Source organism: Dyella sp. SYSU CM1112 (genome assembly GCF_058216415.1).
In genome coordinates this window covers 111000-167944 of sequence record NZ_JBZEGI010000010.1, presented here as the reverse complement: position 1 = coordinate 167944, position 56945 = coordinate 111000, and the positions used below count along the sequence as shown (strand labels likewise).

49 protein-coding genes, 2 tRNA genes and 1 pseudogene (2 of these 52 cut by a window edge) are annotated in these 56945 nt (G+C 59.6%); 34 read left to right on the top strand and 18 right to left on the bottom strand.

The genetic code is table 11. The features are described from left to right. Both AC4HNJ_RS15190 and AC4HNJ_RS15185 read right to left on the bottom strand, forming a co-directional pair. A protein-coding gene (locus AC4HNJ_RS15190) for an ABC transporter permease (RefSeq protein WP_490480425.1) crosses the window boundary here: on the bottom strand, positions 1-1487 show its 5' portion. The gene continues 997 nt to the left of window position 1, outside the view; only the first 1487 of its 2484 coding nucleotides appear in the window; the start codon lies at positions 1485-1487; the stop codon falls past the left edge of the window. Further along, complete coding sequence (locus AC4HNJ_RS15185; RefSeq protein WP_490480424.1) at positions 1484-2185, bottom strand: ABC transporter ATP-binding protein; 702 nt, start codon at positions 2183-2185, stop codon at positions 1484-1486. The genes AC4HNJ_RS15190 and AC4HNJ_RS15185 overlap by 4 nt, the downstream gene beginning before the upstream one ends. Between AC4HNJ_RS15185 and AC4HNJ_RS15180 the strand changes: the two genes are divergently transcribed. The 3 genes from AC4HNJ_RS15180 to AC4HNJ_RS15170 all read left to right on the top strand — a co-directional run bounded on the left by AC4HNJ_RS15180 (position 2184) and on the right by AC4HNJ_RS15170 (position 4643). Further along, a complete protein-coding gene (locus tag AC4HNJ_RS15180) occupies positions 2184-2807 on the top strand; it encodes an arylesterase (protein WP_490480423.1) in 624 nt (207 codons plus the stop codon). The two genes, AC4HNJ_RS15185 and AC4HNJ_RS15180, sit on opposite strands and share 2 nt — an antisense overlap. A gap of 104 nt (positions 2808-2911) precedes the next feature. Next, positions 2912-3643 (top strand): response regulator transcription factor, encoded by a 732-nt coding sequence (locus AC4HNJ_RS15175; protein WP_490480422.1) that lies wholly within the window; start codon positions 2912-2914, stop codon positions 3641-3643. A gap of 49 nt (positions 3644-3692) precedes the next feature. Next, the gene (locus AC4HNJ_RS15170; protein ID WP_490480421.1) at positions 3693-4643 is read left to right on the top strand and encodes a sensor histidine kinase; all 951 of its coding nucleotides are present in this window, start codon (positions 3693-3695) and stop codon (positions 4641-4643) included. 68 nt (positions 4644-4711) lie between these two features. Here AC4HNJ_RS15170 and AC4HNJ_RS15165 read toward each other — a convergent pair whose 3' ends face one another. Then, positions 4712-6067 (bottom strand): 3-oxoacid CoA-transferase, encoded by a 1356-nt coding sequence (locus tag AC4HNJ_RS15165; protein WP_490480420.1) that lies wholly within the window; start codon positions 6065-6067, stop codon positions 4712-4714. Positions 6068-6305: 238 nt separating this feature from the next. Between AC4HNJ_RS15165 and AC4HNJ_RS15160 the strand changes: the two genes are divergently transcribed. Next, a complete protein-coding gene (locus AC4HNJ_RS15160; RefSeq protein ID WP_490480419.1) occupies positions 6306-7307 on the top strand; it encodes an isoaspartyl peptidase/L-asparaginase family protein in 1002 nt (333 codons plus the stop codon). Between the two features lie 6 nt (positions 7308-7313). On the opposite strand, the gene AC4HNJ_RS15155 is transcribed toward AC4HNJ_RS15160, so the two are convergent. The 3 genes from AC4HNJ_RS15155 to AC4HNJ_RS15145 all read right to left on the bottom strand — a co-directional run bounded on the left by AC4HNJ_RS15155 (position 7314) and on the right by AC4HNJ_RS15145 (position 10942). Continuing rightward, positions 7314-7901 (bottom strand): response regulator transcription factor, encoded by a 588-nt coding sequence (locus tag AC4HNJ_RS15155; protein WP_490480418.1) that lies wholly within the window; start codon positions 7899-7901, stop codon positions 7314-7316. A gap of 127 nt (positions 7902-8028) precedes the next feature. Continuing rightward, positions 8029-9303, bottom strand: coding sequence for an ATP-binding protein (locus tag AC4HNJ_RS15150; RefSeq protein WP_490480417.1), 1275 nt, complete (start codon positions 9301-9303; stop codon positions 8029-8031). A 91-nt stretch (positions 9304-9394) separates the two neighbouring features. After that, the gene (locus tag AC4HNJ_RS15145) at positions 9395-10942 is read right to left on the bottom strand and encodes a peptide MFS transporter (RefSeq protein WP_490480416.1); all 1548 of its coding nucleotides are present in this window, start codon (positions 10940-10942) and stop codon (positions 9395-9397) included. A 252-nt stretch (positions 10943-11194) separates the two neighbouring features. Between AC4HNJ_RS15145 and AC4HNJ_RS15140 the strand changes: the two genes are divergently transcribed. From AC4HNJ_RS15140 to AC4HNJ_RS15125, 4 genes are all read left to right on the top strand, one after another. Then, the gene (locus AC4HNJ_RS15140; RefSeq protein WP_490480415.1) at positions 11195-11569 is read left to right on the top strand and encodes a diacylglycerol kinase; all 375 of its coding nucleotides are present in this window, start codon (positions 11195-11197) and stop codon (positions 11567-11569) included. Positions 11570-11645: 76 nt separating this feature from the next. Next, positions 11646-12266, top strand: coding sequence for a LemA family protein (locus AC4HNJ_RS15135; RefSeq protein ID WP_490480414.1), 621 nt, complete (start codon positions 11646-11648; stop codon positions 12264-12266). 4 nt (positions 12267-12270) lie between these two features. Beyond that, positions 12271-13155, top strand: coding sequence for a TPM domain-containing protein (locus tag AC4HNJ_RS15130; protein WP_490480447.1), 885 nt, complete (start codon positions 12271-12273; stop codon positions 13153-13155). Between the two features lies 1 nt (position 13156). After that, the gene (locus tag AC4HNJ_RS15125) at positions 13157-13663 is read left to right on the top strand and encodes a TPM domain-containing protein (protein WP_490480413.1); all 507 of its coding nucleotides are present in this window, start codon (positions 13157-13159) and stop codon (positions 13661-13663) included. A gap of 9 nt (positions 13664-13672) precedes the next feature. On the opposite strand, the gene AC4HNJ_RS15120 is transcribed toward AC4HNJ_RS15125, so the two are convergent. Continuing rightward, positions 13673-14215 (bottom strand): GspH/FimT family protein, encoded by a 543-nt coding sequence (locus tag AC4HNJ_RS15120; RefSeq protein WP_490480412.1) that lies wholly within the window; start codon positions 14213-14215, stop codon positions 13673-13675. A gap of 155 nt (positions 14216-14370) precedes the next feature. Between AC4HNJ_RS15120 and uvrB the strand changes: the two genes are divergently transcribed. From uvrB to AC4HNJ_RS15105, 3 genes are all read left to right on the top strand, one after another. After that, positions 14371-16401, top strand: a complete 2031-nt coding sequence (gene uvrB, locus AC4HNJ_RS15115) for an excinuclease ABC subunit UvrB (RefSeq protein ID WP_490480411.1) — start codon at positions 14371-14373, stop codon at positions 16399-16401. A gap of 106 nt (positions 16402-16507) precedes the next feature. Beyond that, positions 16508-16582: transfer RNA gene (locus AC4HNJ_RS15110), tRNA-Val, on the top strand. Between the two features lie 63 nt (positions 16583-16645). Beyond that, the gene (locus AC4HNJ_RS15105) at positions 16646-17095 is read left to right on the top strand and encodes a HemJ family protein (RefSeq protein WP_490480446.1); all 450 of its coding nucleotides are present in this window, start codon (positions 16646-16648) and stop codon (positions 17093-17095) included. A gap of 77 nt (positions 17096-17172) precedes the next feature. Here AC4HNJ_RS15105 and AC4HNJ_RS15100 read toward each other — a convergent pair whose 3' ends face one another. After that, positions 17173-18183 (bottom strand): NAD-dependent epimerase, encoded by a 1011-nt coding sequence (locus AC4HNJ_RS15100; RefSeq protein ID WP_490480410.1) that lies wholly within the window; start codon positions 18181-18183, stop codon positions 17173-17175. Positions 18184-18500: 317 nt separating this feature from the next. On the opposite strand from AC4HNJ_RS15100, the gene thrS reads away from it, so the two are divergent. The 10 genes from thrS to AC4HNJ_RS15050 all read left to right on the top strand — a co-directional run bounded on the left by thrS (position 18501) and on the right by AC4HNJ_RS15050 (position 27196). Further along, positions 18501-20402 carry a threonine--tRNA ligase gene (gene thrS / locus AC4HNJ_RS15095; RefSeq protein WP_490480409.1) on the top strand — a complete coding sequence of 634 codons (1902 nt, stop codon included), beginning with the start codon at positions 18501-18503 and terminating at the stop codon, positions 20400-20402. Positions 20403-20444: 42 nt separating this feature from the next. Beyond that, positions 20445-20969, top strand: coding sequence for a translation initiation factor IF-3 (gene infC / locus AC4HNJ_RS15090; protein ID WP_325365840.1), 525 nt, complete (start codon positions 20445-20447; stop codon positions 20967-20969). Positions 20970-21306: 337 nt separating this feature from the next. Next, positions 21307-21504, top strand: coding sequence for a 50S ribosomal protein L35 (gene rpmI, locus AC4HNJ_RS15085; RefSeq protein ID WP_019467379.1), 198 nt, complete (start codon positions 21307-21309; stop codon positions 21502-21504). 16 nt (positions 21505-21520) lie between these two features. Then, positions 21521-21880 (top strand): 50S ribosomal protein L20, encoded by a 360-nt coding sequence (gene rplT / locus AC4HNJ_RS15080; protein WP_490480408.1) that lies wholly within the window; start codon positions 21521-21523, stop codon positions 21878-21880. A 291-nt stretch (positions 21881-22171) separates the two neighbouring features. Then, positions 22172-23167: a phenylalanine--tRNA ligase subunit alpha gene (pheS, locus tag AC4HNJ_RS15075; protein ID WP_490480445.1), complete on the top strand. Its 996-nt coding sequence runs from the start codon at positions 22172-22174 to the stop codon at positions 23165-23167. A 21-nt stretch (positions 23168-23188) separates the two neighbouring features. Next, positions 23189-25567, top strand: a complete 2379-nt coding sequence (pheT, locus tag AC4HNJ_RS15070) for a phenylalanine--tRNA ligase subunit beta (protein WP_490480407.1) — start codon at positions 23189-23191, stop codon at positions 25565-25567. Position 25568: 1 nt separating this feature from the next. Further along, positions 25569-25871 (top strand): integration host factor subunit alpha, encoded by a 303-nt coding sequence (gene ihfA, locus AC4HNJ_RS15065; RefSeq protein ID WP_115477488.1) that lies wholly within the window; start codon positions 25569-25571, stop codon positions 25869-25871. Then, positions 25852-26208, top strand: a complete 357-nt coding sequence (locus AC4HNJ_RS15060) for a MerR family transcriptional regulator (RefSeq protein WP_115493718.1) — start codon at positions 25852-25854, stop codon at positions 26206-26208. Before ihfA ends, AC4HNJ_RS15060 begins: the two co-directional genes overlap by 20 nt. Positions 26209-26276: 68 nt before the next feature. Continuing rightward, positions 26277-26353, top strand: a tRNA-Pro gene (locus AC4HNJ_RS15055). A gap of 132 nt (positions 26354-26485) precedes the next feature. Beyond that, positions 26486-27196 (top strand): hypothetical protein, encoded by a 711-nt coding sequence (locus AC4HNJ_RS15050; RefSeq protein WP_490480406.1) that lies wholly within the window; start codon positions 26486-26488, stop codon positions 27194-27196. Between the two features lie 70 nt (positions 27197-27266). Here the strand turns inward: AC4HNJ_RS15050 and pbpC are convergent, their stop codons facing one another. The 3 genes from pbpC to serA all read right to left on the bottom strand — a co-directional run bounded on the left by pbpC (position 27267) and on the right by serA (position 36152). Further along, positions 27267-29675, bottom strand: coding sequence for a penicillin-binding protein 1C (gene pbpC, locus AC4HNJ_RS15045; protein WP_490480405.1), 2409 nt, complete (start codon positions 29673-29675; stop codon positions 27267-27269). 103 nt (positions 29676-29778) lie between these two features. Further along, positions 29779-34764, bottom strand: a complete 4986-nt coding sequence (locus AC4HNJ_RS15040; protein ID WP_490480404.1) for an alpha-2-macroglobulin family protein — start codon at positions 34762-34764, stop codon at positions 29779-29781. Positions 34765-34919: 155 nt separating this feature from the next. Continuing rightward, complete coding sequence (gene serA, locus AC4HNJ_RS15035; protein ID WP_490480403.1) at positions 34920-36152, bottom strand: phosphoglycerate dehydrogenase; 1233 nt, start codon at positions 36150-36152, stop codon at positions 34920-34922. Between the two features lie 109 nt (positions 36153-36261). On the opposite strand from serA, the gene AC4HNJ_RS15030 reads away from it, so the two are divergent. Beyond that, positions 36262-37647: an FAD-binding oxidoreductase gene (locus AC4HNJ_RS15030; protein ID WP_490480402.1), complete on the top strand. Its 1386-nt coding sequence runs from the start codon at positions 36262-36264 to the stop codon at positions 37645-37647. A 183-nt stretch (positions 37648-37830) separates the two neighbouring features. Further along, on the top strand, positions 37831-38787 hold the full coding sequence (pip, locus tag AC4HNJ_RS15025) for a prolyl aminopeptidase (RefSeq protein ID WP_490480401.1): 957 nt from the start codon (positions 37831-37833) through the stop codon (positions 38785-38787). Positions 38788-38837: 50 nt separating this feature from the next. Here the strand turns inward: pip and upp are convergent, their stop codons facing one another. From upp to AC4HNJ_RS15010, 3 genes are all read right to left on the bottom strand, one after another. Next, complete coding sequence (gene upp / locus AC4HNJ_RS15020; RefSeq protein WP_490480400.1) at positions 38838-39476, bottom strand: uracil phosphoribosyltransferase; 639 nt, start codon at positions 39474-39476, stop codon at positions 38838-38840. A 100-nt stretch (positions 39477-39576) separates the two neighbouring features. Next, positions 39577-39897 (bottom strand): PsiF family protein, encoded by a 321-nt coding sequence (locus tag AC4HNJ_RS15015; protein WP_490480399.1) that lies wholly within the window; start codon positions 39895-39897, stop codon positions 39577-39579. A gap of 240 nt (positions 39898-40137) precedes the next feature. Beyond that, entirely contained in the window at positions 40138-41634 is a 1497-nt protein-coding gene (locus AC4HNJ_RS15010) for an aminotransferase class III-fold pyridoxal phosphate-dependent enzyme (RefSeq protein ID WP_490480398.1), read from the bottom strand. A gap of 277 nt (positions 41635-41911) precedes the next feature. On the opposite strand from AC4HNJ_RS15010, the gene AC4HNJ_RS15005 reads away from it, so the two are divergent. Genes AC4HNJ_RS15005 through AC4HNJ_RS14990 form a run of 4 tightly spaced genes read left to right on the top strand, consistent with a single transcriptional unit; the run spans position 41912 to position 45460 of the window. Beyond that, positions 41912-42829: an ABC transporter ATP-binding protein gene (locus tag AC4HNJ_RS15005; protein WP_490480397.1), complete on the top strand. Its 918-nt coding sequence runs from the start codon at positions 41912-41914 to the stop codon at positions 42827-42829. 50 nt (positions 42830-42879) lie between these two features. Continuing rightward, entirely contained in the window at positions 42880-43626 is a 747-nt protein-coding gene (locus AC4HNJ_RS15000) for an ABC transporter permease (RefSeq protein ID WP_490480396.1), read from the top strand. Positions 43627-43667: 41 nt separating this feature from the next. After that, positions 43668-44861, top strand: a complete 1194-nt coding sequence (locus AC4HNJ_RS14995) for a sensor histidine kinase (RefSeq protein WP_490480395.1) — start codon at positions 43668-43670, stop codon at positions 44859-44861. Further along, entirely contained in the window at positions 44858-45460 is a 603-nt protein-coding gene (locus AC4HNJ_RS14990) for a response regulator transcription factor (protein WP_490480394.1), read from the top strand. The genes AC4HNJ_RS14995 and AC4HNJ_RS14990 overlap by 4 nt, the downstream gene beginning before the upstream one ends. 19 nt (positions 45461-45479) lie before the next feature. On the opposite strand, the gene AC4HNJ_RS14985 is transcribed toward AC4HNJ_RS14990, so the two are convergent. Further along, positions 45480-45800: a hypothetical protein gene (locus AC4HNJ_RS14985; protein WP_490480393.1), complete on the bottom strand. Its 321-nt coding sequence runs from the start codon at positions 45798-45800 to the stop codon at positions 45480-45482. A gap of 87 nt (positions 45801-45887) precedes the next feature. Between AC4HNJ_RS14985 and queA the strand changes: the two genes are divergently transcribed. The 7 genes and pseudogenes from queA to motB form a co-directional block, all read left to right on the top strand. Next, positions 45888-46919, top strand: a complete 1032-nt coding sequence (queA, locus tag AC4HNJ_RS14980; protein WP_490480392.1) for a tRNA preQ1(34) S-adenosylmethionine ribosyltransferase-isomerase QueA — start codon at positions 45888-45890, stop codon at positions 46917-46919. Between the two features lie 89 nt (positions 46920-47008). Continuing rightward, positions 47009-48133: a tRNA guanosine(34) transglycosylase Tgt gene (gene tgt, locus AC4HNJ_RS14975; protein ID WP_490480391.1), complete on the top strand. Its 1125-nt coding sequence runs from the start codon at positions 47009-47011 to the stop codon at positions 48131-48133. A gap of 231 nt (positions 48134-48364) precedes the next feature. After that, entirely contained in the window at positions 48365-48697 is a 333-nt protein-coding gene (gene yajC, locus AC4HNJ_RS14970) for a preprotein translocase subunit YajC (protein ID WP_490480390.1), read from the top strand. An 87-nt stretch (positions 48698-48784) separates the two neighbouring features. Next, positions 48785-50677: a protein translocase subunit SecD gene (gene secD / locus AC4HNJ_RS14965; protein WP_490480389.1), complete on the top strand. Its 1893-nt coding sequence runs from the start codon at positions 48785-48787 to the stop codon at positions 50675-50677. Positions 50678-50689: 12 nt separating this feature from the next. Further along, positions 50690-51655 (top strand): protein translocase subunit SecF, encoded by a 966-nt coding sequence (secF, locus tag AC4HNJ_RS14960; protein WP_490480388.1) that lies wholly within the window; start codon positions 50690-50692, stop codon positions 51653-51655. 222 nt (positions 51656-51877) lie between these two features. Then, a complete protein-coding gene (gene motA / locus AC4HNJ_RS14955) occupies positions 51878-52750 on the top strand; it encodes a flagellar motor stator protein MotA (protein ID WP_490480387.1) in 873 nt (290 codons plus the stop codon). 17 nt (positions 52751-52767) lie between these two features. After that, positions 52768-53613: pseudogene (gene motB / locus AC4HNJ_RS14950) on the top strand (flagellar motor protein MotB); the annotation flags it as partial. A gap of 215 nt (positions 53614-53828) precedes the next feature. Here the strand turns inward: motB and murU are convergent. The 3 genes from murU to AC4HNJ_RS14935 all read right to left on the bottom strand — a co-directional run. Then, positions 53829-54527 (bottom strand): N-acetylmuramate alpha-1-phosphate uridylyltransferase MurU, encoded by a 699-nt coding sequence (gene murU / locus AC4HNJ_RS14945; RefSeq protein ID WP_490480386.1) that lies wholly within the window; start codon positions 54525-54527, stop codon positions 53829-53831. Next, positions 54524-55537 carry an aminoglycoside phosphotransferase family protein gene (locus tag AC4HNJ_RS14940; protein WP_490480385.1) on the bottom strand — a complete coding sequence of 338 codons (1014 nt, stop codon included), beginning with the start codon at positions 55535-55537 and terminating at the stop codon, positions 54524-54526. The genes murU and AC4HNJ_RS14940 overlap by 4 nt, the downstream gene beginning before the upstream one ends. 197 nt (positions 55538-55734) lie before the next feature. Beyond that, positions 55735-56945, bottom strand: partial view of an ammonium transporter gene (locus AC4HNJ_RS14935; RefSeq protein ID WP_490480384.1) — the 3' portion only. The gene runs 118 nt beyond the window's last position; the window shows 1211 of its 1329 coding nt (coding positions 119-1329); its start codon lies off the right edge, out of view; the stop codon is at positions 55735-55737.

Here is a 56945-nt window from a genome sequence, read left to right as displayed (position 1 = left end):
TCCTTGCGCCAGCCGTCGAGCAGCGCAGGCGCGACGACGGCCAGCAAGAGCAGGGCGGTAAGCCCCAGGCTCAGGGCCGTGGCCTGCACGATGCTGAGTCCGCGTCGGCGCGCGAGTGCGGCCATCCCAAGCCGCAAAGCGGGATGGCCCCCGGGAGCCACGCGGCGAGCGATCCATAGCAGCGCGGTGGCGAGCAGCGCTGCCACGATCCCGACACCCAGCAGGCTGGCGGCGAGGATGCCAGCGAGCGTCGCGGAACCGCTTAGGTTCCAGATCAATGCCAGCGCGACCAACGCCGGAAGGAGATAGAGCACATCAAAGCGGCGGACACGGCGCGCGAGGCTGGCGCGAAAGACCGCCACAGGCGGGATATCCGCAAGGCGTACCAGCGGAGGGAGGGCGAAGCCCGCCAGCACAGCGATGCCCATGCCCGCCGCCGCAAACGATGGGAGTACCGGCAGCACGGTAGGAACGCCGGCAAACAATTGGCTTGCAAACATCCACGCGGCTTGCGCCAGTGCTAGTGCCAGCACAATCCCCAGCGCGGCAGCGGGTAGTGCAAGACCACCCAGAGTGCCGAGCAAGAGACCGAATACGCGCCGTCGCGATGTACCCAGGGCGCGCAGCAGGGATACTTCATCGACCTTGCGACGTGCATAGCGTTGCGAGGCCAATGCGATGGCCACGCCCGAGAGCAGCGCGGAAAGCAGGGCGGTCAAACGCAGGAACGAACTGGCACGATCGAAGGCATTGCGCATGCGCTCTTGTGTCTGCTCGGGCGTGATCAGCTCGCCTCCTTGCGGCAAAGTGGTGGATTGCGCCCAGCTGCGCCAGCTTTGTACCGCAGCGGGTTCCCCGGCCAACAGCACATCGTGGCGTGCGCGGCTGCCGACGCCGAGCAAGCCGACCTCTTTGGCATCGTCCAGGCTCATCAGCGCCCTGGGGGCCATCGCGACCAGCTCTCCGCCATCAGGCTCTTGCAGCAATTCACCGGTGATGCGCAGATCGCGACCGCCAAGCTGCACGGTTTCACCAACACGCCGGTGCAGCGCCACTAGCGCGCGGTGATCAAGGTAAACGGTTCCGGCAGCGGGGCCATGGCTGATGATTTGCCTGCCGCTGGCATCGTCGATCAAGAGCGTGCCACGCAATGGATAAGCGCCATCGGTAGCGAGTACATCCAGCAACTGGCTTTGCTGTTGCGCAAACGCCACGCTGGGGAAACTTGCGGTGCGTGTTACGGCAAGTCCTCGCTGGCGCCCGGCAATGGCGAATTTATTCGGGATGCTTTGCGGCGCCGACACACCGACATCACCGCCGATCAGCTCGGCGGCACTGGCAAGCACGCCGTGTTCCATGCGCGAGGTAAGCGTGGCCACCACGCCGAGCGCGACCACCGCCAGCACCAGCGACGCCGCCAAGGTGCGGAGTTCCGGCAGGCGCCATTCACGCCGCAGGCTGCGCAGCGCCAGCAACAGGATCTTCATGACAGCGGTTCCAGTTGACCTTCGCACAATTCCACGCGCCGATGGCAGCGTTCGGCAAGTTGCAGGTCATGCGTGACCAGTACCAGCGTGGTCTGATGATCGTGATTCAAGGCGAACAGCAGATCGCAGACATGCCGGCCTGTTCGCCGATCCAGGTTGCCGGTCGGCTCATCGGCAAACAGCACGCGAGGACCATGGACGAATGCACGTGCAATCGCGACGCGTTGTTGTTCGCCGCCCGATAATTGCGCGGGATAGTGTTTGCGGCGCGCAGCGAGGCCCACCGCATCCAATGCCTCGTGAGCTTTTTCGCGCGCATCGGCCTGACCTTCCAGCTCGAGGGGCAGCATCACATTTTGCTCGGCAGTCAGCGCGGGCAGCAGGTGAAACGACTGAAACACGAATCCAACCAAGCGTCGTCGCAAGTCCGCGCGCGCTTCTTCGTCGAGTTGTTCGAGCGGATGGCCGTCCAGCCGGATGCTGCCATGCGTAGGTGTGTCCAATCCGGCGAGAAGACCGAGCAGGGTGGTCTTGCCTGATCCGGAAGCGCCCACGATGGCGAAGCTCTCGCCCGCGTCCACCTGCAGCGTGACGCGGCTCAGGATATCCAGCCTTCCCTCGGGGCCCATGACCGACTTGCTAACATCGCAGGCTTCGAGCACATGCCTTTCAACCATCGGACGAGAACCACCACTCATGCGTCGTTTCCTTTGTCTGCTTGTACTGCTGTGCGGTATCTGTGCGGTGCAGGCCGCGCCCACGAAAAACATGCCCGCAAGAAACCTGCTCGTGCTGGGCGATTCATTGTCCGCCGCGCACAACATTCCTGTAGAGGCTGGTTGGGTGCATCTGCTGGAAGTACGGCTACATGACATGGAGCCGGGCTGGACGGTGATCAATGCCAGCATCAGCGGAGAAACCTCGCTGAGCGGCCGCAACCGCTTGCCTGCGCTGCTGCGGCAATATCATCCGCGCGTCGTGGTCATCGAGTTGGGCGCCAATGATGGCTTGCGGGGGTTGCCGCTCACTGACCTGCGCGTCAATCTCGCCGCGATGATCGATGATGCGCGGCACGCTGGCGCGAAGGTACTGTTGCTGGGCATAGAAATGCCGGTGAATTATGGTCCGCAGTACCGGACCGGATTGCGCAAGGTGTATGCGGATCTAGCTCGCGAGAAACACACGTCATGGGTTCCCTTCATGCTGGAAGGCGTGGCTTTGAACCCTGTGTTGATGCAGGAGGACGGCCTTCATCCGGTGGCGGCGGGCGAACCCATCGTGCTGAACACAATCTGGCCGCAACTTAAACCGTTGCTGTAAATCGACGGCCACCACGGTTTCATTCAACGAAATTCACGTCGTCCTTACCACCCCAGCCGTTAGCCTTCACAAATGTGAAGACGACAGCGGTGATGAGGCGAATCATGAGTTCACGTGACGAACATGCTGGGCTGATCCTTCTAGTGGAAGACAACCGTCAGATTGCGGAAATGGTGGGAGAGTATCTTGAGCGACGCGGCTATTCCGTTGATTTTGCTCAGGATGGTGTGAGCGGATTGCATCTGGCCGTCTCCAATAGCTATGACGTGGTAGTGCTGGACCTGATGCTGCCGGGCATCGATGGCCTGGACGTCTGCCGCAAGTTGCGGGGGGATGCCAAGAAATCCACCCCCGTGCTTATGTTGACGGCGCGGGACACGCTGGAAGACAAGCTGATCGGCTTGGAGGCTGGCGCCGACGACTACCTGGTGAAGCCATTCGAAGTGCGGGAATTGGAGGCGCGCCTGCGTGCCCTGATTCGCCGGGACCGCCGGCAGGTGTCAAGCGAGGTGCTGACCGTGGGTGACATGACCCTGGATACGGCTACGCTGCGGCTGACGCGTGCGGGGCAGGAGCTGACGGTTTCCCCGATCGGCCTGAAGCTGCTGGCGATCCTGATGCGCGAGTCGCCGCGTGTGGTCAGCCGGCGCGATATCGAACGGGAAATCTGGGGCGATACCTTGCCTGATTCCGATACTCTGCGGTCGCATCTTTATAACTTGCGCAGGGTGATCGATAAGCCGTTTGACCACGCGCTGCTGCATACCATCCATTCTGCGGGCTATCGCTTGGCCGATCTCGAGACGGAGTCCACGCCTGCTGCCCACATCGCGTGACAGCATCCGTTGATCCATGATGACAGTGGGCGCGCCAACGGAACACGCCATGCATGCGCGAGGTGGTTTTCAACGCCGATTGCTGCTGATTTTCGGCATGCAGCTGGTGGCCGTCGCTGTGGTATGTCTGATGGGCTATTACAACGTCGCGCCTGCGGTGGCGGTGTTGTTGCTGATTGTGATCGTCAGTGCGCTGACATGGCTGGCTACCGAACGCACATGGCGACAAGTGAGCACACTCGCGCAATGGGTGGGTAACTGGAAGGAAGGGCAGGCCGATCTGGACGCGTTGCAGCCCGATCGCCTGCGCCAGTCCGATGACGATATCGCTACGCTGGCGCGCGGATTTCATCATTTCGCCAGTCGCATCGCCGGCTATAACGAGCGGGAACGGAACTTCACGCGCGATGCCAGCCATGAACTGCGCAGCCCGTTGACCGTGATCAAGATGTCGACCGACATGCTGGCCGACGAATCGGAACTTAGCGATTTTGGCCAGCGTTCCGTACAACGGATCCGACGCGCGACTCGCGAAATGGAAGCCCTGGTCGAGGCCTTGCTGATTCTGGCCCGCGAAGGAGACAACGGCCAGGGTGAGCAGGATTTCATCGTCAATGATGTATTGCGCGATGAACTCGCCAATGCGCGCGAAATGCTGCACGGACATCCTATCGACTTGCAGTTCGAGGAGCCGTCGGCGTTCGCCCTGCACGGTTCGCCGCGTGTATTTGCAGTGCTCTGTTGGCAATTGATCAGGCACGCCAGCCAATACACGGGTCAGGGCACGGTGTTGGTGACGGTATTGCAAGGTGCGGTAAGCGTGAGTGCGATCGCAGGAGGTGAGCATGATCCTCCTGCGCCGGGGCAGCGAGGTTTCGAATACGCCATTGCTCAGCGGATCAGCGAGCGTTTTTCGTGGCCGCTGAGCTTGCATGTGCAAGGAGGAAACCGCTACGTGGCGGAAATCCGGTTTCCGCAGCCGTTGCCGGTCCCAGCGTAAGGAAGCGTGCAACGGCTGCAACCGCAGTCGGCGGCGCAGATAGGCTTCGCCGCCGCCGTTTTGGGTGATTACTGCAACGATGGATGGACAGCAAAGGGACAGCCGGTCTTGGCTTTCACATCATCCACGCTCACGCCTTCTTGCAGTTCTATCAGTCTCAGGCCTTTGCCTTTCTCCACTTCGAACACGCAGAGATCGGTGATGATCAGATCCACCACCTGCTTGCCGGTCAAGGGCAGATCGCACTGATTCTTGATCTTTGGTGTTCCGTCTTTGGCAGTGTGCTCCATCAGCACGACCACGCGTTTGACACCGCTGACCAGATCCATGGCACCGCCCGGGCCTTTCACCATCTTGCCCGGTACCATCCAGTTCGCCAGGTCGCCGGTACAGGACACTTCCAGACCGCCGAGAATCGACAGGTCTACGTGCCCGCCGCGGATCATTGCGAAGGATTCAGCGCTGGAAAAATAACTTGAGCCGGGCAGGGCGGTAATGGTCTGCTTGCCCGCGTTGATGAGATCGGGATCAACGTGTGCGTCGTCCGGGAAGGGGCCAATGCCCAGCAGGCCGTTTTCCGACTGCAGCGTGACATCCATGCCTGGCGGAATGAAGTTGGCCACCAGGGTCGGGATGCCGATGCCGAGATTGACGTAAAAGCCGTCACGCAACTCTTTTGCGGCACGCTGCGCCATCGCCATGCGGATTGGGCTCTCCTTGCCGGTATTGGCGCCGGCGATCGTGCGGAACTCGATGCGCTTTTCATACTTTTCACCGCGAAGAATGCGGTCGACGTAGATACCCGGTACGTGAACCTGATCGGGATCGAGTTCGCCCACCTCGACCAGTTCTTCCACCTCCGCGACACAGACCTTGCCGCAGGTGGCAATCATCGGATTGAAGTTACGCGCGGTTTTGCGGAATACGAGATTGCCGAGCCTGTCGCCCTTCCATGCTTTCACAAGGGAAACATCGGCGTGAATCGCTTCTTCGAGCACGTATTCCTTCTCGCCGAATTGCTTGGTTTCCTTGCCTTCCGCGAGTTTGGTGCCGTAGGCCGTGCGCGTGTAGAAGCCCGGTATGCCTGCGCCGCCTGCACGGAGTTTTTCCGCCAGCGTGCCTTGTGGAACCAGGTGCAGCTCCAGTTCTCCCGCCAGCACCTGGCGCTCGAATTCCTTGTTTTCGCCTACGTATGAGGCGTAAACGCGCTTGACTTGGCGAGTCTTCAGCAGCGGTCCCATGCCGAAATCGTCGACGCCGGCATTGTTGCCGACGATCGTGAGACCCTTCGTGCCGGCCGCGAGCAGTGCGCCGATCAGGTTCTCGGGGATGCCGCAGAGACCGAAACCGCCTGCCGCGATGGTCATCCCATCAAACAGCAGGCCGTCCAGAGCCTTGGTGGCGCTTGCGTAAACTTTGTCCATGAGGAAGCCTTCTTGCAGGGAGTTAGCTCGGAAATGCTCGCATAAGGATACGACGGAACGGTGATCGGGCATGCTGTACGAAGGTCGAAGCGCGCCGTAAGTGCATTCTGAGGCCCGTCTTGTCCGTACGGCTGAGCACGTAAAAATCGCTGGTTATACTCGAAAGTATCCGCATGAGAGGTGCCGAGTGAAGCCAGCCAGCCTGCTTGCTGCGATCGCAGCTTTTGGAATTGCCGCCATGACGCACGCTGCTACGCCTGTTTTGGTCATCCATGGCGGAGCGGGCGTGATTCGGCGCGATATGAGCCCTGCCAAGGAAAAGGCGGTACGTGCGGCGATGACGAAGGCGCTGGAGGCCGGTTACGCGGAACTGAAGGCGGGAAAACCGGCGACGGATGCCGTCACGGCGGCGCTTGTGGTGTTGGAAGACGACCCTGACTTCAATGCCGGTAAGGGCTCGGTATTTACTCATGATGGCAAGAACGAAATGGATGCGGCCATCATGGATGGCAACACCTTGCGTGGAGGCTCTGTTGCCGGTGTGCATCGGGTGAAGAATCCCATTCTGCTGGCGCGCGCGGTGATGGAGCACTCGCAGCACGTCATGCTGATTGGCGATGGCGCGGAGGAGTTCGCGAAGGAACAGGGCATCGCCTTGGTGGATCCGTCTTATTTCCGTACCGAGGAGCGCTGGCAGCAATTGCAAAAAGCGTTGAAGGAAGATGCCGCGAAACAGCCGCATGCCGATGTGGAAACGGCCAAGCATTTCGGAACGGTCGGCGCGGTGGCGCTGGATAGCCAGGGGCATCTCGCAGCGGGTACATCCACCGGCGGCATGACGGACAAGCGCTGGGGACGTGTCGGTGATTCGCCGATCATCGGAGCTGGAACGTACGCCAATGCACAGTGTGCGGTGTCAGGTACGGGTTGGGGTGAGTTCTACATGCGTACCGTCGCGGCGCACGAGATCTGCATGAAAGTATCCATGCTGGGAGAACCCCTGCAACGCGCGGCTGCGGAAGTCATCAATCAGGAGATCCCATCCATGGGAGGCAATGGCGGCGCGATTGCCCTGGATGCGAACGGCAACATCGCCATACCCTTCAACACGGACGGCATGTATCGTGGCTGGATCGGTGCGGACGGCGTTGCGCATGTCGCGCTTTACGACGATGAGCCAGACCCTTCGAACCAGCGGCCGGCGCCGCCGTCTTCCGCTGCATCGCCGCCAGCGGAATAGATGCGCTTATTTCTCGCCTTGCGGCCGCTCGCGCACCGGATGCTTGCTGAGCTTGCGCTGCAGGGTACGGCGATGCATGCCCAAACGGCGGGCCGTCTCGGAAATGTTGCCGTCGCATTCGGTGAGGACTCGCTGGATGTGTTCCCATTCGAGGCGGCGCAGGGCCAGCGGTGCTTCGGGAGCATCGATAACTTCATCATCGCCATGTTGCGCGGTGTCCGCCTCCAGCAAGGCGCGGACCACGGCCTCGGCATCCACGGGTTTGGCAAGGTAATCGTGCGCGCCTCGTTTGATGGCCTCCACCGCCGTGGCAATCGATGCATAGCCAGTGAGCAGCAGAATGCGCATGTCGGGTACGAGTTCGTGCAATTCGGGAATCAGGCGCAGACCGTTTTCGTCACCTAGCTTGAGATCCAGCACGCAATGGCGAGGTTGTTGCCGTTGTGCCAGGGATCGCGCTTCATCGGCGCTAGTGGCGCTGAGCACCTCGAACCCGCGAGAACTTAATGCACGTGTCAGCACGCGCACGAAGGTAACGTCGTCATCCACGATCAGCAGTGGACGCGCGCTACCGGCTTGACTAGGAGGAACCATCGGCTATTTCCCATATCGATGAGCGTTATTTTGCCGGATATGTTCGCGCCGTGCTCGAAAAATATCGCCGCATGAAGCAGAGTGGCAATAAAACAGCGCTCGTAACGCGAACGGTACGGTGGGAAGCTCAATGTTCTGAGATGGCGCTCAGGGGTAAACGCAGGCACATTTCCGCGCCGTGCTTGGTGTTGACGGCGATCAGTTCCCCTGCCAGGCGTTCCGCGGTCGCTTCGGCGAGCGCGAGGCCAATACCCAGGCCGCTTTGCTTGTCGCTTTCACCAAGGGTTGCAGGCGAGCCGGGGAGTGGGAAACCCGGGCCATGGTCGCGCACGATCCATTCCAGCCACGCGCCTTCGCGGCGAATTTCCAGCATGACTTCATTCGAGTCGTGCAGTGCCGATGCGTCGACGGCGTTGTTGAGCAAGTTGAGCAAGGCATGACGCAAACCTGGTGGAGTGCGAAGCGCCAAGGACTCCAGCTTCGGCTGGACAAGCAGCGTCAGTTCCGCCTCTGGACGAAGCAACTGAAAGCGCTCTACGCAACCATGAATGAAGGTGGCCAAGGTGAGGTGTTCAGATTCTTGCGAAAGCTGTGCTTTTCCGAAAGCAACCATTTCACGCAGGATGGTTCGGCAACGCTCGACCTGTCCTTCCAGCAGGGCCAGATCTTCGGCCAGCACATGGTCTCCCGCATGCTCCCGCCGTAGCTCGGGCAGCAGTGTACGCATGGTGGACAACGGCGTATTCAATTCATGCGCTGCACCGGCCGCTTGCGTGGCGATGGCCAGGATTCCTTCGTCACGCAAGGCACGTTCTCGTACGCGCTGCACTTCCAATTGCTGCAATCTCACTGCGGTAGCGAGCCGGTTGATGAAGAAGCCGAGCAAGAGCGCAGTGATCGCGAAATTCACAGCCATGCCGGCGACATGCAACGAGAAACCGTAATCGTTCACCATCAGTTCGTTCAGCGGCAGCGGCACATGCCAGCGCAGCAGTACCAGGTAAGCAGCTCCGGCGATGGCGGCGATGGCAAGCACAGCATGCACGGAAAGGGAGGCCGCGCTTAGTGCGATCGGCACAAGCAGCAAGGTAATGAATGGATTGCTTGCGCCGCCGGTGAAGTACAGCAGGTAACTAAGCACCAAGGTGTCTGCCACGATATGGCAAACCGTTTCCCATTCCCGTACCGGCCACGGTTGGCTGATACGCCATGCCGCGAAAACCGCGAACACGGCGAGCAGGTCGATGCCCAGCAGGAGAGACAGCGTGGGAATGTTTATCCGCAGCCACCAGACGCTTACCAGCACGGTCATGCTTTGTCCGGCAATGGCGCACAAACGCAGCCATGCCAGTGTGCGGGTCAGCGCGAAAGGACCGATGGGTTGTTTGAAAGGCAGCGTCATGAACCGAGGCGGAGGCAGGGAATGAAGGGCGAGCTTAGGGCCTGTTTACCCTATTGGTGTAGCACGCCCTTTTCAGACTGGCTCTTGGTTTTCAAGGCGCGTCGAATTCCTCGCTACGCACGGCGGGCAATGGCTCGGACCCGGCCGTGCCGGAATGCGTGGCGGACAGGCGGTTCATCATCGGCAGGACGGCCATGGCAATCAGCGTGCAGGCCACGCCGACAAAACCCAGTTTGTTGAACAGGTTGGTATAGATGGCCAGCGATTGCAGCGGATTGGTAAGGCCTTGCGGGATGTGCGCATAGTTCGCCACCACACTGCCCAGATACTGCGAAATGCCGACCGCGACGTAGTAGGTACCCATCATGAGACCCCCCATGCGTTCGGGAACGTAACGGGCGATCATGGCCAAGCCAAGACCGCTCACCAGTAGTTCGCCCAGCGAGTACAGGCCATAACCCCAGACCATGATCCAGGAGGAAACCTGGCCATTGACCGCGGATTTTGCGCCGATTCCGTAAATGAAAAATCCGATTGCGACGGCCGCAAATCCCCACGCGAATTTGGCGGCGACGGAAGGATCCTTGCCCAAGCGGCCGAGCGAGTTGTAGATGAATACGAGTACTGGACTGAGCACCACGATCCAGATCGAATTGAGGTTCTGGTATTGCTCGGGAATCCAGGTAAACAGATGGATGCCGAAAATGCTGAAGTTCAAGTCCACATTGTGCTGCGCGAACAGATTCAGCGACGTGGACATCTGCTGGTAGAAGATGAAGAAAAAGATGGTCTGCACGACGAGCACGAGCGCCGCGATCATGCCGGCGCGCTCGCTTCGGTGACTTACCGTAATCATGTAGATGAAGACAGCAAACATACCGATGCCCGCGATCACGATGCCCCAACGTGCAACGGTTTCGCTTTGCAGGATGAGGATCGAGGCAAAGACGGTTGCGATCGCGGCAATCATCACTGCCAGCAAGCGTTTCTTGTCGACAGGCTTGCTATCCGCGGGCGAACCGACATGGGCAAGTGTCCGGCTCATGAAGATGTAGTTGGTCAGGCCCAGCAAAAGGCCGATCGAGCAGACACCGAAAGCGGTATGCCAGCCCATCGAATCGCCATACTTCTGTGCGACAACATCGCGGATCCATGGCGTGAGCGTCATGGAAATCATCGAGCCGATGTTGACGGACATGTAGTAGATGGTGAACGCGCTATCGATCTTGGTGTCTTCCCCTTCGTAGATCTTGCGCACGAGATTGCCGGCGTTGGCCTTGAAGAATCCATTACCGACCACGATCACGCCCAAGGCCGCGTAGGTGACCACTGCATGGTCGGAAGGCAGCCAAAGCAGTGCATAGCCCACGGCAAGAATCACCGCGCCCATCAGCATGGTCCGGCGCGTGCCGAGCAATTTGTCGCCGATCCATCCGCCGATCGCCGGCGTAGCGTAAATCAATGCAGTGGCAGCGCCCCAGACCAGGTTTGCCTTGGTGTCGATGAAGCCCAGTCTCTTCATCATGAAGGTGACCATCAGCACCTGCATGCCATAGAAACCGAAGCGTTCCCACATCTCGATCAGGAACACCGTGCTGAACGAGCGCGTTTGTGAAACGGGGCGAGCTTGAATTGCCATAGATATTTCCGTAAACGTGTACTGCCGGGTCGAAATCGACCTGTTTTTAAGCGCCTTTGGCAAGGCACAATCGGCGAAGGGTACCCCATCCGGCATTAGCTTGAAGTTGCAATGCGACAGGAAAAACCTGCGGTGTGTCCGTCCGGATCGCTGCCTTGTGGCATCATGGCGCGCTTGCCGCCCCCTTCCGGAGCCGTTCTCTCGCCATGCCGAAATACGCCGTAACCTTCCTTTCGGCCAGCTTTTCAAGCTATGCCCGGTAGTGGCTTTCGCGGGGATCCGCGCCAACTCTGGCGCGCCTTTCGTTGGTCCATGAACGGCCTGCGGGCCGGGTGGCGGCATGAGGCGTCGTTTCGGCTTGAGGCTATGCTGACGGTAATTCTGGTCCCCGTCGGCCTATGGCTGGGAAACGGTGCGCTGGAGAAGATTGCGCTGGTCTCCCCGGTGATCCTGGTCCTGGCAGTGGAGCTGCTTAATTCAGCGATCGAGGCTGTGGTCGACAAGGTCAGCCCGGAGTTCCATGAGCTGGCCGGTCGCGCCAAGGATATGGGCTCGGCAGCAGTATTTATGCTGCTGGTACTGGTTGTGCTGAGCTGGGGATTGATCCTCGGGCCACGCTGGTTTTAAGCAAAGCATTTAAGGGCGGATTGCGTTCGGGGATGCCGGATGCTGCAATGGGTGCTCACAGGAAAGGAGTGCCCCGATGAAAACCCTGCGTCTCGTTGCGTTGATGTTGCTTGTGTTCGCGCTTTCCGGTTGTGGCTACAACGCCATCCAGAAGCAGGATGAGATGGTCAAGGCGCAATGGTCGGAAGTGCTCAATCAATATCAGCGCCGTGCCGATCTGGTGCCTAATTTGGTAAATACGGTAAAGGGCTATGCCGCGCACGAGGACAAGGTCTTCAACGAAGTGGCGCAGGCGCGCTCACGCGTGGGGAGCATCCAGGTTACGCCAGAACTGGCGAACGATCCGGAGGCTTTGGCCAAGTTCCAGGCGGCGCAGGGACAGCTGACCGGCGCTTTGTCCCGGTTGATGGCAGTGAGCGAGAGCTATCCCAATCTGAAGGCAGATGGCGTCTTCCAGAACTTGCAAGCGCAGCTGGAGGGTACCGAGAACCGTATTGCGGTGGCGCGCAATCGATACATCCAGGCCGTGCAGCAGTACAACTCATTGATTCGTACTTTCCCGAACAATCTCACTGCCAAGATGTTCGGTTACAAGGTCAAGCCGAATTTCAGCGTGGAAAACGAAAAGGCCATTTCCACGGCGCCGACGGTGGATTTCGGCACTGGCACGCCGGCTCCAGCCACTTCGACACACTGACGTGATGCGGCGCTGGCTGCTCCTGGGGATGATCGTGGCGATAGCGATGCTGTCGCCGTGGTCACTGCATGCTGACGATCTGCCCGCCGTACCGACGTTGACGCGCCACGTTACCGATCTCACTGGAACGCTCACGGCGCAGCAAATCGATCAGCTTGATGCGCAACTCACGGATCTGGAAAAGCGCAAGGGCGCGCAATTGGTCGTGCTGATGGTTGGGACGACGCAGCCCGACGACATCGATGATTATTCGCTGCGCGTTGCCGAAGCGAACAAGCTGGGACGGCATGGTGTCGATGACGGCGTGCTGCTGTTTATCGCCAAGAACGACCGGCAGGTTCGTATCGAAGTGGGATATGGATTGGAGGGTGCGATTCCCGACGCAGCGTGCGCGCGCATCATCCGTGAATACATCGCGCCGAAGTTTCGCAATAACGATTATGTAGGCGGCATCAATGACGCCGTTGCCGCATTGACCCAGCTGATCAACGGCGAACCGTTGCCACCGCCAGTGCACGGCGGCGAGCCCGAGCGGCACGGGCAGGGCTTGCAAGGGGTGTTTTTCCTTGCGCTGTTCGCTTTGATCGTCATGCGAGGCATATTGGGAAGGGCGCCGGCATTTATCCGCGCACCATTGGGCGGCTTGGTGATCGGTGGCCTGCTTTGGATGCTGGCATCCATGGGCATTGCCTTGCTCGGGGCGATTCTCGGCGCGTTCTTCATGCTGCTTCCGGCAGGTGCTGGCCGCTTTATTGGCGGCGGTGGCTGGGGGGGATTTGGTGGCGGCGGTTTCGGCGGTTTCGGCGGTGGTGGCGGATTTGGCGGGGGTGGCGGATTCAGCGGCGGGGGCGGCAGTTTTGGTGGCGGCGGCGCCTCGGGGAGTTGGTGAAATGAGCATGCCGGTCCAGCGCCTTTGGGTGAACCTCTTCCGCGGCTGGTTTCAGGTACGCCGTTATTTTTCAGCGGAGCTGCTGGACGCCATGACCGAGGCGATCGCCGATGGCGAGCGCACGCATTTGGGCGAAGTGCGGTTCGCGATCGAATCGCGCCTTCACCCGCTTGCAGTATTGACCGGACTTGACGCTACCACGCGTGCCCGGCAGGTGTTCGCGCAACTCGGCGTCTGGGATACCGAACACAATTGCGGTGTACTGCTTTACATGTTGATGTCCGAACATCGCATCGAAGTGGTAGCCGATCGTGGGATCGCCCGCCGCGTTGGCGCGGATGAGTGGGCCGCAATCTGTGCACGGATGCAGGAAAGTTTCGTTGCAGGGCAGTGGCACGCTGGCGTTCTGCGTGGGATTGCCGACGTGCATGCATTACTTGCGAGTCACTTCCCAAGTCACGGCAGGGCGCGTCCGGATGAACTGCCGGACAAACCGGTGTTGCTTTGATGTACCCGTTCAGTCCTCGGTGGCGGCGCATCCGGAGGTGTCATTGTTTTGAAGTACCTCGCCCCGGACGCGTCCCTCCAGGCTGATGCGTATCGCCAGTGCGTGTTGTGGTTGGTCTTTTATACAAAAGAGCAAGCTTTGGTTAGTGTTGACAGCGCTGCCCTCCGGACCAAACCAGACGTATTTCCGGCCTGCCGTGCCGGAGATCATCAGGCTGTTCCGATACTGGCCTCCAGTGTAGAGCGGTGCTCCTAGCACCTGGCCGTTGTCATTCAGGTCGGCGCGGCCGATCAGCCAGCCATCGTTCCAGTTGCCGTCGCTGCTGCAAGTCAGGTGATTTCGGCTGGGGCAGAGGATCATGCGTCGTTGTTCATTCACCGCCAGGCTGCGCGTGTGCTGCAAGGCGACGATGTAATCCGTCTGGGCCACGCGCAGCTCATGTTTTTCCGCCATGCGGTGAAACACGGGGGTGGCGACCGTGGCGAGTACCGCCAATACGACGAGCGCAACGATCTGCTCAATGAGGCCAAATCCGTTCGTTCTGCCTTGCATGCCTGTCCTTGTCTGGCTTGGTTTCATGCAGGCCATGCTAGACGTTTTATTTTCCGAGCCAATCGCCGACGGGGAGAGGCCATGTCAGACCTTGCTGACAGGTTGTGTCAGTACATGGCATTTAAAATCTGTCGAAATGCCCGCAGAGTAGGCGTATGACTGATCGTGACCGCTTTGAACTTGTTTCTGACTACCAACCCGCTGGGGACCAGCCGAACGCTATCAAACGCCTGATCGAGGGTTTCGAGGCCGGGCTTGCCGCGCAGACACTTCTAGGCGTGACGGGTTCCGGCAAGACCTTCACCATTGCCAACGTCGTTGCGCAGGTGCAGCGGCCCACAATCGTGCTTGCGCCGAACAAGACCTTGGCAGCGCAGCTGTACGGAGAATTCAAGGAATTCTTCCCGCATAACGCGGTGGAGTATTTCGTCAGCTATTACGATTACTACCAGCCGGAGGCCTACGTTGTGGCCTCGGATACCTATATCGAGAAGGACGCATCGATCAATGATCACATCGAGCAGATGCGATTGGCGGCGACTAAGGCGCTGCTCTCACGCAAGGATGCCTTGATTGTCGCCACGGTGTCGGCCATTTATGGCCTGGGCGATCCGGAAGACTATCTATCCTTGCGTCTCATTCTGGCGCGCGGCGAACGCATCGAGCAGCGCGCCTTGATCCGTCAGTTGACGGAGTTGCAATACACCCGCAATGAAATGGAGCTGCGTCGTGGTACGTATCGCGTACGCGGCGAAATCATCGATGTGTTTCCGGCGGAATCGGAAAGCGAGGCGTTGCGCATCGAACTCTTCGATGGCGAGGTCGAAAACCTTTCCCTGTTCGATCCGCTGACCGGCGAAACGATCCGAAAAGTACCGCGCTATACCGTTTATCCACGAACACATTACGCCAGTACACGCGAAAGCGTGCTCAATGCCATCGAGACCATCAAGGTCGAATTGAAAGAGCGTCTTGAATGGCTCTATAAGGAAAATCGTTTGGTTGAGGCGCAGCGCCTCGATCAGCGTACGCGTTTTGACATCGAGATGATGGCTGAAGTCGGGTATTGCCAAGGCATCGAGAATTATTCGCGCCATCTTACGCGCCGCGCGCCAGGGGAGCCGCCGCCGACGCTGTTCGATTATCTGCCGCCCGATGCGTTGCTGGTTATTGACGAGTCGCATGTAACGGTGCCGCAGCTTGGCGCCATGTACAAAGGCGATCGCTCACGCAAGGAGACCTTAGTGGAGTTCGGATTTCGCTTGCCGTCGGCGATGGATAATCGCCCGTTGCGGTTCGAGGAGTTCGAGCGCCGCGCGCCGCGCACGATTTTTGTTTCGGCCACGCCAAGCAAATATGAGCTGGAAAAATCCGGCGATGCGGTGGTGGAACTGGTGGTGCGTCCCACCGGCCTGGTCGACCCGCAGGTGGAAGTGCGTCCGGTGCGAACACAGGTCGACGATCTGCTCAGCGAGGCGAAAAAGCGTATCGCGATAGGTGATCGTGTGCTGGTGACGACGCTCACCAAGCGCATGGCCGAAAACCTCACCGAATATCTCAGTGAGCACGATGTGAAGGTGCGCTATCTGCACTCGGACATCGAAACGGTGGAACGCGTAGAAATCATTCGCGACCTGCGCCTGGGGGAGTTCGACGTCCTGGTCGGCATCAACTTGTTGCGTGAAGGCCTGGATATGCCGGAAGTGTCGCTCGTGGCCATTCTCGATGCCGACAAGGAGGGTTTCCTGCGATCCAGCGGCTCGTTGATCCAGACCATTGGTCGTGCGGCGCGTAACATTCGCGGCAGGGCCATTCTCTACGCGGATGAAATCACGCGCTCCATGCGCGCGGCAATGGACGAGACCAATCGCCGTCGCGAGAAGCAGGTAGCCTGGAACGAGGCACACGGCATTACGCCCCAGTCCGTGGTGCGCCGCATTGCCGACATCATGGAAGGCGCGCGTAGCGACGTTCCCGGACGCTCGCGAGGGAAATCCGCCCGAGGCCGAGCCGCGGCGGTGGCCGAACAAGCGGCCGAGTACGCCGGGCTGGATGCTGAACAGGCATCGACGATGATCAAGCGGCTGGAAGCCGATATGCGCAGGCATGCGGAGAATCTGGAATTCGAGGAGGCAGCCCGGCTACGCGATCGCATTCATCAGCTGCGCGGGCAGGCGCAGCGCTGACTTCCAGCCATGTCTCCTGGGTCGGTGTTTTGTGGTTAGATCGTAGACAGATTCTTCGGCCTTCCAGTACACTACGCGGCTCGCGCGGCTTGCCGGGCGAGCCTTAGGGCGGTTAGCTCAGCGGTAGAGCACTTCCTTGACATGGAAGGGGTCACAAGTTCGATCCTTGTACCGCCCACCAATTCCAGCTAAAACGGCGTGCTTTGTGGCACGCCGTTTTTTGTTTAGGGATTGGGAGACGGGCATGGTCTATGTGTGGGTCAAGACGTTTCACGTGTTGTTCGTCATCGCCTGGATGTCGGCGGTGTTCTATCTGCCGCGGATTCTGGTGAACGTGGCTGAGGTAGGCGGCGATGCCGCAGTCAAAGCGCGGCTATGCCTGATGGGGCGTCGGCTGTATCGCTTTGGGCACCAATTATTCGGTCTGGCCTTTTTGTTGGGCTTGGCGCTGTGGCAAGGCTGGCGGGTATTCCCTCATGCGCTGCCGAATGTCACGGGTTCGATGCACTGGATCGATGCCAAGCTTGGCCTGGTGGTGATCCTGCTGGTCTATTTCATAGGGGTGGGGCGATTGCTCAAGCGTAGCGAGAAAGGTGGAGCGTTGCCTTCCGCGCGCGCCCTGCGGTGGTTGAATGAATTGCCGGTGCTATTGCTGCTGGGTGTGCTTTATCTGGTGCTGGCCAAGCCGTTTTGAGTTTGCGTCCAGCATTCCCGATTTCACGGAATGCTGGATAAGCCAGTGGGTTTGCACGTGAGCAGTTGCATGCGTATTCAATGGATGTGGTGATATTCGCGATACCACTTCACGAACTTCGCCACGCCTTCTTCGATCGACGTATGGGGCGCATATCCCACATCACGGCGCAGCGCGGATACGTCGGCCCAGGTATCGGGGACGTCACCCGGTTGCATCGGTAATAACCGCTTTTCGACCGTGTGTCCCAGGTTCTGCTCCATCAGTTCGATGAAACGCATCAGTTGCACGGGCTGGTCGTTGCCGATGTTATAGAGGCGGTAGGGGGCGTTCGAGGTGCCGGGATTTGGCTGCGTCGGGTCATAACCTTGGTCAGGTTGGGCGACGTGATCCAACGTGCGCATCACGCCTTCCACGATGTCGTCGACGTATGTGAAATCGCGACTATGGTTGCCGTAGTTGAAAACATCGATGGGCTCGCCGCGCAGGATACGGTCGGCGAACAATATCGGCGACATATCCGGACGCCCCCATGGGCCATAGACCGTGAAAAAGCGTAGGCCTGTAGTGGGTAGGCCGTAGAGATGACTGTAGGTGTGTGCCATCAGCTCATTGGCTTTTTTGCTGGCGGCATACAGGCTGACCGGATGGTCGACGGCATCTTCCACTGCGAACGGCAGCTTGCGATTGGCGCCATAGACAGAGCTGGATGAGGCGTAGACCAAGTGTTCGACTTGGCCGTGGCGGCAGGCTTCCAGCACATTGACGAAACCCACAAGATTGCTTTGTACATAAGCGTGGGGATTCTTCAACGAATAACGTACGCCAGCCTGTGCGGCCAGATTGACTACCCGTTGCGGTTGGAAATCGTGAAACGCGCGGGTCAGCGTTGCCGCGTCGGCCAGATCGCCGCGCAGGTGGATGTAGCTCGGATGTGCATTGAAGCGTGCCAGGCGCGCTTCTTTCAGCGACGGGTCGTAGTAGTCATTGTGATTATCGATGCCGTAGACCTGATCGCCCCGGGCCAGCAAGCGTTCCGTGAGGGCGGCACCAATGAATCCGGCCGAGCCGGTGACGAGTACGCGCATCGCGATGTCCTTGAGGTGAGTTGCCTATTGTATAGCTGGGTGGTCGTCGCTAAATTGATAGCATCGCTGCGCTCAACTGGCGTTAGCTCCCAATCTTCGAGGACAAGGTGGCCCGCGCCCAGGTGCCGGTCGAGTGTGTGACATGACAACTACGAGCTTCCAGCACTGATAGTCCGCCACGCCTTGTATCCTTGAACATTGAAGAGGGCGCGTGGCGCCTTTATTTTTGCCCGCTCTCCGGTGGGTGAGCGGCAAACCGGCCATCCGGGGCCGGACTCTTGAATGAAGAGTAAGCTCTTTGAAGTTTAGGTATCGACATGATCGAAATTACGCTACCCGACGGCAGCAAACGCCCCTTTGACCATTCCGTCACGGTGCAGGACGTGGCTGCCTCCATTGGCGCCGGCCTGGCCAAGGCCACCTTGGCTGGCAAGGTGGACGGCAAGTTGGTCGATGCGGGTTTCACCATTGACCGCGATGCGAGTCTCGAGATCGTCACGGAAAAAAGTCCGGAGGCACTGGAAATTCTCCGTCACTCCACGGCCCACCTGTTAGCGCAGGCTGTGCAGCGACTGTTCCCTGGTGCCCAGGTGACGATTGGGCCGGTGATCGACAACGGCTTTTATTATGACTTTGCGTACGAGCGTCCTTTCACGCCGGACGATCTGGCAAAGATCGAAGCGGAGATGGAAAAGATCGTGAAGGAACAGCTGCCGCTGACGCGCAGCGTGAAGTCGCGCGATGAAGCGGTAGAGTTCTTCCGTGGCATCGGTGAAGCGTACAAGGCCGAGATCATCGAAAGCATTCCAGCTAACGAAGAGCTCTCGCTCTATACGCAAGGCGAATTTACGGATCTGTGCCGCGGCCCCCACGTGCCGAATACGGGCAAGCTGCGCGCGTTCAAGCTGATGAAGGTTGCCGGCGCGTATTGGCGCGGTGACTCCAACAACGCGATGTTGACGCGCATCTATGGCACGGCCTGGCTCAACGACAAGGATCTCAAGGCCTATTTGCATCAGCTGGAAGAGGCCGAGAAGCGAGACCACCGCAAGATCGGCAAGGCGCTGGATCTGTTCCATCAGCAGGAAGAAGCGCCGGGTATGGTGTTCTGGCATCCCAATGGCTGGGCCATCTGGCAGGCGGTCGAGCAATACGTGCGTGGCGTCTATCGCAAGAGCGGTTACCAGGAGGTACGTGGCCCGCAGATCATGGATGTGAGCCTGTGGAAGAAGTCCGGCCACTGGGACAACTACCAGGAGAACATGTTCTTCACGGAATCGGAAAAGCGCACGTATGCGCTGAAGCCGATGAATTGTCCAGGGCATGTACAGATCTACAACACCTCGCTGCACAGCTACCGCGATCTACCTATCCGTTATGGCGAATTCGGTGGCTGCCATCGCAACGAACCTTCGGGCGCGTTGCACGGCATCATGCGCGTGCGTGCGTTTACCCAAGACGATGGTCACGTCTTCTGCACGGAACAACAGATTGAATCGGAAGTGACTGCGTTCCATCAGCAGGCCATGAAGGTGTATGCCGATTTCGGCTTCGACGATATTGCATTGAAGATTGCCTTGCGTCCCGACAAACGTATCGGCAGTGATGCGGTGTGGGATCGCGCCGAGGATGCCCTGCGCGCCGCATTGCGATCTGCTGGCGTGCAATGGGAGGAACTGCCGGGTGAGGGTGCGTTTTACGGTCCAAAGATCGAGTATCATATGAAGGATTCGATCGGCCGTGCCTGGCAAGTCGGCACCATGCAGGTCGACTTCATGATGCCGGAGCGGCTTGGCGCGGAATACGTGGACGAGCACAGCCAGCGCCGGCATCCGGTCATGCTGCACCGGGCCATTGTCGGGTCGATGGAGCGCTTCATTGGCATTCTCATCGAGCATCATGCCGGCAACCTGCCGACGTGGCTGGCTCCCGTACAGGCGGCCGTCTTCAGTATCACCGACGCACAGTCGGAGTATGTCCGGCAGGTCGCGCAAACCCTTGTCGACAAAGGCTTCCGCGTGCAGGCCGATTTGCGCAACGAAAAGGTCGGCTATAAAATCCGTGAACATACGCTTCAGAAAGTGCCCTACCTGCTTGTGGTCGGCGATCGCGAAAAGGAATCGGGTGCTGTTTCCGTGCGTATGCGCTCCGGCGAAGATCTAGGCAGCATGCCGCTGGCCAGTTTCGTCGAACGTCTGGAGGCCGAGACGCGGCATTGATGCCGCCCGGCCGTTCTGCAACATCTTCTGGAGGATAGTGGTATCGCCACCACAGAAACTAAGGGTAACCGTCGCAACCATGAGATCCGCGTGCCTCGCGTACGTGTGATTGGACCGGATTCCGAGCAGCTCGGCATCCTGACTCGCGACGAAGCGCTCCGCGCTGCCGAGGAAGCGGGACTCGACCTGGTCGAGATCCAACCCAACGGCGATCCGCCGGTCTGCCGCATCATGGACTACGGCAAGTTCAAGTTCGAAGCCCAGAAGAAGGCGCAGGCTGCCAAGAAGAAGCAGAAGCAGGTCGAGATCAAGGAAGTGAAGTTCCGTCCGGTCACGGATGTGGGCGACTACCAGATCAAGCTCCGTAACATGCTTCGCTTTCTGGAGGAGGGCGACAAGGTCAAGGTCACTATCCGCTTCCGTGGCCGCGAGATGTCCCATCAGGACCTGGGCCAAAATCTGGCCAGGAAGATCCAGGAGGATGTGGGCGAGAACGGCGTAGTTGAATCTTTTCCGCGCCTGGAAGGTCGCCAGATGGTCATGATGATCGGGCCGAAGAAGAAATAAGCGCCGATTGTCGAGGCTTTTCCCTCTCCCTTTCGGGGGAGGGTGGGGTGAGGAATTGCTTCACCTCAGTCTCCAGCGCAATTCATAGTGTCTCTTATCGGAATCGGGACGCTCCGAGGCAGGACATGCCGGCGGCATGGGTTTTCCCAGCTACCCTGATTGCGTGAGAAGGCCAGCTCTTGAGGCTGGTTTTAGTCTGCTGATCTCCGTATAATCGCCGGTTCGACCCGCAAGGATGGGTCGTGAACCGATCCTGGCAGGAAGGAAAGCGCAGCCCACGGGCTTGCCGCCAGATCAGTCAGAAACCGGGGTTCCGATCCCCATCAAGGAGCATCCCATGCCCAAGATCAAGACCAATCGCGCGGCGGCGAAGCGTTTTCGCAAGACCGCGTCCGGCAAGTTCAAGGCCGGCCACGCATTCAAGTCGCACATTCTGACCAAGAAGTCGACCAAGCGTAAGCGCAACTTGCGCGCTACCAATCACGTCAAGGCTTGCGACACCAAGGGTGTGGCACGCATGTTGCCGTATCTCTAAGGCGGAGGACTGAACCATGGCTCGTGTAAAGCGTGGCGTTACCGCCCGTCGTCGTCACAAGAAAATCATCGGCCGCGCGAAGGGTTACTACAATGCCCGTCGCAAGGTCTTCCGCGTTGCCAATCAGGCCGTCATCAAGGCTGGCCAGTACGCATACATCGGCCGCAAGCAGAAGAAGCGCCAGTTCCGCGCCCTGTGGATCGTCCGTATCAATGCGGCTGCCCGTCAGTTTGGCCTCTCCTACAGCCGTCTGATCAACGGTCTCGCGAAGGCTGGTATCACGATGGATCGCAAGGTGCTGGCTGATATTGCCGTGCACGACATCAAGGCGTTTGGAGCCATCGCAGAAAAGGCGAAGGCCAGTCTGGCCGCTTGATCGTCAAGCACTGACGAGATGATGTGAATCAAGCGGGGAGAAGGCCTGAAGCCTTCTCCCCGTTTTGTTTGGGCTTCTCTGTGCTGCTATCCCTGGACGCAGCGGGAAGATACGCTTCAAAAAATCTTCCTTCTGCGCTGTCCTTCCCCGCGAAAGTGGGAATCCATTTGCTCCGATGTAGTGAGTAGCAATGGATTCCTGTTTTCACGGAAAAGACGGTGAGGCGAAATTGAAGTTTCGTGAAAGGTCTAGACAGAGGGAACCCATATGAATCAAACCGGGACTGCACGAATGGAAGACCTGGATAGCCGCGCCAGCCACGCGCTGGCGGAAATCGATAAGACCGACACGCTCGAAGCACTCGATGCGCTGCGCGTAAGCCTGCTCGGCAAGAACGGTATCGTCACTGCCGCATTGAAGACGCTGGGTACGCTATCGCCGGAAGAACGCAAGGCGCGCGGCGCCGAGGTGAACCGGCTGAAAGATCACCTCAGCGATGCGTTGGTCAGACGCAAGCAGACGCTGGAGCAGGCTGAGCTTGATCGGCGCCTGTCTTCTGAAAAGCTCGACATCAGCATGCCGGGACGTGATGGCGAACGCGGCGGTATTCACCCCATCACTCGCGCGCTCGAACGCATTGCCGCGATCTTTGCGCGTCTTGGTTACCAGCGCGCCGACGGTCCGGAAATCGAAGATGACTGGCACAACTTCGAGGCCTTGAACTTTCCACCGCATCATCCGGCACGTGCCATGCACGACACGTTCTATTTCGGCGACGGGCGCTTGCTGCGCACTCATACGTCACCGGTGCAGATCCGTTCGATGAAAGGACGCCAGCCACCGATCCGCATCATCGCGCCCGGCAAGGTGTATCGCAGCGATTCGGATCAGACGCACTCACCGATGTTCCATCAGATCGAAGGCCTGCTGGTGGATGAAACCTCCAGCTTTGCCGATCTGAAGGGTACGCTGGCCGAATTCATCCGCGCCTTTTTCGAGCGCGATTTCGAGATGCGTTTCCGTCCTAGCTACTTCCCCTTCACCGAACCGTCCGCGGAGGTTGACATCCGCTGGGACGCCGAAGACGGCAGCACGCGTTGGTTGGAGGTGCTGGGCTGCGGCATGGTGCACCCGCGTGTATTGAAGAATTGCGGTATCGATCCTGAGCGTTACACCGGTTTCGCTTTCGGCCTGGGCGTCGAGCGTTTTGCCATGTTGCGCTATGGCGTTTCCGATCTGCGCGCGTTCTTCGAGAACGACCTGCGCTTCCTCAAGCAATTTGCCTGATTCTGTCTTAGGAATCGATACATGAAATTCTCCGAAAACTGGCTGCGAGAGCTGGTCGAGATCAAGGCAGACCGTGACACACTGGCGCATGCGCTGACCATGGCTGGCCTGGAAGTAGAAGAACTCACGCCGCTGGGTGAAAACCTCGGTGGTGTAGTGGTCGCCGAGATCGTCAGCGCGGAAAAACATCCGGAGGCTGATCGCCTCAAAGTGTGTAAGGTCGAGGCTGGTACAGGCGAGTTGCTACAGATCGTCTGCGGCGCGCCGAACGCGCACGTAGGTATGAAAGTTCCATTGGCCACCGTGGGCGCCCATCTGCCGAATGGCATCGTCATCAAGGCTGCCAAGCTACGCGGCGTGGAGTCGTTCGGCATGCTTTGTTCAGCCAGGGAACTGGGTGTCGATAACGATGCCTCCGGCTTGCTCGAATTGCCTGCAGATGCCCCGGTAGGGCAGTCACTCGCTACCTACCTCGGCCTGCCCGACGCCAGTATCGAACTCAAGCTCACACCGAATCGCCCGGACTGCCTTGGCTTGTTTGGCCTCGCGCATGATGTTGCCGCTTTGTTCGGTAGTAGCGTGAAAGTATCTGCCCGCGCTGAGGCGCCAGTCACCAGTGATGCGCGCCGAGGCATCCGCCTTGAAGCAGGCAAGGATGCACCGCGTTACCTGGGACGAATCATCACGGGCATCCATCCCGCCGCGCGCACGCCACTGTGGTTGGCGGAGCGCCTTCGCCGCGCCGGTCTACGTCCGATCAGCGCAGTGGTCGATGTCACCAATTACGTGATGCTCGAACTCGGCCAGCCACTGCATGCGTTCGATAACGATAAGCTCGACGGTGACGTTGTCGTGCGGCATGCCCGCGAGGGTGAAACCCTGAAGCTGCTCGACGGGTCCGATGTCACCTTGGACAACGGCTTCTTGCTGATTGCAGATGACAAGAAGGCGCTGGCCGTTGCCGGCGTGATGGGAGGCTTCGATTCGCGTGTCATCGATGCCACGCAAAATATCTTCCTGGAATCGGCACATTTTGCTCCGGCGGCGATCATGGGGCGTGCGCGCAAGCTGGGCATGCATACGGATGCCTCGCATCGCTTTGAGCGTGGCGTAGATCCCGAGTTACCGCGCCGTGCGCTGGAGCGTGCTACGGAGTTGCTGCTATCTATTGCGGGCGGCAACGCTGGTCCTGTGCTCGTGGCCGAGAATCCTTCCGACCTGCCCAAGCCGGCCACGGTTACGCTGCGTCGCACGAGGCTGCGACGTGTCCTGGGTGTGGAAGTGGCCGATACCGAGGTCGCGCGCATTTTCACCGCACTGGGCATGCACGTTGCAACCATCGAGGAAGGGTGGCGAGTCACGGCGCCGAGCAGCCGCTTCGACATCGAGTTGGAGGAAGACTTGATCGAAGAAGTGGCTCGCATCTATGGCTATGACCGCATTCCCACGCACACACCGGAAGGCGCGTTGGCACTGCAGACGGAGCCGGAAGCGCGCCTCGACCCACTGGCGGTGCGCGAGCAACTGGCGGCACGTGGGTACTACGAAGCGGTAAACTTGGCTTTCGTCAGTGACGCATTGCTGGCACAGTGGGGCCTTACCGAGCGGCTAGTGCCACTCGCCAACCCGCTGTCGGCCGATCTGGCCGTCATGCGGCCATCGCTGTTGCCCGGGTTGCTCGACGCGCTGTCGCACAATCGTGCGCGCCAACAGGATCGCGTGCGCCTGTTCGAGTTCGGGCGAGTATTTGCGGCGGGCGATCCGCCCGAGGAAACACCGAGTCTTGCCATCGTTGCCAGCGGGCATGCACGCGCCGAGCAATGGGGCGAGCCTGCCAGGCCGCTGGATTTCTTCGATCTCAAAGGTGATCTCGACAGCTTGATCGCCTGGAGCGGTGAACCGCAACGGTGGGCGGTACATGCCGATGCCCTGCCTGGGTGGCTGCATCCTGGCCGTGCGGCACGCGTTACGCGAGACAATGAGACGGTGGGATACCTGGGCGCCTTGCATCCGCGCCTCGCCAAGACCCTGGATCTTGGGACGGACGTACACGTGCTGGAGCTGGCGCTGGAGCCGCTACTTGGCCGCCGCCTGCCGAAGGCCCAGCCGGTGCCGCGCTTCCCGGCCGTGCGTCGCGACCTTGCCGTGGACGTACCTGAACAGGTGAGCTGGTCACAGATCGAGCAGGCCGTTCGCAACACACTGGGCACGGTCCTGGCAGAGCTGCGGCTGTTTGATCGCTATAGTGGAAAAGGGGTCGAAGCGGGCCGAAAGAGTCTCGCTATGGGCTTGATTTTGCAGGACGCTTCCCGCACCCTTACCGACGACGATGCCGACCGTTGTGTCCAAAATACGGTGTCGGCGTTGGAGGCTGCATGCGAGGCGAGATTGCGAGGGTGAGATGGCGGCGCTGACGAAGGCGGAAATGGCTGAGCGCCTCTTCCTCGAGGTGGGTCTTAACAAACGTGAAGCAAAAGAATTCGTGGACGCCTATTTCGAGGTCGTCCGCGAAGCGTTGGAGAGAGGCGAGCAGGTCAAGTTGTCAGGATTCGGCAACTTCGATTTGCGGCAGAAGAACCAGCGACCGGGGCGTAATCCCAAGACGGGCGAGGAGATTCCGATTTCCGCCCGCCGTGTGGTGACCTTCCGGCCAGGGCAGAAACTCAAGGTGAGAGTCGAGGGCTATGCTGGATCAGGGGAATAACACCGAACTGCCCGCCATCCCAGCCAAACGTTACTTCACGATCGGCGAAGTAAGCGAGTTGTGTGGGGTGAAGCCGCATGTGCTTCGTTATTGGGAGCAGGAATTTCCTGCGCTCAATCCGGTCAAGCGTCGCGGCAATCGGCGGTACTACCAACGCCACGACGTTCTGATGATTCGCCAGATTCGTTCCCTGCTGTACGACGAAGGCTTCACCATCACCGGCGCGCGGGCGCGCCTGGAAGGTCCGCAGGCGCGGATGGAAGCCAGCATGTCGCATCAGATCGTGCGCCAGGTGCGCATGGAACTGGAGGAAGTGTTGGCGTTGTTGCGGCGTTGACGCCATCCGGGCAACCCTACCGGCGCGACGGCCGGAACTGTTATACTTTTTTTCTTTGCTGAATCAGTCGGGGCGTAGCGCAGCCTGGTAGCGCATTTGCCTGGGGGGCAAAGGGTCGTCGGTTCGAATCCGGCCGCCCCGACCAATTCGCAGGACGAATCAACGGCGCTTAAGGCGCCGTTTTTCGTTCATGGCATCGCTTCTCCGCGCGCGATACCGGGCAACACGCTAGTCTCGGCATCCAAGATGCCCTGCCCGCATAGAGAGGAGACGCAACATGCCGTCGGCCAGCTGTCACCCCAATGCACCACACGCCAAACTGAAGGCCCCGGATTGGTATATCTCATCGTTGATGATGGATCGTGCGCTCGATGCCATTTTGCGTCGTGTCAAAAAACTTGATCGCCGTCACGACATCCCTTATCTCGCCGGTTACAGCCAGGACGGCAAAACCATCTATATCGACCGTCATCTGCCCACGTCATTTACCTTCCGCCGCCGGACCATCGAGGTGGATCGTTTCCTTATCCTGCATGAGGAAGTGGAGAAAACGCTTATTGATCAGCTTGGCTTGCATTACCTGCATGCGCATCAGATTGCTACGCGCGCCGACGAAGCGGCCGTGCACGCACAAGGCATCACCTGGAAGGAGTATGACCGTTTCATGCAGAAGTACGTAAAGAAGATTGGCGACGAACGCTTGCGGAAAGTCCCGGCGGATCTCGATTTGAAGCCATATCGTGATTATCACGATTACGACTTGTTGCATCGGATGGAGACGCATCTGGAGCGTGAATCGGGGTTTACGTCCAAGCAGAAACTTGAGTTGAAAAGCTATGCGGCGGCGTTCCGGGAGCAGATGCGTGTGAGGCGCCTGCATGAAGGTCTGGATGATGTAACGAAGCAAGGCCGTGCTGCGGTGAAAAAGATAACGGGCGTTAAGAAGGTAAAGCGCGGCAAGGTGGCAACTACTGGACGAGTCAAGTAAGTGTGGCTGAGAAAAACAACTTTGCTTCGTTTCTTTTAAGAGTAAGCAGCGGAAATACTCTTCAAACCACTCACGATTTGTCGACATACACCGCCAGCTGTGCAAACGCGCCATCGCGCGTCAACGCGGTAATGTGGTGATCTCCGTCTTGCGGCAGAGCGATCTGCATGGTTGCGTTGCCTTGGCTGCTTCCTTGTAGGCGGCCATCGAGCAACCACTGTACCTCGCCAGTAGTGCCCACAGCCTGAAGGGTCACGCGTAACGGCTGCGTGCTGTGAGGAGCTTGTCTTAGCTGCACGCCCTGGCTGAGACCTGCGATACGAATGGGATTTGCGACATCGAGCGAATCGGGCGCACATCCGGGAGCGAGCGGTGGCAATGCAGCCTGCCTGGTATCGTCTGCGCTCAACCATGGCGTCGCCAGGGCGGGCCAGCGCGCGATCTGAATGACATGCTCATCTTTGCCGTGGCATGTGGCGCTAAGGCGCTCTCCTTTTGCATCGACCCGTATCGTAACGAGTCCGGACGACCAGGCCGTGATATCGCGTTCGGCGAAGGTGGGGGGCACAGTGCCATTGAGCACCCACGCTTTGCGCTGCTGGCGGCAAAGTGCAGCAGGCGTAGCAGCAGCGGCACGCCCCAGCGGCCAGCAGATAGCGACCTGCTGCACGCTCGCCGGCTGATTCGCATGCACAAGGTTGCGGTTGACCGGCAACTGATCGATCACGGCGAACATCAGCGGCAGCGAGGTCACTGCGCCGTATTGTCCTGGCGAAGGTGTGCCATCGGGGCGACCGATCCACACGCCAACCGTCCAGCTGTCCGTAACGCCGATGGCCCAGGCGTCCCGATAGCCATAACTGGTACCGGTTTTCCATGCCACAGCGGGATGTCGCGTAATCGTGCCTGCCAGCGGCGCGCCTTCCACGTCTGCCGGATTAGTTGAAAGGATGTCGCGAATAATCCATGCAGCGCCGGGTGATAAAAGTCGCCGCATTTGTTTGGGTTGTTCCGGCACATAGCGTGGTGAACCAGCGATGCCTCCGTTGGCGAACGAGGTATACGCGCCAACCAGATTTTCCAGGCGTGTCGATGCGCCGCCAAGAATGATCGAGAGGTTGGGCTGCGCTCCTTGTGGCAAACCGAGATCGATGCCGCCGTTGGCCAGGCGTGCTACGAAGCGGTTCGGGCCGACGCGATCTAGTACATCGACGGCAGGAACATTGAGCGAACGTTGCAAGGCTTCGGCGACGCTGACCGGCCCGCTGAAGCTTTCGTCGAAATCCGCCGGCTTGTATCCACCGAAATCCTGCGGTGCATCGACCAGCAGGCTTTGCGATGTAATCAATCCATCGTCGAGTGCGAGGCCGTATAAAAAAGGCTTGAGCGTTGAACCCGGCGAACGTGGTGCACGCACCATATCGACGTGTCCCAGGCGCAGTGGATCAGCGAAGGACGCCGTGCCGACGTAGACCCGTGCTTCAAGTGTCGCGTTGTCGACCACCAACACTGCCGCCGAGGTGCGCGGCGGCAATCGCGACAGATAATCGCTGACGCGATCCTCGGTGGCGCGCTGGAGGTTGGCATCGATGGTCGTAACAATGCGTCGGGCTTTCGGATACTGCCGATGGAGGCGTTCCGCCAGCAGTGCCGCGTCCAATGGTGCGCGCAGTGAGCGTGCGACCACGGGCTCGATTTCCGCGTCGCGAATTTGTGCAGCCGTCCACAGGCCTTCGGCACGCATGCGCCGAAGCACTTTGTCACGCGCACGTCGTGCGGCGTCTGGATGACGATCGGGCCGCAACCGGCTTGGTGACTGCGGCAGTACGGTCAGCAAGGCAGCTTCAGCGCGTGATAGTTGCCTGGCCGGCTTGCCGAGATAAGCCCAGGATGCGGCTTCCACTCCTTGGATGGGGCCACCAAAAGGCGCGTGATTGAGATAGAGGTCGAGAATCTGCGCCTTGCTCAAATGGGCTTCGAGCTGAAGTGCACGAAAGATCTGGATGAGTTTTCCGACGAACGTGTGTGGAATCGGCGTAATGATGCGCGCCACCTGCATGGTCAGTGTCGATCCACCCGAGACGACGTGGCCATGACGAAACATGCTGACCGTCGCTCGCAGCAATGCATAGGGATTGACGCCCGGGTGGCGGTAAAACCAGCGGTCTTCATACGCGAGCAACGCCTGCAGATAAAGCGGTGAAACCTGCCTCGCCGTAATGGGATAACGCCAGACGCCATCACTGTCGGCGAATGCGCGAAGCGGCGTACCGTCCTGCGCGAGTACCACGGTGGCGCCGCTATCAGGGGCGGGTAGCCGGAGCGGAAAGAGGCGATCCAGCAGGGCGGCAACGACGCATAACGCGACGATGCTCAGGAGCAGCGCTCGAAACAAGAGGAAGATGTGCCTGGCGGTCCGCGCCTTGGCTCCTTCGTGGACAAGGCGTGAACGGCGAAACAGCTTGGCGAGACGTGTCATGACGATTGCCTTGGTCTCCGTGCCATTCAACCAGCGCCGGCATTCCCTTGCCTACAGAGCCTTCCCCAGCACCGGCCTGGGGAAGGCGTGAATGCGTCGCGCTCTATGGCTCTACCACTTTCAGCTGTGCCAGTGGCATGGCGCCGATCCCGCGCACCGCGGGCCGATACATGTCCTCGACCAGCGGCGGCGGAACCGTATAAGTGCCGGGCGTTACCGCACGCACCAGATAAAACAGATGCGCAGCTTGCCCACGTTGCAGCCTTAGCGCGGCGTCGTAGCGATCATCACGATATTCCTCATGCACGATGTCGGCAGCACCGGTGTGCTGTTCCATGTTGATACCGTCGACCACCATCCCTTCCCATTGCTGGGCACCGCCAAGATTGAGGTTTTCCACTTCCAATCCGCCAGGCAGCAGGTCGGTAACCAGGGCATCGGGCATGTCCATGCGCGCTTCGATCGTCAGTTCCACAATCAGGCTATCGCCTTCCTTCAGGGTATCGCCGTTCCAGGGCTTTCCATCCGTCGTGAAGTAACTGCGCCGCACGTCGATTTGGCTTGCGTCGGCGGCGGGTGCTTTCGATGGAATGCCGGCTATATCGAAGGTGGCGAACACGGTCGCGTTGCCGTGCGGCTGCACGGTTACGCTGCCCGCCAACTCGGCGGGCGTAAGCGTGCGCGTCCAAAGGAAGCTGTTGTCGGGAACAGATTCCGATTTCCCGCCGACATTGAGCGAGGCGTCGAGCGGACGCTGGCTTGCTGCATCGAACGTGTGCGCTACGCGCGCAATCGCGACCTGTTCCTGAGTGCTGAGGTAAGACCACGACCAGTGGTAGTAGGGAATCTTTTCCTGGGTGGCATGCACTGCGGAAGTCGCGTTGCGTGCCCAGTCGACCAGCTTGGCATCGTATTCGGGCTTGTTCATGCCATAGGCATGCGTGAGCGCCACCATCGTTGCAAGGTCGCGCAATTCGGAACCGTAGTCACCCACGTACCAGGGGCGTTCCTTATTCCATGCAAATGCTTCCGCGATGGCTTTCTGCGCACGCGCATTGTCACCCATCAGCTTGAGCGCAATACCCAGATGTACCAGCGGCAGCGGCGCCACCAGCTTTTGCCGGTCGTTGTCGAAGATCGCCCGCAAGGTACCCAGCGGGGCGCGGTTGACGCGAGCTAGCACGAAGCCGGAATACGCTTCATCGGCGATGCGCAGGTGATCGTGGTACTCGTAGCTGAAATACGGATGGCCACCTGCAAGCAGGTCATCGCTCAGCCGTTGCAGTGCTTTCTGCAGCACATCTTGCGGTACGGCAAAACCCGCATCCCGCGCATCCAGCATGAAATCCACGACGTAGGGCGTCATGAACGTCTCGATCGGACTGGTGCCTCCCCAGAAGCTGAAATGCCCATTGCTAGCCTGGAACGAAGCAATACGCGCAAGTGCGCCTTCCACGGCGGCCTGCCGCGCTGCATCCGACAACCCGGGCATGCCCAGCGCCTTGGCGGTCTTTTCGTCCATGTAAAGTGCTGCATAGCCCTTGCTGGTCGTCTGTTCGATGCATCCGTAGGGATAGCGCAGCAGATTGCGCAGCGCCATGCTGTAGGGCAGTGGCGGCAACGTGCTCAAGGTGAGCTGCGCGCGAACGGTGGAGGGAACCAAGCCGGCGAGCGAGCCATCCAGATGCTGGGGCTTGCCGCCTTCCATCGCCATCGGCACGGTGCTGATTTGCTCTGGCCATGCAGGGCGTACGGCGAATTCGAAATGCCTGTCGACCTTGTAATCGTTGAATTCAGCGTGGATGTCCAGTGTCGCCACGCCTGCGCCGCCCTGTGCCGTTACGGGCATCAGCAGCGTTGTGCTTGCGCCGTCTTTGAGCGGCACGTCGCGCGTGGCGTTGCCTACGGCGATCATGTCATTGGTCTTGATGCTGATCTTGGCAATGCCATCCTTGCCGGAAAGATTCTTCAGATCCAGGCTGATCTGTGCCTTGTCGCCATCCGCCATGACACGGGGCGTGCTCGGCTCCACGACCAGTGGCGCGCGTACGGTGACATGGCCATCGGCATTGCCAAAGCGATCGTCGGTATAGGCGAGTGCTGCAAGACGCAGGCTACCGTTGAAGTCCGGTACCTGCACATGCAGCGCGGCCTTGCCTTGTGCGTCAAAGGCGACCGGACCGGTGAACAAGTCCACGATCTGCACTTTCGGATTCAACCTGGCGGCATGTGGCAGACCGTTGCCACTCATGTCGCCGCCGTAACGCAGCTTTGCTTCCGAGCCATCCATCGCCTCGATCACCCGGCTGTAGAGATCGTAGGCATCCACACCAAGGGCTCGCTTGGCGAACATCCAGGCCCAGGCGTCCGGCACGGGATAATTGGTGATGTTCAGTACCCCTTGATCCACGGCGGAAAGCGTGACGTAGGCGCGTTGCCCGGATAACCCTTTGGCTTGCACGACCACATCAAGCGGATTGCCCGGGCGCATCGTGGCAGGCGCGCTCAGGCTGAGCGGAATGCGGCGGTCATTGCGATCCATCGTGACATGTTCGATGCCCATGGCACGCGCCGGCGTGGTGTGTTCGGTCGCGTCACCGCCTCGGAATACGAGAGCGACCACGTAGACATCGTGACGTTCCCAATCCTTGGTAACTGGAATGTCGAATGTCGCGCCTGCTTTTGCATCGATGTTGCGCGTATAAAGCAGGTGATCGGATTCGACCAGCAACACACCCGGTCCATCGTGCGGCGGCGTGACCGTTACTTTCATAGTGTCGCCCGCACGGTAGCGAGCCTTGTCCAGCTGAAGCTTCACCTTGTCGGGACGCGCTTCCTTGCCGAGATTTTCGTCATCCCAGCTGTAGCCGGCGAAGAACGGGAAAACGGTCGTGAGTTTGGTCGCGGGGTCATAGACCTCCAAACGGTAACCACCCCACTCGACCGGAAAATCAACCTGCACACGCTGGCCGGCAGCCACGTCGACATCTTTCTCGTCGATTTGCTGAAGTTGCACGTTGGCGTTCGATTTCCAATCGTCGCCATGTTCGTAAAGCCAGTAAAAGTCGCGGATTTCGCGTTGCAAACGTACCTTCAGATGCGAGCCCGCGACCAGCTTACCGTCCACGTTGGCACGCAGGATTTCAAATGACGCCCGGCCTTCGCTCTCAGCGCCCTGCGTCGGATCGAATAGCGGACGGATGCCGACCAATTCGGGTGCCGGCCAATAAACCCGATTAAGCAGACGAGTGACCGCACGTCCCCCGGTTTCGAATACGCTGCCCGACAGCGTCACCGTCAGCGGCGTTGCCGGCGTTACGTCATCGGGCAAGGCAACATCCTGCTCAAGATGGCCTTGCGCATCGAGTTTGGTATCCACGACGTCGTTGGCGCTGGCAGGTAGATTCAGCAACGGATTGCCGAAGAAGGTATCCGACAGGTTCGGTAACGGATGCACCTCCGGTTTCACCATCAACTTGGCAGTGAAGCGATTCCCGTCAGCGGGTGCGCCGTATAAATAGCTGGAGCTAACGTTCAATTTCAGCGGTTCGCCGGGCACCAGTCGCGCTTGCGGACTGGACACATCTACTTTCAGCCGTTCCGGAAGAAATTCCTCAACGTGGAAGGGAAACGCTTGTACGGCCTCCTTGCTGGCCGGATCGAGACGGAATTCGAGTTGCCATAACCCGGTTGGTGCATCGTCGGGGATGGTCTGGCTCAGTTCGAAATAGTTGAGATCGTGCGGGTCCAGTCTGGTGTCGATGAGGCTTCGTCCGTCGGGCTGCTTCAAGCGCACGAACAGCGCCTGCGGCTTCATGGCCTTGCCGTCGTCATCGCGGAGCAGCGCAGAGGCGTGCAAGGTTTCGCCCGGACGATAGAGATCGCGTCCCGACCAGGCAAATACTTCGAAAGGCGCTTCACGACGACCGGTAATGTCGAAGTTGGACACATCCAGTGCCGGGCGATTGAACGGCAACACGGAAACGTCCTTGCCGTGGCGTGCGATCAACACGTCGGAAGGTTTCACCTTGTACGCGATCAGCGCGTTGCCGTTGTCATCTGTCGTGGCTTTCAGCTTGGTATTGCCGGCGTTGTCGTCAATCTCCACGTCTACGCCATTGATTGGCGATCCGTCATGCAACGATGCGACGTGCAACAAGGCATTGTCGCGATAAACGCGCAGATGCAGGCCGAGGTCGCTGACGAAAAACACCGCTGTGTCATAGCCGCCGCTGAAAGTGCCGCCTTGCTTCAGCACGGCCATGTAGACACCCGGCTGTGCCAGCTGCTGCACATCCTGAATGGGAATATAGGTGACGGTACGCTCGTTCTGGTCTCCACCCAACGAGTAATGATTGGCGTAGACCAGATCACCCATATCGGTGATCGGGCGTTTTTCGCGATCGCCATGCTCGCAGCGATTCCAGGTGCTGATGTCGTGCTGCAGCTCGTAGCTATCCCGGTGCTTGTTGTTTGGGTAGGCGCAGAACAGATCCGACAGCGCATCGTCGTGTACGCGGAAGAACTGGATGTCCGCATCGTGGACGTTTACCGACACCACGGGCAGACCACGCGTGCCACGTGCGGGCAACACGCTTCCCGTCGATGCGAAACCGACGGCCGGAGTCAGGTTGCCGGAATACACATCACGTTTTACCTCATGCCCCAGCGTATGCCCATCTGCGGCCATCAACCCGGCGTGCAAGGTGACGGCGTAATGCTGGTTGGGCGAAACGAAGGGAAAGTCCAGGCTCTTGCCGTCCTCTTGCAAATCCCAACTTCCATTGACCGTCTCGCCGTTCGGTCCGGTCACTGCAAGTTGCTGGTCAAAAGGCTGGGCGGATGCGAGGGTGGCATTGAAATGCAGCACCAGTGCCGTACGCGAGTCGGTCGTCTGTGAATGAGCCGATAGCAATGCGAACGGCTGTGGCTTGGGCACGTGAGCGGCACTGTTTGCGGCGTGTGTGCCCTGCAGGACGGGCTTTCCGCTTTCCTGGTGATGACAGCCTCCCAGCAGGACTGCCATCAACAACACACTGAATCCCACCATCCCGCCGTACTGACGGCGGCCGATCGCCAAGTGCGCCATAGAACCCTCCCTGAGTCTGGCAGAGAGTTTCGCACGCATTTATGGCAGCGCGCAGGCGGGGTGCTGGCCTGGGCATTCCAGCGGGGGGACGGCTTTGCCCGGACTCCTGAGTTCCGCCCCACATAAAGGTGGGGCGACACCTGCTCCACGGGATCTCAATAAAGAACGCGCGCGCGCAGCGTCCCCGGTATGGTGGCGAGTTTATCCTTCAGTAAAGCGGCTTGGTGTTCGTCCGCCGATACGTCGATGACGACATAGCCCACTTCGGCGTCGGTCTGCAGGAATTGGGCGTCGATGTTGATGTTGCCGGCGGAAAATAGCTCGTTGATGCGGGAAAGCACACCCGGCACATTGCGATGGATATGCAGCAGGCGACGGCTGCGTGGATGTTCCGGCAAGGATACTTCCGGGAAGTTCACGGCCGACAAGGTCGAACCATTATCGCTATAACGCACCAATTTGCTCGCAACTTCGATACCGATGTTGTCCTGCGCTTCCAGAGTGCTGCCGCCGATGTGTGGCGTGAGGATGACATTGTCCATGCCGACCAGGGGCGACACGAATGGATCGTCGTTCCCCTTGGGCTCTACCGGAAACACGTCAATCGCGGCACCCCCCAGGTGTTCTTTGCGCAAGGCGTCCGCCAGGGCTTCGATATCGACCACCGTGCCGCGCGAGGCATTGATCAGCACAGAGCCGTTGCGCATGCGGCTTAGTTCATTCTTGCCGATCATCAATCGAGTGGCAGGCGTTTCCGGCACGTGCAGGGTTACTACGTCGGCGCGTTCGAGCAAGTCGTCGAGGTCGGCGGCAGCACGTGCATTGCCCAGGGCAAGCTTCGATTCAATGTCGTGAAAGATCACGCGCATGCCGAGGCTTTCGGCGAGTACGCCAATCTGGGTGCCGATGTGGCCATAGCCGACGATGCCGATGATCTTGTCGCGCGCCTCGAAACTGCCTGCCGCGGATTTCGTCCAGCCGCCGCGATGGCATAAGGCATTCTTTTGCGGAATGCCTCGCAGCAGCATGATCGCTTCGGCGATCACCAATTCAGCCACGCTGCGCGTATTGGAGTAGGGCGCATTGAAAACGGGAATGCCCAGTTTCTCGGCCGAAGCCAGATCAACCTGGTTAGTGCCAATGCAGTAGCAGCCCACGGCGATCAGGCGTTTGGCATGGTCCAGCACCTCGGCGGTCAGATGCGTGCGGGAGCGGATGCCGATGATATGGGCGTCGGCAATGCGTACTTTCAGTTCATCCTCAGGCAACGATTTGGCGTGGTACTCGATCTGGCTGTAGCCGGCGCGCTGGAATGTCTCGACCGCTGTACGGCTCACGCCTTCGAGCAACAGTACCTTGATGTCTTGCTTGGGGAACGAAGTCTTCATGGCAGCATCGCGTTTGGAAGTCCAAACACTATGCCAGATTTTGTCGCGACGCAGCACTGGACGCCCGAAGCCAGCGCTGGCACGCTGGTGGCTTGGCTCCGGAGTTCCCATGACCCAAGACGTCCTGCCCGACCTGATCCGCCGCTTGCCCGACTTGCGCCTGCTCACCGACCCCGGCGATCTGGAGCACTACGGTCGCGACTGGACCCGGCGCTGGACCCCGGCTCCCTTGGCGATTGCGCTGCCGGCTTCCGCCGAAGAGGTGCAAGGCGTCGTGCGCTGGGCCAATGAGCAGAAGGTAGCGATCGTTCCTTCCGGCGGCCGGACCGGGCTGTCCGGAGGAGCGGTAGCGGCGCGGGGGGAACTGGTGCTGAGCCTGGCCCGCATGAATCGGGTGCTGGGTGTCGATACCGTCGACCGCACGCTGACGGTGCAGCCTGGCATTGCACTGGAAGCCGTGCACACGGCCGCGGGTGAGCACGGCCTGATCTACCCCGTAGATTTTGCCGCGCGAGGCTCCTGCTCGATCGGTGGCAACATAGCCACCAATGCAGGGGGCATTCGGGTGATCCGCTACGGCAATACGCGCGAGTGGATTGCAAGCCTGAAGGTTGTCACGGGCAACGGTGAATTGCTGGAACTCAATCGCAGCCTGATCAAGAATTCGAGCGGCTACGATCTGCGGCATCTGATGATTGGCTCGGAAGGCACGCTGGGCATTATCGTCGAAGCTACCCTGCGCCTTACCGATCCGGCACCCGCGTCACAGGTGATGTTGCTGGCGCTGCCGGACATGCATGCGCTAATGCGGGTATTCGCGCTGTTTCGCGGGCGTCTGTCTTTGCAGGCGTTTGAGTTTTTCACTGACATCGCGTTGACGCATGTGCTGGCCCACGGTGCGCAACGTGCCATGGAAGGGAATCATCCCTATTACGTCGTCACGGAATTCGATGCAGTCGACGAGCAGGCACAAGAGGTCGCGCTTGAGGTGTTCGAGCAAGCCGTGGAGCAAGGATGGATCAGCGATGGCGTGATGGCACAAAGCGACGCACAGGCTGCCGCGCTCTGGCGCTTGCGCGAAGGGATTACCGAAAGCCTGGCGCCGCATAAACCCTACAAAAACGACATATCGGTGCGTATTAGCGGGGTGCCTGCCTTTCTGGAGGAGATTCAAGCTTTGCTGACGCGCGAGTATCCGCATATGGAAGTCGTCTGGTTCGGCCACATCGGCGACGGCAATTTGCATATCAACGTGCTCAAGCCGGATTCGCTGCCTGATGAGGCATTTATCACGCAGTGCGAGCATGTCACCAAACTGCTGGCGGAAACCCTGCGCCGTCACGGCGGCAGTATCTCCGCGGAGCACGGTATCGGATTGGTGAAGCGTGATTATCTGGCGAGTACGCGCAGCGCGGAAGAGATCGCCTTGATGCGCGGTGTGAAGGCTGTGTTCGATCCGAATGGGATTCTCAATCCAGGCAAATTATTTGCCTGAGCGCCGGGACGGCGCTCCCCACTATGTTCAGCAAGCGGAAGGTGAAGCCTTTCATCTTGCTTGTGATGGGCTTCCGCCATGTCGCCCTTTTCCGGGTAGGCAGCCGCGGGCGGTGCAGCCGCTTGGGTTGCGCGGGTCGCCACCGTACCATGGGCTTTCTACATCCAGAGGGCGCCAAACGCCATGTCTCAGTACCGTCGCACCTGGTATCCCGAGATCGAACCCTACGATGTCGGGCAGCTCAAGGTTTCCGATCTGCATACGCTTTATTACGAGCAAAGCGGCAATCCGAACGGCAAGCCGGTGGTATTTGTGCATGGTGGACCGGGTGGCGGCACCCATCCTAAGTGCCGGCGTTTCTTCGATCCGGCGATCTACCGCATCGTGCTATTCGATCAGCGCGGCTGCGGCAAATCGACACCGCATGCGGAGTTGACGGATAACACGACCTGGCAGCTCGTCGCCGATATGGAGCGTCTGCGTGAGCACCTGGGTATGGCGCGCTGGCAGCTGTTCGGTGGTTCATGGGGTTCCACACTGGCGCTGGCTTACGCGCAGACCCATCCGGACAAAGTCACGGAGCTGGTATTGCGCGGCATCTTCATGTTGCGTCGCTGGGAACTGGAATGGTTCTACCAGAAGGGTTGCGACGCTTTGTATCCGGATGCCTGGGAAAGCTATCTGGCGGGCATACCCGAAGTGGAGCGCGGTGACATGATGAGTGCCTACTACCGGCGCCTCACCAGTCCGGATCCGCAGGTTCGCTTGAACGCGGCACGTGCCTGGTCAGTCTGGGAAGGAGCCACCAGTTTTCTCTATCAGGACGAGTCCTACATCAGCAGCAGTGGCGAAGACGAGTTCGCGCTCGCGTTTGCGCGGATCGAATGCCACTACTTCGTGCATGGCGGATTTTTTGAACACGACGACCAGTTATTACGCAACGTCGATCGTCTTCGCCGCATTCCCGCCATCATCGTGCAAGGGCGTTATGACGTAGTGTGTCCGATGCGCAGCGCCTGGGATCTGCATCGTGCATGGCCGGAGGCAGATCTGCGTATCGTGCAGGACGCCGGGCATTCGGCGTTCGAACCAGGCATTACGCATGAGCTGATTGAAGCGACGGATCGGTTTGGCCGATAGCCCGGATAAAATCAAACGCCCTCTCTCGGCGAGGGAGGGATGTCGCTTGCTCAATCCGGCAGCTGTTTTGTGCCGAAAATCTTGTCTCCGGCATCGCCCAGTCCTGGCAGGATGTAGCCGTGCTCATTGAGCCGCTCATCAATGGAGGCCGTGTAGATTTCGACATCCGGATGTGCGTCTTCGATACGTTTCAAACCTTCAGGGGCGGCAACCAGGAACAGCCCTTTGATACGTTTGCAGCCGGCTGTTTTGAGCATCTCTACGGTTGCCACCAGCGTTCCTGCTGTGGCGAGCATGGGATCGACGATCAAGGCGATGCGCTCGTCCATGCGATCGGTAAGCTTTTCGTAATAGGCAGTAGGCTGCAGGGTCTGCTCGTCACGTTGCAGACCTACCACACTCACTTTTGCCGCGGGAATCAGCTCAAGCACACCGGGCAGCATGCCTAAGCCCGCGCGCAGGATCGGTACGATGGTGATCTTTTTGCCTTTGATCTGCTGCACCCGAACAGGCCCTGCCCAACCTTCGATCTGGGCCTCCACCGTTTCCATATCCTTGGTGGCTTCGTAAGTAAGCAGGGAGGCGACCTCGGAAGCCAGTTCGCGGAACTCCTTGGTGCTTATGCCTGCACGGCGCATGAGACCAAGTTTGTGCTGGATAAGAGGATGGCGGACTTCGACGATCTTCATGCGGGTATTTTTGGCGGTGACCTGCGTCAAGCATAGCCGCAAATGAAAAAGGCGCTGCTAGTCCGGCAGCGCCTTTCGCAGGGATGGTCCGGTGTGTTTATCAATGCGCTTTCATGCAGTTGCTAACCGCATTCTTGTAATCAGCACCTTTCTTGCCGGCATTGGCATGACTGCATTGCGCCATGCGTTCCTTGGAGGTCATTTTTTTGGGTTCGGCCATGCTGTCACCTTTCATGCAGCTACTGACGGCATGCTTGTAATCCGCACCGGTCTTGCCTTTGGCGGCATGGCTGCAATCGGCCATTTTCTGTTGCGAGGACGAAAGCGTCTTGCCGGCGGTGTCCATGGGCGTGGCGGCGAAGGCGGTCGTGGCAAAAGCCAGCGCGGCGCTGGCGGCGATCAGGCTGAGACGCAAAGACATGATGCTTCCTCCTGAAGTGGATGCCCGGCGGCTGCCGGTTGCCGCAGTCTATGCCGGGTGAAGAAGCAGAGGGAAGAGGGCGAGAGAGCCGGCGCTCGCATTTCGTAAAGCGCTATCTTCCCTTAGGCGTGTCCATAAAAATGGCTTCTGCCCAAAGGGAAGAAGCCTGGGTGAGGTGTAGACCGATATTCGACACTCACAAATTTCGCCCCGATCCTGAAAGGATCGGGGCTTATCACGTCACGCTGCGCGAGCCTCCGACTTGCGAGGCCCCTCCAGCAATGCATGCCGCACATGCGCAATCACCATGTCCACTTCCGCGCCGGTGATTTTGAAGTGTGGGGTGAAACGCAGCGAGTTGGCGCCGCCATGGATCACGCCAATACCACGTTCGCGCAGGTATTCCTCGGTAGAGCCCGCACCGTAGCACTTGAATTGCGCTGCCAACTCGCACGAGAACAGCAGACCCGTACCTTGTACCTTAGTGATGAGTCCGCCCAGTTCGTCCTTGAGCGTATTCAACTTGTCGAGGAATTCCTTGCCGCGTACACGGATGTTTTCGCGCACTTCGTCGGTGAGCTGCTCAAGCGTTGCCAGGGCGACATCCAGCGCACGCGGATTGGCAGTCATGGTGTTGCCGTAAATGCCCTTGCGATACAGTCCGGCCACGCGTTCGCCGACGGCCAGTACCGACAGCGGATACTGGCCCGCGTTGAGCGCCTTGGAGAAGGTTTCCATATCAGGCGGCGCCAGTTTTTCGAAGCCCGGATAGTCGATGATCGACAGCACCCCGTGCGCGCGCAGGCCCGCCTGGATCGAGTCGACCAGCAGCAGCGAGCCATGCGATTCGGTCAGCTCGCGGGCAGCCTGGTAAAACGCAGGCGTCACCGCCCGCCCCGGATCGCCTTCGCCCATGACCGGTTCCAGGAACATCGCTTCGATGAACCAGCCGTGTTTGTCGGCATCGGCAAACACCGCCTCCAGTTGCGCGAGGTCATACGGCGCAACGGTAAGCAGCGTATCTTCGTGGCGATAGCTGGCCAGATACTGCTGATACGTGCGGCGCGATGAATCGGAGTACAGCGCAGGCTTGTCGGTGCGGCCATGGAAGGCGCCCTTTACCGCGACGCGCTTGATGGTACGGCCTGCATAGCGGCCACCTGCGTCAGTCATGAACTTGGCGTTTACGTCCGCGATGCGGCAGGCCAGGCCCACCGATTCCGAACCGGAATTGAGGCAGAGGTAGCGCGCATACGGATTGCTGCCGCGATGGCGGCCAAGTTCGCGGTTCATCGCCTGGGTAAAGCGCATCTGCGATACGCTCGGCGTCATCACATTGGCCATCACTTGCGGACGCGCGAGGGCTGCGTCGATTGCAGCGTTGTTGTGGCCAAAACCCAGCATGCCGTAGCCGCCGTTGTCGTGCACCACCGCACCTTTCAGCGTGACAATCCATGGGCCGCGCGCGGCGGCCGGCAGGTACGGATTCACGGCATCGTCGGGGTAGAAATTCACAAAGCCTTGTTGCGCCTGCGTGAGCTGTTCGGATTCATCCAGCTTCAGGAAATCGCCAAGCTCTGCGCGCAGTTCACGATGACGCGCGACGGCCTCTGTCACGGCTTGCGTGAGGTGGGGATCGAGCGTCGCCATGCGCTCGATAATGGCGTCGTCCAGGCCAATGGTCCGCGGCTTGCCGCCAAATTCGCGCAGTTCGCGCAGCTGATCGATCACACCCATGACTGCTCTCCTCGGATCTGCCAGCGCCTCGCACCCAACGCGAAGCAGGCCGACAGTGATGTGTTTCGTGCGGTAGATGGTCGTTTAAGACCTGGGGCCGATGCGCCCTTCGCACTGCGCCGCGTATGGGGAAACCGCCAGCACACAGTTATCAGCATAACGCGCGGAAAAGAACGGCGGTACCCCCGGGTGACGGCTGTCATACCCGATCACTGACGCGGGCAACTGCGAAAGCACCGCGGCCATGGTTACGCTGCAATGCAAAGGAGGAGCTGCCATGCATCCCAAGTCCGATATCGTTGCCCGCTTGTCCGGGGCTGTGAAACGCTATGGTCATCTCACTGCGCTCGATGGCGTGGACCTCGTGTTGCACCGCGGCGAATTACTGGCGGTACTGGGTCCCAACGGAGCCGGCAAAAGCACCAGTATCAGCCTGCTGCTCGGTTTGCTATGCCCCGACAGCGGTCGCGCCGAACTGTTCGGCATGGACCCGCAACAGATCGATGCGCGGCGGCGTATCGGGGTCATGCTCCAGTCCGCCATGTTGCCGCTTACCCTTCGCGTCGGCGAACTGCTGCGCCTGGTGACCAGCTATTACCCCCATCCGCGCACGCTCGAACAAAGCGCCGCTTTGGCCGGTATTGGCGACTTGCTGCAGCGACCTTACGGCAAGCTGTCCGGCGGCCAGCAACGCCGCGTGCAATTTGCGCTCGCCTTGTGCGGACGGCCCGATCTGATCTTCCTGGACGAGCCGACCGTAGGCATGGATATCGACGCGCGCCAGAAACTTTGGTCCGCCATGCGTGCCCTGGTTGCCGAAGGATGTTCCGTGGTGCTGACCACGCATTACCTGGAAGAGGCCGAAGCACTTGCTCAGCGTGTAGTGGTGATGGGCAAGGGGCGTGTGCTGAGCGAGGGCAGTGTCGATGCTTTGCGGGCACAGGTGCCGTTGGCGCGCATACGTTGTGTCACCGACCTGGATGCCACAGCAGTAGCGACCTGGCCCGGCGTTGCCTCGGCGGAACATGATGGGGCGCGTTTGCATGTGAGCACCAGCATCCCCGAAAACGTGCTGCGCCGTTTGCTTGAGGCCGATGCTGAACTTGCCGAATTAGAGGTTCATCGCGCCAGTCTTGCCGAAGCCTTTACTGAGCTGACACGTGAAGACGCAGGCCCGCAACAGGAGGCAGCATGATGAATACGGCATCGATTACGGACGCATTTTCTGCGGCAAGTGTCGGGCGCATGAGTACGAGGCGCGTCATTGGCGCTTATCTTGCTGAAACACGCGCCGAATGCCTTCGCTACATGCGCGCACCATCCTTCATGCTGCCGATCATGTTGTTTCCTACCTTGTTCTATTTGCTGTTCGGCATCGTCATGGGCAAATCCGAAGGAGCGGACGCTACGCGCTACCTGCTCGTCAGCTATGGTGTGTTCGGTGTCATGAGCCCCGGTTTGTTCGGCTTTGGCGTTTCCCTGGCACTGGAGCGTGACGGCGGTTTGCTTACCTACAAACGCGCATTGCCGATGCCGCCTGGTGCTTATCTGCTTGGCAAAATGCTGATGGCGATGGTGGCGGCAACAGTCGTGATCGTGTTGTTGCTGATCATGGGCTTTGCTTTGGGGCATGTCACGTTGAGCGTAGGGCAAGCCGGAGCGTTATTGCTCATGGGCATGCTAGGCGTGCTGCCATTCTGCGCGCTGGGCATGTTGGTGGGAACTCTCATCAAGGGGCAAGGCGCGCCGGGCATGCTCAACTTGGTCTATCTGCCGATGTCATTTCTATCCGGCCTGTGGATTCCGATCGGCATGCTGCCGCATGTGCTGCAGCAGATAGCGCCGATTTGGCCGAGCTACCACCTGCAACGGTTGGGTCTGGTTGCCTTGGGGTTGGCGCAAGGCGGCGTAGGGACACACGTCGGCGTCTTGATCGGATTTGCCCTGGTTTGCTTTGTTATCGCAACGCGTCGGCTGCGCCGTTACGGTTGAAGTACGATGTGCTAGAGGCTGGCGGCGGGGAGGCGAATACCATGATGACAGTCATACGAACCTGGTTTACGCCGGCGCCCGATTCCTTTGCGGCTGGCAGCATACGCAAAGGCAAATCGCCCTGGGTCGATGCGATTCATTTACTGTGGTCGGTGTGGATTTTCGTCACGCCGATTTTCGGTCACTACGATTGGCGCTGGGCGTTGTTCACGCTGGCGACGTATCCTACGTTTCTGCTTTTTTATGCCAAGTGCTGCGTCGCCTCACGCCGTGTCACCAAGTTCTACGCATTGGCGATGATTGTCATGGCGTTGGCATTGTTGCGCTGGTATCCAAGCGGACTGACGTATTTTGTATTTGGTTGTGTGATGTTGCGTGGCTGCCTGATGAGCTTTCGCAGCTATCTGCTGGTGATTGCTGCGCTCAATGCAGCTTGTTTGATCGAAGCCTGGTATCTCACGTATTCATGGCAGGCAGTAGTCTCGATTCCGCTGGTAACATTCATCATCGGCTTGGTGACAGCGGCGGAAAGATTGAGTGACGAGAAAGATGCCGAACTCAAGCTCAGTCACGAAGAAGTGCGCCGGCTTGCCGCAACCGCCGAACGCGAACGGATTGGTCGCGACCTGCACGATCTGCTGGGACATACGCTGTCGCTGATTACGCTGAAGCTAGAGCTTTCGCGTAAATTATTCGATCGCGATAGTGAAACGGCACGGCGTGAACTGGAAGATGCCGAGCGCGTCGCACGTCACGCCCTGGCAGAGGTGCGCGCTGCCGTCACGGGCATTCGCTCTACCGATCTTGCCGCGGAGCTGGCCTCGGCACGGTTGTTGTTGGAATCTTCCGCCGTGCATCTCGACTACGGCGCATTGCCGGATTCGCTGCCGCCGAATGTCGAGTGTGCCTTGGCCTTCATCATTCGAGAGGCCATGACCAATATCCATCGGCATGCGGGAGCCACGGAAGCTTATGTGCGCTTCACGCGCACGCCGGATGCATTGGATATGTTGATCGGCGACAACGGGAGGGGCGGCCTTGTCGCACACGGCAATGGCGTCAGCGGCATGTGCGAACGTGTGCGTGCCATCGGCGGTGTGATGCAGATCGACTCGCCGCCGCGGCGCGGCACGCGCCTGTCGGTCACGGTACCGCTGCGTGTGCAAAAGGAGCTCACGTCTGTCGAAACGGAACCCGCGTTTCCCCGCGACGATTACGCCGGGAGCGCTGCGTGATCCGGGTGCTGCTTGCGGAAGATCAGGCGATGGTGCGCGGCGCCCTATCGGCATTGCTCAATCTTGAGCCGGACATCGAAGTGCTGGGTTCCGTGCCGGATGGCGAAGCGGCCTGGCGTGAAGTGCAGCGACTCAAACCCGATGTGCTAGTTACCGATATCGAAATGCCAGGCATCACCGGGCTTGAACTGGTCCAACGCATCCGGCGTCACGAATTACCGGTGAAATGCATCATCGTGACCACTTTTGCCCGCCCTGGATTTCTGCGCCGTGCGCTCGATGCGGGGGTTTCCGGTTACCTGCTGAAGGATGCGCCGGCCGAGCATCTTGCCGAAGCGTTGCGCGTCGTGCATCGCGGCGGCCGCTCGATCGATCCGCAACTTGCGCTGGAGGCCTGGTCGGAAGCCGATCCGTTGAACGATCGTGAGCGTCAGGTCCTGCGCCTTGCTGGCGAAGGACAATCCGCCAACGACATCGCCACCAAACTCAATCTCTCCCATGGCACCGTGCGCAATTACCTGTCCGATGCTATCGGCAAATTGGGTGCTGCCAATCGCATTGAGGCTTATCGGCTGGCGCGCCAGAAGGGCTGGCTGTAGAGAGGAAGCTAACATTCAGTCACGGTGTTGACGGAGGCTTTAGGGGTCGCGCAAAACTACCTGCTGCGCCCGGAAACACCGCCGGGCTTTCATAGCCATCTTTCGATAGCGACGAGACACCAAAGAACCAGTCGTCGATGGCAACATCCTTGAGCAGGAAACGGTCGACATCGCCCACGGTCCGGCTGTATTGCCATCGTGGTGCGGTGGTGCCGTGCCAATGCACGCGATAGCCTGCTGCGCCCGGCACGTTGCCCCAGCTCAGCGTGGTGTCGCTGCTCACCTCGCCATGATTGGCTGCTTGCGTAGGCGGTGCCGGTGCACGTGCGAGCGCAACCATGGCGACCCCTGAGCCATGGGAGGCTGCCGACGGGGCGGCAGCGCGAATTGCGCGATAATGATCCCTCGATCCTGATTCTGCATACCTTTGAAAAAGTCCGATTTCCATTTCGACCTGCCGCCCGAGTTGATCGCGCAGGCACCGCTCAACGAACGCAGCGCCAGCCGCCTGTTGTTGCTCAATGCGCCGACGCGCACCTGGCAGGACCGGATGTTTCGCGAGCTTCCTACACTGCTGCGCAAGGGCGATCTGCTGATCTTCAACGATACGCGTGTGCTGCCTGCGCGCTTGTACGGGCGCAAGCCCAGTGGTGGGACGGTCGAAATTCTGATCGAGCGCGTAACGGGGGCACATGAGGCCACTGTGCAACTCGGCGTAAGCAAGAAGCCACGCACCGGTACATCGATCATCCTGGCTGATGGCAGCCACGCGATCGTGTTGGGCCGCGACGAAAGCTTCTTTCATCTGCGCTTTGAGTCGCCGGAGCCATTGGAGCGCCTGTTGCTGAAACTGGGCGAGATGCCCCTGCCGCCCTATATCTCGCGGCACGCCGACTCCAGCGACCTGGAGCGCTATCAGACGGTGTATGCGCGTGAGCCAGGGGCGGTCGCTGCGCCAACAGCGGGACTGCACTTCGATGAGGCCTTGCTGGAGCAATTGCGCGCCAAAGGCATCGATTTCGGGTACGTCACCTTGCACGTCGGTGCGGGCACATTCCAGCCGGTGCGCGCAGAGGATGTAACACATCACACCATGCATCGCGAATGGCTCAATGTGGGCGCAGGCTTGGTCGAGCACATTCACCGCACGCGCCAGGAAGGCGGCCGGGTGATTGCGGTGGGCACGACGGTCGTGCGCGCCCTGGAAAGCGCGACGGTGGAAGGGGTGCTGCGCCCATTCGCGGGTGAAACCCAGATCTTCATTTTTCCCGGTTATCGCATTACCAGCATCGACGGGCTGATTACCAATTTTCACCTGCCGCAATCGACCTTGCTGATGCTGGTGTCCGCCCTGGCAGGACGGGAATTCATTCTCGATGCGTATCAGCATGCGGTGAAAGAGCGCTACCGGTTTTTCTCCTATGGGGATGCCATGCTGATTCTGCCGCATGGTATGTAAATACCTGCCTTTCTGCTTCCGTGTAGTAGGCGCTGCCTGTTTTTAGGGCCGGAGAGGCATGTGTTGCGCGAACACGCGATAATGGCCGGATGACTTCCATGCATTTCGATCTTTTGACCACCGATGGCGCGGCGCGGCGCGGCCGTCTCAGGTTTGGCCGCGGCACTGTGGAAACACCGGCCTTCATGCCGGTGGGTACCTATGGCTCGGTCAAGGCCATGGCGCCGCGCGACCTGGTGGAAGTGGGCGCGCAAATCATTCTCGGCAACACCTTCCATCTGTTCCTGCGGCCAGGGCTGGACATCATCGGCGAATTCGGTGGCCTGCATCGCTTTATGGGTTGGACAGCGCCGATCCTTACCGATTCCGGCGGCTTCCAGGTGTTCTCACTGGCACACAAGCGCAAGATCACCGAACAGGGGGTGACCTTTGCTTCGCCGGTTGACGGTTCCAAGGTGTTTCTCTCGCCAGAAGAGTCGATGCGCATCCAGACCGTGCTGGATTCGGATATCGCGATGATCTTCGACGAATGCACACCGTACCCGGCCACGGAGCCAGTGGCTGCCGAATCGATGGAGCTGAGCTTGCGTTGGGCTGAACGTTCGCGGCGGGCTTTCGACGATTTGAAGAATCCGAATGCGCTGTTCGGTATCGTGCAGGGCAGTGTTTATGAGAACTTGCGCAAGCGTTCCGCGGAAGGGCTGGTGCAGGTCGGTTTCGACGGCTATGCCGTGGGCGGGCTGGCCGTGGGCGAACCGGAAGCCGAACGCAATCACACACTGGACGTGACCGTGCCGTTGCTGCCGCGAGAACGGCCGCGCTACCTGATGGGGGTGGGGCGGCCGGAAGATATTGTGGAGGCGGTTCGGCGTGGTATCGACATGTTCGATTGCGTGATGCCTACCCGCAATGCGCGTAATGGCTTTCTGTTCACCTCCCATGGCACCTTGCGCATCCGCAACGCCAAGTACGCCACCGACACACGGGTGATCGAAGAAGGATGTGCCTGTTATGCCTGCAACCAGGGCTTTAGCCGCGCCTATCTGCGCCATCTCGACCGCTGCAACGAAATCCTCGGCAGCCAGCTTGCCACCATTCACAACCTGCATCATTACCAACAGTTGATGGCCGGCCTGCGTGAGGCGATTGCCGCGGGCAAGCTGGACGATTTCGTAGGCGAGTTCTACGCCCGGCGGCAAGGGACAACCGAATAGCTGCCTGTGCCAGAACATGAAGGGGCCGGGCGAGAGGGTGCCCCTGTCCGCGAACTTTTGAGCGGATTCAAGGACAAACCCAAAAACTTGCGGTGTCGGCCCCGGTTCACATCTTTTGCCATAGGTAAAAGGTGCGAACGCAAAGAGCCGTCACTCATGGCATAATCCGGGGTCTTTTATTGGGCGAGCGGCGAAAATTCCAGTCGCAGCCATAACTTGCGGGACTAGCTGATGAATCTTCCGACGACTTTCGTGCTGGCGCAGGCCGCGCCAGGCGCAACGGCCAATGGCGGCCTTTCCATGATCATCATGATGATCGTGCTGTTCGGCCTGATGTATTTCATGATGATCCGCCCGCAGATGAAACGGCAGAAGGAGCACCGCCAACTGGTGTCCGGTCTGGCGAAGGGTGATGAAGTGGTGAGCAACGGCGGCATCGCCGGCCGGGTCGAGGATGTGGGTGAGACCTTCATCACGGTGGAGATCGCGCCGAACGTAAAGATCAAGCTGCAGAAGAGCGCGGTCCAACAGGTGTTGCCGAAGGGCACGCTCAAGTCGTCCTGACAGGTTCGTCTCGCAACCGGTTTCCACCTTTATTTATGAGTTCACGCTACCCCGCGGCCAGCGCCGCGGTTCATATGGATGCAAGGCATGAGTGATTTTCCACGCTGGAGATACTTCCTGGTCGCCATCGTACTGGTGCTGGGCATCCTGTACGCGTTGCCGAACGTCTATGTGCCGCTGCAAGCGGTACAGGTTTCGGCCAGCCAGAACGCTGCCATCGATTCGTCGGTGCAGCAGAAGATCGTTGACGCGCTAAAGGCGGCGAAGATTCCCTACGTCAATGAAAGTCTCAAGCACGATACGAGTCGTGGCGACTACGTCGTGATGGGCTTCGCCAATGGCGATCTGCAGAAGAGTGCCGCGGATGCGCTGAAGGCTGCGCTGGGCGACAAGTACACCGTGGCCTTCAATCTTGAATCGACCGTGCCGCATTGGCTCGCCGCCATCGGTGGCCGGGCCATGCCGCTCGGCCTGGATTTGCAAGGCGGTGTGCGCTTCCTGATGGCGGTCGACCAGAACGACATCGTCGACCGGCAGGAAAATCGTTATACGCAGGACATCACTGCCTTGCTGAAGGAGAAGAAGATCTCGTTCATCTCCGTCGCGCGCAATCCTACGCGCGGACAGGGTGTGAGCGTGGTGCTGGGCTCCGCTGCCGAGCGCTCGGCAGCCAGTGAGGCGATCGCCAGTGAATTTCCTGACCTGATGGTGACGGATGGCACCCATACTGCCGACCGTTTCGTGCTTAATGCCGTGATCAAGCCGGACAAGCTGCACGATCTGCAGGTCAATGCGATCCGCCAGAACGTTGCCACGCTGAGCAACCGTATCAATGCGCTGGGCGTGTCTGAGCCGGTGATCCAGCAACAGGGGGAGGATCACATCTCGGTGGAACTGGCGGGCGTACAGGATCCGGCCGAAGCCAAGAAGGTGATCGGTGCAACGGCCACGCTGGAATATGTGGCGGGTCTGGGCGATGCACGCGACCCCGCCGTGCAGGATGCAGCGAGGACGGGCAATATTCCACCGGATGCGCATCTCTATTACGGTACGCATGGCGAGCCCTACCTGGTCAGCAAGAACATCATCGCAAGCGGTGATGAGTTGATCGATGCCTCGTCCGGCAACGATCCGCAGTCCGGTTCGCCAATGGTCAGCGTGACGCTGAACTCGGCCGGCGCGGCCAAGATGCTTGATTTCACGCGCGACAATGTTGGCAAGCCGATGGCCGTGGTATACGTGGAAAGCACGACGGACACCAAGGTCGTGGACGGCAAGGAAGTCCGCACGCCCAAGACCACGTATACGGTGATCAACTACGCCACCATCCAAGGCGTGTTCAGTAACAAATTCCAGACCACCGGCTTGGCCAGCTCCAAGGCCGCCTCGGAACTGGCGCTGATGTTGAAGGGCGGTTCGCTGGCCGCGCGCATGGATATCGTGCAGGAAGGTGTGATCGGTCCGAGCCTGGGGCAGGACAACATCAAGAAAGGCCTCAACGCGGTCTTGCTGGGGCTGGGCCTGGTGCTGGTGGCGGCGGCGATCTACTACAAGCTGTTTGGCTTGGTCGCCGACGTCGCGCTGTTCTTCAACCTGGTGATCCTGGTGGCGGTGATGTCGATGATCGGCGTCACGCTGACCATGCCTGGCATCGCCGGTATCGTGCTGACCCTCGGCATGGCCATCGACGCCAACGTGCTGATCTGCGAACGCGTGCGCGAGGAATTGCGTAATGGATCGACGCCATTGGCGGCGATCCGCTCCGGCTATGAAAAGGCCTGGGCCACCATTCTCGATGCCAACGTCACCCATCTTATCGCCGCGCTGGCGCTGACCACGATGGGCTCGGGCCCGATCAAAGGGTTCGGCGTCACGCTATTGATCGGTATCCTCACGTCGATGTTCACCTCGGTGACGGTTACCCACGCGATCACCGCGCTTATCCATGGCGGCCGCAAGCTCAAGACGCTGTCGGTGTAATCGGAGGCGACCATGGAAATTTTCAATCACAACGCTAACGTCCACTTCCTGGGACTTCGCAAAGCCAGCATCGGTCTCGCGATCGTGCTGATGATCGCCTCGATTGCCCTGCTTGCCACGCGTAGCTTGAACTATGGCCTGGATTTCACGGGCGGCGTGGAAGTGGAGGTGACCTATGACAAGGCGGTTTCGGTCGAAGACGCGCGCAGCGCGCTGGAAAAGGGCGGCATCGATAACGCGGTCGTGCAGAGCGTGGGCGGTACGCGCCAGGTGTCCATTCGCTTCCAGCCGAAGGACGATAAGCATTACGTCCAGCAGGAAGACAAGTCGCCCAACCTCGATCTGATTTCCAATGATGTGGCCAAGGCGCTGCAGGCCTCGCGGCCGGATGCCAAGATCGCCAGCAAGAACTACGTGGGTCCCCAGGTGGGTGAGCAGTTGCGCAGCGACGGCATCACGGCGGCGATCTTCGTGATCATCGGTATCGGTGTCTATCTGTGGATCCGCTTCGAGCGTCGCTTTGCCATCGCCGCGCTCGTTACCGAAGTGCATGACGTGCTGGTGACGTTGGGCGTGATCTCCCTGGTGCAGCGTGAGTTTGACCTTACCGTGCTGGCTTCCGTGCTGGCGGTAATCGGCTATTCCATCAACGACAAGGTGGTGGTGTTCGATCGTATCCGCGAGTTGTTCCGCTCCTCACGCAAGGCGGAGCCGGAAGAAATCCTCAACCGTTCGATCAATAGCACGCTGTCGCGAACCATCATCACCTCGCTGTTCACCAGTATTGCGATGGCCGCGCTGTATTTCTTCGGTGGTCCGTCAGTGCATGGCTTTGCCATCACCATGCTGATCGGTATTCTGATCGGCACCTTGTCCTCGATCTTCGTGGCCAGTCCGATCCTGCTGTGGCTGGGTGTTTCCAAGAAGGACCTGATGCCGGTCACACGCGAAAACCCGGAGTTGGCGCGTCGTCCTTGAGTCGATATTCTTATTGGTGCAAAACGGCCCGGTTCTCCGGGCCGTTTTTGTTTATGGCATGCCATGCATGTCGCCACGCCGACGTTGATGTGACGCAGCGTGTCACTCGATGACACGTTGCGCGTTTGATTCATATCAATAGGTGCCGAATTTTTACATCTCAATTTCGTGAGCGGCTGGTCGATAAGCTGAACAGGACATCATGTCCTGGATGGAGTCCTCATGCTCGTTCTGATCGGTTCACTCCTGGTGATTTTTTGCGTACTGGGCGGATACGTGCTTTCGCACGGGCACATTCTTGCGCTGTGGCAGCCTTATGAATTGATGATCATCCTGGGCGGATCGGTGGGCGCCTTTCTATCGGCCAACCCCTCGAAGATCGTCAAGGACGCATTGCGCAATATTGCGGAATTATTCAAGGGACCCAAGTATCGGCGACAGGACTACGTCGACCTGCTCGCCTTGCTATACGACCTTTTCGGCGTCATGCGCAAACAGGGTTTGCTCGGACTCGAATCGCATATCGAAGAACCGCAGGCGAGTTCGGTATTCAGCGCTTATCCGCGACTCATGAAACAGCACGAGCTGATCGAGTTCATTACCGATTGCTTGCGCTTGATGGTGGGTGGCGACATGAATCCGCATGAGCTGGAACAGTTGCTGGAAGTAGAGCTGGAAACCCATCAACACGAAGCGGAGGCTCCCGCGATGGCCGTCTTGAAGATGGCCGACGCGCTTCCTGGCTTTGGCATCGTGGCTGCCGTGCTTGGCATCGTGACCACCATGTCACAGTTAGGCGGCGATACGTCGCTGATTGGTGAGCATATTGCCGGTGCCCTGGTGGGGACCTTCCTGGGCATTCTGCTTTGCTATGGCTTCATTGGTCCGCTGGGTGCGGCGATGGAGAGCCGCGTGCATGAAGATGGGCGCGCATTTGAATGCGTAAAGGTGGCATTGCTGGCCAGTCTGCGTGGATATAACCCGAAGGTTGCCGTGGAGTTCGCGCGCAAGACCTTATCGCCACAGACGCGGCCGAATTTTCAGGATCTTGAAGATCATCTCAAAGACACAGCGCGCGCCGGGGCGCCCGCGTGAGTGCTCAAGAACAAGAGATGCTGGTGGTCGTGCGTCGCGCGCGACGCCGAAACCGTGGCCATCATGGTGGAGCATGGAAAGTGGCGTACGCCGACTTTGTCACCGCCATGATGGCGTTCTTCCTGGTGATGTGGCTGCTTGGCATGGGTACACGCCAGCAGCGTGCGGCGATTGCCGAATACTTCAAGAACCCGAGCATGACACCTGGTACCGCGACGGTAGCGCCGCCTGGAAAGATGGGCCCGGGAGGCGCCAGCGACAGCATGATCAAATTGGGCGGCGCGATGGATATATCGCATGGCCAGGGCAAGGATCGTCGCGCTGCTTCGTCGCCGAGCACGCAAAATGTCGAAAAGCTGGCGCGCGAGCAGGAGAAGGAACGTCTGGAAAACTTGATGCAGCAGTTGCACGCTGCCATTGAAAAGAGCCAGGCGCTGGAGCCTTTCAAGGATCAATTGTTGCTCGATATCACGCCTGAAGGATTGCGCATCCAGATCGTGGATAAGCAGAACCGGCCAATGTTCGATACGGGTAGCGCAACACTCAAGCCCTATACGATAGCTATCTTGCATGAGCTGGCGGGATTCATTGCACAGGCGCCGAACAAAGTCAGCATTTCGGGGCATACGGACGATGCGCCGTATAGCGATGCCAGCGACTATAGCAACTGGGAGTTGTCAGCCGACCGCGCGAACGCGGCCCGTCGCGCTTTGCTGGCCGGCGGTCTGCCTGAAGACAAGGTTGCGCGTGTGGTGGGATTGGCAGCGTCAGTGCCTTTCGACAAGGCGAACCCCAGCGACCCCATCAATCGGCGCATCAGTATCATCATGATGACCAAGCAGGCGCAGGATGCGGCCATGTCGCAAGAGATGGCAGACAATGCACCCGTGATACAGCCGGCGGCTTCCTCTGTGCATGAGTGAAAGACGACGGTCGTGCTTGACCGCCATGGCATATCTTCGCTCGCATGATGCTGTATTGAGGCACGCGTGGCTCGTGTGCCGCCATGCGCGCGCTCGCAGGCATGATGCGGGGATGGGCGCGGGAGGACGAGGCGTGAAGCCTTAAACTGATCGACTTAGATTTGCACATTCAATGCAGCAAGTCGCTCCGGTGTGCCAACATCCGTCCAAGCCCCTGTGTGGTGGCTTCCACGCAACGCACCTTGCGCCATCGCTGCTTCTAGCAATGGCCTGATTTTGAAGCGTGGTGGCTCTGCGTCCGCGCCGTCGTCATCACCGACTGCAGTGCGCCAACCGTCCAGAAACGCACGGCGGTACACGCCGATGCCGCTGTAGGTGAGTCGGTTCCCACCTTCGTGGTGAAGCTTGCCGTTTTCATCCAGCGCAAAATCACCTTGAGGGTGATGAGGCGGGTTGTTCACCATCAGCAAATGGGCTGTACCTTCAGGTTCGAACGGTAATGCACCAAAGTCGGCGTCCGTCCATACGTCACCGCTGACAACGATAAACGGCTCCGGGCCCAACTGTGGCAAGGCGTTGAGCATGCCGCCTCCGGTTTCCAGCGGCGTGGGCCCTTCGTAGACGTAGCGGATGCGCACGCCCCAGCGTGATCCGTCACCGAGTGTTTCCGGAAATTGTTCGGCCAGGTGTGATGTGTTGATCACGACGTAGTGGACGCCAATCGCTGCGAGTTTTTCCAGATGCCACACAATCAGCGGTTTGCCCCGAACGGAAAGCAGCGGTTTCGGTATGCGATCCGTGAGTGGGCGCATGCGCTCGCCAAGGCCTGCCGCAAAGATCAGGGCATGTCTCATGAGTTGGCCACCTGAGTAAGATCGCGTCCACGCGCGTGGCGTTCGAGCAGGGCAACAAAATCACGAAGTTCCGGATAGCTGCGTGCAACGGATACGATGTAGTGATAAACGCGCGGCACGTCTGCCAGGTAACCTGGTTTGCGATCGCGATACCACAGGCGATAGAACTGCCCCAGAACGCGCACATGACGATGCAGGCCAGTGAGATCGAACCAGCGCCGGAATCGTTCCGCGCTGACCTGATGATCGATCACTTCGGCACCCAGCAATTGCTGCCGATAAGCGTCTACCCAGCGCTCGACACGTTCGCGCGGCCACGCGATATAGGCGTCTCGCAATAGCGAGGCGAGGTCATAGGTAATGGGGCCGGCGAGCGCTCCCTGGAAATCGATGATGCCAGGATTGTTGTGTTCGACGATCAGCAGATTGCGGCTGTGGTAGTCGCGATGTACGAAGCAGCGAGGTTGTTCCTGGGCGTTGCGGATGATGACGTCGAAGGCTGCTTCCAGTGTGTCCCACTCATCGCACGTCGGCGTGTGACCTAGATGGCGACCGAGAAACCATTCCGGCATCACTTCCAGTCCGCGCACGAGTACGTCGTGATCGAAAGGCGGCAGCTCGCGATAGTCCATACGTGTCTGCATGTGCAGCAGTGCATCCATGGCGTCGCCATACATGGCATCGGCGTTGGCATCATTGAGTTCAGGCAGATAAAGCCGTGTACCGAGATCTTCAATCAGGAGGAAGCCTTGTTCGAGATCCTGCGCATGTACGGCGGGTACATGCAGGCCCGCGGCAGCGAGCTGTGTACCGATTCTCAACCATGGGCGTGGATCTTCCTGCGTGGGCGGGGAGTCCATGATGATCCAGCTGCGGCCAGCATGCCGGGCGCGCCAATAGCTGCGGAAGCTCGCGTCGGACGATGCAGATTCCAGAAGGAGCGAAGGATCGGCCAGCGCGGCTCGCGCCCAGGCGAGACGGGCAGCTGCGCGGTCAGTAGTGCTTTCCATAAAGGGATTCGTTGCGGACACATGGAAAGCTTAGAGCCTGCCTGCACTGCATGGATACCGACCACGCGCCCTTCCCTACGAAGTAGGGAAGGGCTGTTAAGGTTGCGCGGGCTTGCAGGCGAATTGAAGTGCCCCGAGATGGCGTGTCCTTTCGAATAATCAATTCAAGGGAAGCCCCGCTATCCGTGGCAGGAAGGTTACGACAAGTTGTATGCCCGCTCTTCGTGCTCGGCGATATCCAGGCCAACCTGCTCTTGTTCGGGTTCAACGCGCAGCCCGATGGCGAGATCGACCAGCTTCAGGATCACCCAGCTCAACACGCCACTCCACACAATGGTGAAACCTACGCCTTTGGCCTGGATCCACAGCTGCGCCAGCGGTGATATAACCGCGCCGAAGCCGCCTAGCTTGGGCGCAGCAAATACACCGGTGAGCAACGCGCCGATGATGCCGGCTACGGCATGCACGCCGAAGACGTCCAGCGTGTCGTCATAGCCAAGCTTGTGCTTAAGGCGTGTGGCCGTGAAGAAGCAGACGGCGCCGGCAGCGAAGCCGATGATCAGCGCGCCGCTGGGACCGGCCGTACCTGCGGCAGGTGTGATCGCAACCAGTCCCGCCACCGCGCCGGACGCCGCGCCGAGCACGCTGGCGCGCTTGTGCACGACCCATTCGACAGCCACCCAGCCGATCGCCGCTGCAGCCGTAGCGATCTGCGTCACTAGCATCGCCATGCCGGCGCTGCCGTTGGCGGCTACAGCCGAGCCAGCGTTGAAGCCGAACCAACCCAACCACAGCAGACTGGCGCCAATCACCGTATAGCCGAGATTATGCGGTGGCATGTGGGTGTGCGGATAGCCGCGCCGCTTGCCCAGTACCAGACAGGCCACCAGACCGGCAATGCCGGCGTTGATGTGCACCACCGTGCCACCCGCGAAATCGAGCACGCCCAGGTCACCAAGCAGCGAACCGGGGCCGCTCCACACCATGTGCGCAATCGGCAGATAGACGAAGGTGAGCCACAGGCCGCTAAACCACAGCATGGCGCTGAATTTCATGCGCTCGGCGTAGGCGCCGATGATCAGCGCGGGCGTGATGATCGCGAAGGTGAGCTGGAACATCACATACACGCTTTCCGGCACGGTCTGGTAGAGCGTGTTTGGCGTCATGCCGGCCAGCATCACGCGGTCGAGACCGCCGACGAAGGAATGCCAGTTGGTCACGCCGGCGTGCATGCCTTCCGTGCTGAAGGCCATCGAGTAGCCATACACCATCCACAGCACCGTCACCACGGCGGTGATCGCCAGGCACTGCATCATCACCGACAGCAGATTCTTCGCCCGCACCATGCCGCCGTAAAACAGCGCCACGCCGGGAATGGTCATCATCAACACGAAGGCGCTCGCCACGA

What these genes read in the sequence shown, in the direction of transcription:
- AC4HNJ_RS15180 (WP_490480423.1), top strand. Translation starts at nt 2,184, where the DNA reads ATGCGTCGTTTCCTTTGTCTGCTTGTACTGCTGTGCGGTATCTGTGCG.
- AC4HNJ_RS15185 (WP_490480424.1), bottom strand. Translation starts at nt 2,185, where the DNA reads ATGAGTGGTGGTTCTCGTCCGATGGTTGAAAGGCATGTGCTCGAAGCC.
- AC4HNJ_RS15175 (WP_490480422.1), top strand. Translation starts at nt 2,912, where the DNA reads ATGAGTTCACGTGACGAACATGCTGGGCTGATCCTTCTAGTGGAAGAC.
- AC4HNJ_RS15170 (WP_490480421.1), top strand. Translation starts at nt 3,693, where the DNA reads ATGCATGCGCGAGGTGGTTTTCAACGCCGATTGCTGCTGATTTTCGGC.
- AC4HNJ_RS15165 (WP_490480420.1), bottom strand. Translation starts at nt 6,067, where the DNA reads ATGGACAAAGTTTACGCAAGCGCCACCAAGGCTCTGGACGGCCTGCTG.
- AC4HNJ_RS15160 (WP_490480419.1), top strand. Translation starts at nt 6,306, where the DNA reads ATGACGCACGCTGCTACGCCTGTTTTGGTCATCCATGGCGGAGCGGGC.
- AC4HNJ_RS15155 (WP_490480418.1), bottom strand. Translation starts at nt 7,901, where the DNA reads ATGGTTCCTCCTAGTCAAGCCGGTAGCGCGCGTCCACTGCTGATCGTG.
- AC4HNJ_RS15150 (WP_490480417.1), bottom strand. Translation starts at nt 9,303, where the DNA reads ATGACGCTGCCTTTCAAACAACCCATCGGTCCTTTCGCGCTGACCCGC.
- AC4HNJ_RS15145 (WP_490480416.1), bottom strand. Translation starts at nt 10,942, where the DNA reads ATGGCAATTCAAGCTCGCCCCGTTTCACAAACGCGCTCGTTCAGCACG.
- AC4HNJ_RS15140 (WP_490480415.1), top strand. Translation starts at nt 11,195, where the DNA reads ATGCCCGGTAGTGGCTTTCGCGGGGATCCGCGCCAACTCTGGCGCGCC.
- AC4HNJ_RS15135 (WP_490480414.1), top strand. Translation starts at nt 11,646, where the DNA reads ATGAAAACCCTGCGTCTCGTTGCGTTGATGTTGCTTGTGTTCGCGCTT.
- AC4HNJ_RS15130 (WP_490480447.1), top strand. Translation starts at nt 12,271, where the DNA reads ATGCGGCGCTGGCTGCTCCTGGGGATGATCGTGGCGATAGCGATGCTG.
- AC4HNJ_RS15125 (WP_490480413.1), top strand. Translation starts at nt 13,157, where the DNA reads ATGAGCATGCCGGTCCAGCGCCTTTGGGTGAACCTCTTCCGCGGCTGG.
- AC4HNJ_RS15120 (WP_490480412.1), bottom strand. Translation starts at nt 14,215, where the DNA reads ATGCAAGGCAGAACGAACGGATTTGGCCTCATTGAGCAGATCGTTGCG.
- uvrB (WP_490480411.1), top strand. Translation starts at nt 14,371, where the DNA reads ATGACTGATCGTGACCGCTTTGAACTTGTTTCTGACTACCAACCCGCT.
- AC4HNJ_RS15105 (WP_490480446.1), top strand. Translation starts at nt 16,646, where the DNA reads ATGGTCTATGTGTGGGTCAAGACGTTTCACGTGTTGTTCGTCATCGCC.
- AC4HNJ_RS15100 (WP_490480410.1), bottom strand. Translation starts at nt 18,183, where the DNA reads ATGCGCGTACTCGTCACCGGCTCGGCCGGATTCATTGGTGCCGCCCTC.
- thrS (WP_490480409.1), top strand. Translation starts at nt 18,501, where the DNA reads ATGATCGAAATTACGCTACCCGACGGCAGCAAACGCCCCTTTGACCAT.
- rpmI (WP_019467379.1), top strand. Translation starts at nt 21,307, where the DNA reads ATGCCCAAGATCAAGACCAATCGCGCGGCGGCGAAGCGTTTTCGCAAG.
- rplT (WP_490480408.1), top strand. Translation starts at nt 21,521, where the DNA reads ATGGCTCGTGTAAAGCGTGGCGTTACCGCCCGTCGTCGTCACAAGAAA.
- pheS (WP_490480445.1), top strand. Translation starts at nt 22,172, where the DNA reads ATGGAAGACCTGGATAGCCGCGCCAGCCACGCGCTGGCGGAAATCGAT.
- pheT (WP_490480407.1), top strand. Translation starts at nt 23,189, where the DNA reads ATGAAATTCTCCGAAAACTGGCTGCGAGAGCTGGTCGAGATCAAGGCA.
- ihfA (WP_115477488.1), top strand. Translation starts at nt 25,569, where the DNA reads ATGGCGGCGCTGACGAAGGCGGAAATGGCTGAGCGCCTCTTCCTCGAG.
- AC4HNJ_RS15060 (WP_115493718.1), top strand. Translation starts at nt 25,852, where the DNA reads ATGCTGGATCAGGGGAATAACACCGAACTGCCCGCCATCCCAGCCAAA.
- AC4HNJ_RS15050 (WP_490480406.1), top strand. Translation starts at nt 26,486, where the DNA reads ATGCCGTCGGCCAGCTGTCACCCCAATGCACCACACGCCAAACTGAAG.
- pbpC (WP_490480405.1), bottom strand. Translation starts at nt 29,675, where the DNA reads ATGACACGTCTCGCCAAGCTGTTTCGCCGTTCACGCCTTGTCCACGAA.
- AC4HNJ_RS15040 (WP_490480404.1), bottom strand. Translation starts at nt 34,764, where the DNA reads ATGGCGCACTTGGCGATCGGCCGCCGTCAGTACGGCGGGATGGTGGGA.
- serA (WP_490480403.1), bottom strand. Translation starts at nt 36,152, where the DNA reads ATGAAGACTTCGTTCCCCAAGCAAGACATCAAGGTACTGTTGCTCGAA.
- AC4HNJ_RS15030 (WP_490480402.1), top strand. Translation starts at nt 36,262, where the DNA reads ATGACCCAAGACGTCCTGCCCGACCTGATCCGCCGCTTGCCCGACTTG.
- pip (WP_490480401.1), top strand. Translation starts at nt 37,831, where the DNA reads ATGTCTCAGTACCGTCGCACCTGGTATCCCGAGATCGAACCCTACGAT.
- upp (WP_490480400.1), bottom strand. Translation starts at nt 39,476, where the DNA reads ATGAAGATCGTCGAAGTCCGCCATCCTCTTATCCAGCACAAACTTGGT.
- AC4HNJ_RS15015 (WP_490480399.1), bottom strand. Translation starts at nt 39,897, where the DNA reads ATGTCTTTGCGTCTCAGCCTGATCGCCGCCAGCGCCGCGCTGGCTTTT.
- AC4HNJ_RS15010 (WP_490480398.1), bottom strand. Translation starts at nt 41,634, where the DNA reads ATGGGTGTGATCGATCAGCTGCGCGAACTGCGCGAATTTGGCGGCAAG.
- AC4HNJ_RS15005 (WP_490480397.1), top strand. Translation starts at nt 41,912, where the DNA reads ATGCATCCCAAGTCCGATATCGTTGCCCGCTTGTCCGGGGCTGTGAAA.
- AC4HNJ_RS15000 (WP_490480396.1), top strand. Translation starts at nt 42,880, where the DNA reads ATGAGTACGAGGCGCGTCATTGGCGCTTATCTTGCTGAAACACGCGCC.
- AC4HNJ_RS14995 (WP_490480395.1), top strand. Translation starts at nt 43,668, where the DNA reads ATGATGACAGTCATACGAACCTGGTTTACGCCGGCGCCCGATTCCTTT.
- AC4HNJ_RS14985 (WP_490480393.1), bottom strand. Translation starts at nt 45,800, where the DNA reads ATGGTTGCGCTCGCACGTGCACCGGCACCGCCTACGCAAGCAGCCAAT.
- tgt (WP_490480391.1), top strand. Translation starts at nt 47,009, where the DNA reads ATGACTTCCATGCATTTCGATCTTTTGACCACCGATGGCGCGGCGCGG.
- yajC (WP_490480390.1), top strand. Translation starts at nt 48,365, where the DNA reads ATGAATCTTCCGACGACTTTCGTGCTGGCGCAGGCCGCGCCAGGCGCA.
- secD (WP_490480389.1), top strand. Translation starts at nt 48,785, where the DNA reads ATGAGTGATTTTCCACGCTGGAGATACTTCCTGGTCGCCATCGTACTG.
- secF (WP_490480388.1), top strand. Translation starts at nt 50,690, where the DNA reads ATGGAAATTTTCAATCACAACGCTAACGTCCACTTCCTGGGACTTCGC.
- motA (WP_490480387.1), top strand. Translation starts at nt 51,878, where the DNA reads ATGCTCGTTCTGATCGGTTCACTCCTGGTGATTTTTTGCGTACTGGGC.
- murU (WP_490480386.1), bottom strand. Translation starts at nt 54,527, where the DNA reads ATGAGACATGCCCTGATCTTTGCGGCAGGCCTTGGCGAGCGCATGCGC.
- AC4HNJ_RS14940 (WP_490480385.1), bottom strand. Translation starts at nt 55,537, where the DNA reads ATGGAAAGCACTACTGACCGCGCAGCTGCCCGTCTCGCCTGGGCGCGA.